Origin of the sequence: Nocardia sp. JCM 34519.1 (assembly GCF_020361265.1) — a bacterium.
GTDB classification, from domain to species: domain Bacteria; phylum Actinomycetota; class Actinomycetes; order Mycobacteriales; family Mycobacteriaceae; genus Nocardia; species Nocardia arthritidis_A.
Genome location: NZ_JAIRBR010000001.1, coordinates 114260 through 171425 on the forward strand (window position 1 = coordinate 114260; position 57166 = coordinate 171425).

At 65.0% G+C, this 57166-nt stretch carries 57 protein-coding genes and 1 tRNA gene (2 of these 58 cut by a window edge); 34 read left to right on the forward strand and 24 right to left on the reverse strand.

Features of this window, described 5'->3' with window-relative positions; genetic code table 11:
• The 10 genes from LGY53_RS00550 to LGY53_RS00595 form a co-directional block, all read right to left on the reverse strand.
• On the reverse strand, positions 1–915 hold the beginning of the coding sequence (locus tag LGY53_RS00550) for an AAA family ATPase (RefSeq protein WP_225724656.1). 2895 nt of this gene lie to the left of the window's left edge; the window shows 915 of its 3810 coding nt (coding positions 1–915); it begins with the start codon at positions 913–915; its stop codon lies off the left edge, out of view.
• A 198-nt stretch (positions 916–1113) separates the two neighbouring features.
• Complete coding sequence (locus LGY53_RS00555; protein WP_225724657.1) at positions 1114–1401, reverse strand: hypothetical protein; 288 nt, start codon at positions 1399–1401, stop codon at positions 1114–1116.
• Positions 1402–1430: 29 nt separating this feature from the next.
• Positions 1431–1985, reverse strand: coding sequence for a hypothetical protein (locus LGY53_RS00560; protein ID WP_225724658.1), 555 nt, complete (start codon positions 1983–1985; stop codon positions 1431–1433).
• Positions 1986–2086: 101 nt separating this feature from the next.
• Positions 2087–6922, reverse strand: coding sequence for a hypothetical protein (locus LGY53_RS00565; RefSeq protein ID WP_225724659.1), 4836 nt, complete (start codon positions 6920–6922; stop codon positions 2087–2089).
• Positions 6923–7563: 641 nt separating this feature from the next.
• Positions 7564–8832, reverse strand: a complete 1269-nt coding sequence (locus LGY53_RS00570; protein ID WP_225724660.1) for an alpha/beta fold hydrolase — start codon at positions 8830–8832, stop codon at positions 7564–7566.
• Positions 8829–9809: an ABC transporter ATP-binding protein gene (locus LGY53_RS00575; RefSeq protein WP_225724661.1), complete on the reverse strand. Its 981-nt coding sequence runs from the start codon at positions 9807–9809 to the stop codon at positions 8829–8831. Before LGY53_RS00575 ends, LGY53_RS00570 begins: the two co-directional genes overlap by 4 nt.
• Entirely contained in the window at positions 9806–10615 is an 810-nt protein-coding gene (locus tag LGY53_RS00580) for an ABC transporter ATP-binding protein (RefSeq protein WP_225724662.1), read from the reverse strand. Before LGY53_RS00580 ends, LGY53_RS00575 begins: the two co-directional genes overlap by 4 nt.
• Positions 10612–11604: an ABC transporter permease gene (locus tag LGY53_RS00585; RefSeq protein ID WP_225724663.1), complete on the reverse strand. Its 993-nt coding sequence runs from the start codon at positions 11602–11604 to the stop codon at positions 10612–10614. Before LGY53_RS00585 ends, LGY53_RS00580 begins: the two co-directional genes overlap by 4 nt.
• Entirely contained in the window at positions 11601–12551 is a 951-nt protein-coding gene (locus LGY53_RS00590; RefSeq protein ID WP_225724664.1) for an ABC transporter permease, read from the reverse strand. The genes LGY53_RS00585 and LGY53_RS00590 overlap by 4 nt, the downstream gene beginning before the upstream one ends.
• A gap of 1 nt (position 12552) precedes the next feature.
• Positions 12553–14199, reverse strand: a complete 1647-nt coding sequence (locus tag LGY53_RS00595; RefSeq protein ID WP_225724665.1) for an ABC transporter substrate-binding protein — start codon at positions 14197–14199, stop codon at positions 12553–12555.
• A gap of 163 nt (positions 14200–14362) precedes the next feature.
• Here LGY53_RS00595 and LGY53_RS00600 point away from each other — a divergent pair, with 163 nt between their 5' ends.
• The 5 genes from LGY53_RS00600 to LGY53_RS00620 all read left to right on the forward strand — a co-directional run bounded on the left by LGY53_RS00600 (position 14363) and on the right by LGY53_RS00620 (position 25571).
• Positions 14363–15331, forward strand: a complete 969-nt coding sequence (locus LGY53_RS00600; protein ID WP_225724666.1) for a LysR family transcriptional regulator — start codon at positions 14363–14365, stop codon at positions 15329–15331.
• A gap of 581 nt (positions 15332–15912) precedes the next feature.
• Complete coding sequence (locus LGY53_RS00605; protein WP_225725641.1) at positions 15913–16995, forward strand: replication-relaxation family protein; 1083 nt, start codon at positions 15913–15915, stop codon at positions 16993–16995.
• 310 nt (positions 16996–17305) lie between these two features.
• The gene (locus tag LGY53_RS00610) at positions 17306–22213 is read left to right on the forward strand and encodes a DEAD/DEAH box helicase (protein WP_225724667.1); all 4908 of its coding nucleotides are present in this window, start codon (positions 17306–17308) and stop codon (positions 22211–22213) included.
• Between the two features lie 18 nt (positions 22214–22231).
• A complete protein-coding gene (locus LGY53_RS00615; protein ID WP_225724668.1) occupies positions 22232–24109 on the forward strand; it encodes an ATP-dependent endonuclease in 1878 nt (625 codons plus the stop codon).
• The gene (locus tag LGY53_RS00620; protein WP_225724669.1) at positions 24090–25571 is read left to right on the forward strand and encodes a UvrD-helicase domain-containing protein; all 1482 of its coding nucleotides are present in this window, start codon (positions 24090–24092) and stop codon (positions 25569–25571) included. Before LGY53_RS00615 ends, LGY53_RS00620 begins: the two co-directional genes overlap by 20 nt.
• Here LGY53_RS00620 and LGY53_RS00625 read toward each other — a convergent pair.
• Both LGY53_RS00625 and LGY53_RS00630 read right to left on the reverse strand, forming a co-directional pair.
• On the reverse strand, positions 25568–25918 hold the full coding sequence (locus tag LGY53_RS00625; RefSeq protein ID WP_225724670.1) for a hypothetical protein: 351 nt from the start codon (positions 25916–25918) through the stop codon (positions 25568–25570). The genes LGY53_RS00620 and LGY53_RS00625 overlap by 4 nt on opposite strands.
• Complete coding sequence (locus tag LGY53_RS00630; protein ID WP_255664467.1) at positions 25891–26727, reverse strand: helix-turn-helix domain-containing protein; 837 nt, start codon at positions 26725–26727, stop codon at positions 25891–25893. The genes LGY53_RS00625 and LGY53_RS00630 overlap by 28 nt, the downstream gene beginning before the upstream one ends.
• A gap of 250 nt (positions 26728–26977) precedes the next feature.
• Between LGY53_RS00630 and LGY53_RS00635 the strand changes: the two genes are divergently transcribed.
• The 7 genes from LGY53_RS00635 to LGY53_RS00665 all read left to right on the forward strand — a co-directional run bounded on the left by LGY53_RS00635 (position 26978) and on the right by LGY53_RS00665 (position 32333).
• Positions 26978–27154 (forward strand): hypothetical protein, encoded by a 177-nt coding sequence (locus tag LGY53_RS00635; RefSeq protein WP_225724672.1) that lies wholly within the window; start codon positions 26978–26980, stop codon positions 27152–27154.
• A 3-nt stretch (positions 27155–27157) separates the two neighbouring features.
• Complete coding sequence (locus tag LGY53_RS00640) at positions 27158–27415, forward strand: MarR family transcriptional regulator (protein ID WP_225724673.1); 258 nt, start codon at positions 27158–27160, stop codon at positions 27413–27415.
• Entirely contained in the window at positions 27412–27759 is a 348-nt protein-coding gene (locus LGY53_RS00645; RefSeq protein ID WP_225724674.1) for a hypothetical protein, read from the forward strand. The genes LGY53_RS00640 and LGY53_RS00645 overlap by 4 nt, the downstream gene beginning before the upstream one ends.
• A 315-nt stretch (positions 27760–28074) precedes the next feature.
• On the forward strand, positions 28075–28293 hold the full coding sequence (locus LGY53_RS00650; protein ID WP_225724675.1) for a hypothetical protein: 219 nt from the start codon (positions 28075–28077) through the stop codon (positions 28291–28293).
• A gap of 166 nt (positions 28294–28459) precedes the next feature.
• A complete protein-coding gene (locus LGY53_RS00655) occupies positions 28460–30328 on the forward strand; it encodes a recombinase family protein (RefSeq protein WP_225724676.1) in 1869 nt (622 codons plus the stop codon).
• Between the two features lie 487 nt (positions 30329–30815).
• Entirely contained in the window at positions 30816–30977 is a 162-nt protein-coding gene (locus LGY53_RS00660) for a hypothetical protein (protein ID WP_225724677.1), read from the forward strand.
• Between the two features lie 252 nt (positions 30978–31229).
• Positions 31230–32333: a nuclease-related domain-containing protein gene (locus LGY53_RS00665; protein WP_225724678.1), complete on the forward strand. Its 1104-nt coding sequence runs from the start codon at positions 31230–31232 to the stop codon at positions 32331–32333.
• 66 nt (positions 32334–32399) lie between these two features.
• Here LGY53_RS00665 and LGY53_RS00670 read toward each other — a convergent pair whose 3' ends face one another.
• Together LGY53_RS00670 and LGY53_RS00675 are read right to left on the reverse strand one after the other, a co-directional pair.
• On the reverse strand, positions 32400–32876 hold the full coding sequence (locus LGY53_RS00670; protein ID WP_225724679.1) for an NUDIX hydrolase: 477 nt from the start codon (positions 32874–32876) through the stop codon (positions 32400–32402).
• Complete coding sequence (locus tag LGY53_RS00675; protein WP_225725642.1) at positions 32873–34108, reverse strand: helix-turn-helix domain-containing protein; 1236 nt, start codon at positions 34106–34108, stop codon at positions 32873–32875. Before LGY53_RS00675 ends, LGY53_RS00670 begins: the two co-directional genes overlap by 4 nt.
• Positions 34109–34258: 150 nt before the next feature.
• Between LGY53_RS00675 and LGY53_RS00680 the strand changes: the two genes are divergently transcribed.
• The 15 genes from LGY53_RS00680 (at position 34259) to LGY53_RS00750 (ending at position 42894) form a co-directional block, all read left to right on the forward strand.
• On the forward strand, positions 34259–34714 hold the full coding sequence (locus LGY53_RS00680) for a hypothetical protein (protein WP_225724680.1): 456 nt from the start codon (positions 34259–34261) through the stop codon (positions 34712–34714).
• The gene (locus tag LGY53_RS00685) at positions 34711–34971 is read left to right on the forward strand and encodes a hypothetical protein (RefSeq protein ID WP_225724681.1); all 261 of its coding nucleotides are present in this window, start codon (positions 34711–34713) and stop codon (positions 34969–34971) included. Before LGY53_RS00680 ends, LGY53_RS00685 begins: the two co-directional genes overlap by 4 nt.
• Positions 34971–35261, forward strand: a complete 291-nt coding sequence (locus LGY53_RS00690) for a hypothetical protein (RefSeq protein ID WP_225724682.1) — start codon at positions 34971–34973, stop codon at positions 35259–35261. Before LGY53_RS00685 ends, LGY53_RS00690 begins: the two co-directional genes overlap by 1 nt.
• Positions 35258–35521: a hypothetical protein gene (locus tag LGY53_RS00695; protein WP_225724683.1), complete on the forward strand. Its 264-nt coding sequence runs from the start codon at positions 35258–35260 to the stop codon at positions 35519–35521. The genes LGY53_RS00690 and LGY53_RS00695 overlap by 4 nt, the downstream gene beginning before the upstream one ends.
• Positions 35518–35802 carry a hypothetical protein gene (locus LGY53_RS00700; RefSeq protein ID WP_225724684.1) on the forward strand — a complete coding sequence of 95 codons (285 nt, stop codon included), beginning with the start codon at positions 35518–35520 and terminating at the stop codon, positions 35800–35802. The genes LGY53_RS00695 and LGY53_RS00700 overlap by 4 nt, the downstream gene beginning before the upstream one ends.
• Positions 35786–36415 carry a DUF2637 domain-containing protein gene (locus LGY53_RS00705; protein WP_225724685.1) on the forward strand — a complete coding sequence of 210 codons (630 nt, stop codon included), beginning with the start codon at positions 35786–35788 and terminating at the stop codon, positions 36413–36415. Before LGY53_RS00700 ends, LGY53_RS00705 begins: the two co-directional genes overlap by 17 nt.
• 72 nt (positions 36416–36487) lie before the next feature.
• Complete coding sequence (locus LGY53_RS00710; RefSeq protein WP_225724686.1) at positions 36488–36793, forward strand: hypothetical protein; 306 nt, start codon at positions 36488–36490, stop codon at positions 36791–36793.
• On the forward strand, positions 36793–37020 hold the full coding sequence (locus tag LGY53_RS00715) for a hypothetical protein (protein WP_225724687.1): 228 nt from the start codon (positions 36793–36795) through the stop codon (positions 37018–37020). Before LGY53_RS00710 ends, LGY53_RS00715 begins: the two co-directional genes overlap by 1 nt.
• Positions 37020–38321, forward strand: a complete 1302-nt coding sequence (locus LGY53_RS00720; RefSeq protein ID WP_225725643.1) for an FtsK/SpoIIIE domain-containing protein — start codon at positions 37020–37022, stop codon at positions 38319–38321. Before LGY53_RS00715 ends, LGY53_RS00720 begins: the two co-directional genes overlap by 1 nt.
• A gap of 181 nt (positions 38322–38502) precedes the next feature.
• Positions 38503–38727 (forward strand): hypothetical protein, encoded by a 225-nt coding sequence (locus LGY53_RS00725; protein WP_225724688.1) that lies wholly within the window; start codon positions 38503–38505, stop codon positions 38725–38727.
• Positions 38724–39113, forward strand: coding sequence for a hypothetical protein (locus LGY53_RS00730; RefSeq protein WP_225724689.1), 390 nt, complete (start codon positions 38724–38726; stop codon positions 39111–39113). The genes LGY53_RS00725 and LGY53_RS00730 overlap by 4 nt, the downstream gene beginning before the upstream one ends.
• Positions 39110–39748, forward strand: a complete 639-nt coding sequence (locus LGY53_RS00735) for a hypothetical protein (protein WP_225724690.1) — start codon at positions 39110–39112, stop codon at positions 39746–39748. The genes LGY53_RS00730 and LGY53_RS00735 overlap by 4 nt, the downstream gene beginning before the upstream one ends.
• Positions 39745–41430, forward strand: coding sequence for a helitron helicase-like domain-containing protein (locus tag LGY53_RS00740; RefSeq protein WP_225724691.1), 1686 nt, complete (start codon positions 39745–39747; stop codon positions 41428–41430). Before LGY53_RS00735 ends, LGY53_RS00740 begins: the two co-directional genes overlap by 4 nt.
• 9 nt (positions 41431–41439) lie before the next feature.
• A complete protein-coding gene (locus tag LGY53_RS00745; protein WP_225724692.1) occupies positions 41440–41616 on the forward strand; it encodes an excisionase family DNA-binding protein in 177 nt (58 codons plus the stop codon).
• A gap of 3 nt (positions 41617–41619) precedes the next feature.
• Positions 41620–42894 carry a site-specific integrase gene (locus LGY53_RS00750; protein WP_225724693.1) on the forward strand — a complete coding sequence of 425 codons (1275 nt, stop codon included), beginning with the start codon at positions 41620–41622 and terminating at the stop codon, positions 42892–42894.
• Between the two features lie 97 nt (positions 42895–42991).
• On the opposite strand, the gene LGY53_RS00755 is transcribed toward LGY53_RS00750, so the two are convergent.
• Positions 42992–43064: transfer RNA gene (locus LGY53_RS00755), tRNA-Ala, on the reverse strand.
• A gap of 110 nt (positions 43065–43174) precedes the next feature.
• Between LGY53_RS00755 and LGY53_RS00760 the strand changes: the two genes are divergently transcribed.
• On the forward strand, positions 43175–44548 hold the full coding sequence (locus LGY53_RS00760; protein WP_225724694.1) for a DUF222 domain-containing protein: 1374 nt from the start codon (positions 43175–43177) through the stop codon (positions 44546–44548).
• Positions 44549–44647: 99 nt separating this feature from the next.
• Here LGY53_RS00760 and LGY53_RS00765 read toward each other — a convergent pair whose 3' ends face one another.
• Positions 44648–45349 (reverse strand): thioredoxin domain-containing protein, encoded by a 702-nt coding sequence (locus tag LGY53_RS00765; protein WP_225725644.1) that lies wholly within the window; start codon positions 45347–45349, stop codon positions 44648–44650.
• Positions 45350–45601: 252 nt separating this feature from the next.
• Between LGY53_RS00765 and LGY53_RS00770 the strand changes: the two genes are divergently transcribed.
• The gene (locus tag LGY53_RS00770; RefSeq protein ID WP_225724695.1) at positions 45602–46336 is read left to right on the forward strand and encodes a thioredoxin domain-containing protein; all 735 of its coding nucleotides are present in this window, start codon (positions 45602–45604) and stop codon (positions 46334–46336) included.
• A 50-nt stretch (positions 46337–46386) separates the two neighbouring features.
• On the opposite strand, the gene LGY53_RS00775 is transcribed toward LGY53_RS00770, so the two are convergent.
• Positions 46387–46920 carry a CGNR zinc finger domain-containing protein gene (locus LGY53_RS00775; protein WP_225724696.1) on the reverse strand — a complete coding sequence of 178 codons (534 nt, stop codon included), beginning with the start codon at positions 46918–46920 and terminating at the stop codon, positions 46387–46389.
• Positions 46921–46967: 47 nt separating this feature from the next.
• On the opposite strand from LGY53_RS00775, the gene LGY53_RS00780 reads away from it, so the two are divergent.
• Complete coding sequence (locus LGY53_RS00780) at positions 46968–47936, forward strand: DMT family transporter (protein ID WP_225724697.1); 969 nt, start codon at positions 46968–46970, stop codon at positions 47934–47936.
• On the opposite strand, the gene LGY53_RS00785 is transcribed toward LGY53_RS00780, so the two are convergent.
• Together LGY53_RS00785 and LGY53_RS00790 are read right to left on the reverse strand one after the other, a co-directional pair.
• Positions 47930–48076: a DUF1059 domain-containing protein gene (locus LGY53_RS00785; RefSeq protein WP_167477271.1), complete on the reverse strand. Its 147-nt coding sequence runs from the start codon at positions 48074–48076 to the stop codon at positions 47930–47932. The two genes, LGY53_RS00780 and LGY53_RS00785, sit on opposite strands and share 7 nt — an antisense overlap.
• A gap of 143 nt (positions 48077–48219) precedes the next feature.
• Positions 48220–49782 (reverse strand): beta-N-acetylhexosaminidase, encoded by a 1563-nt coding sequence (locus tag LGY53_RS00790; RefSeq protein ID WP_225724698.1) that lies wholly within the window; start codon positions 49780–49782, stop codon positions 48220–48222.
• 315 nt (positions 49783–50097) lie between these two features.
• Here LGY53_RS00790 and LGY53_RS00795 point away from each other — a divergent pair, with 315 nt between their 5' ends.
• Entirely contained in the window at positions 50098–50952 is an 855-nt protein-coding gene (locus LGY53_RS00795; RefSeq protein ID WP_225724699.1) for a GNAT family N-acetyltransferase, read from the forward strand.
• Here the strand turns inward: LGY53_RS00795 and LGY53_RS00800 are convergent.
• Both LGY53_RS00800 and LGY53_RS00805 read right to left on the reverse strand, forming a co-directional pair.
• On the reverse strand, positions 50949–51512 hold the full coding sequence (locus LGY53_RS00800; RefSeq protein WP_225724700.1) for a hypothetical protein: 564 nt from the start codon (positions 51510–51512) through the stop codon (positions 50949–50951). The genes LGY53_RS00795 and LGY53_RS00800 overlap by 4 nt on opposite strands.
• A gap of 87 nt (positions 51513–51599) precedes the next feature.
• Positions 51600–52937, reverse strand: a complete 1338-nt coding sequence (locus LGY53_RS00805; protein ID WP_225724701.1) for an aspartate aminotransferase family protein — start codon at positions 52935–52937, stop codon at positions 51600–51602.
• A gap of 87 nt (positions 52938–53024) precedes the next feature.
• Here LGY53_RS00805 and LGY53_RS00810 point away from each other — a divergent pair, with 87 nt between their 5' ends.
• Complete coding sequence (locus tag LGY53_RS00810; RefSeq protein WP_225724702.1) at positions 53025–53945, forward strand: LysR family transcriptional regulator; 921 nt, start codon at positions 53025–53027, stop codon at positions 53943–53945.
• Between the two features lie 2 nt (positions 53946–53947).
• Here the strand turns inward: LGY53_RS00810 and LGY53_RS00815 are convergent, their stop codons facing one another.
• Together LGY53_RS00815 and LGY53_RS00820 are read right to left on the reverse strand one after the other, a co-directional pair.
• The gene (locus LGY53_RS00815; RefSeq protein WP_225725645.1) at positions 53948–54640 is read right to left on the reverse strand and encodes an alpha/beta hydrolase; all 693 of its coding nucleotides are present in this window, start codon (positions 54638–54640) and stop codon (positions 53948–53950) included.
• Complete coding sequence (locus tag LGY53_RS00820) at positions 54640–54885, reverse strand: hypothetical protein (protein WP_225724703.1); 246 nt, start codon at positions 54883–54885, stop codon at positions 54640–54642. The genes LGY53_RS00815 and LGY53_RS00820 overlap by 1 nt, the downstream gene beginning before the upstream one ends.
• 154 nt (positions 54886–55039) lie before the next feature.
• On the opposite strand from LGY53_RS00820, the gene LGY53_RS00825 reads away from it, so the two are divergent.
• Complete coding sequence (locus LGY53_RS00825) at positions 55040–55315, forward strand: MerR family DNA-binding protein (protein ID WP_255664428.1); 276 nt, start codon at positions 55040–55042, stop codon at positions 55313–55315.
• Between the two features lie 391 nt (positions 55316–55706).
• Complete coding sequence (locus LGY53_RS00830) at positions 55707–57038, forward strand: glycosyltransferase 87 family protein (RefSeq protein ID WP_225724704.1); 1332 nt, start codon at positions 55707–55709, stop codon at positions 57036–57038.
• Here LGY53_RS00830 and LGY53_RS00835 read toward each other — a convergent pair.
• On the reverse strand, positions 56993–57166 hold the final stretch of the coding sequence (locus LGY53_RS00835) for a TetR/AcrR family transcriptional regulator (RefSeq protein WP_225724705.1). The gene runs 393 nt beyond the window's last position; only the last 174 of its 567 coding nucleotides appear in the window; its start codon lies off the right edge, out of view — the gene reads right to left on this strand; its stop codon occupies positions 56993–56995. The two genes, LGY53_RS00830 and LGY53_RS00835, sit on opposite strands and share 46 nt — an antisense overlap.

Below are 57166 nucleotides of genomic sequence, written 5' to 3' on the forward strand. Positions count from 1 at the left end.
CGCGGCAGGCCGGACGATCGCCTCCCGCAGTTCGTGCTCCGACATCGGGTCGAGCATCATCGACCGGTGCCGCAATGTCGTCATCAGCAGCGGGTACTGCGGCAGTTGCGGGAGATAGACGGTGTCGACGGTCAGGACGACGGTGGTCGGCGGATCCGCGCCCGGCGCGGCGAGCATGGCGACTTCACCCAGGAACTGGTGGCGCAGAGCCTCATTCGTGCATCGGGTGAACAGCTCCTCCCCCTGATCCACGATCAGCAGGCGGCGGCCGCCCGACGCCCCGGCCAGCGCCGACCGCAACGCGGCCACCGGGTCCGCACCGGGTGTCATGACGATCGGCACTCGGGATCCCGGCGCGGCCTGCAGACCGGCGGCCAGCAACGACGTCTTGCCGACGCCCTGTGGACCGAGCAAGAGCACGAGCGCCATCGAGGCGCTCGCCTCGACGTCGGAAATCAATTGACGCAGTTGGCGATTCGCGGTGTCCCTGCCGAAGAACAGATCGGCGTCCTCGGGCCGGTACGATGCCGGCGCACGATAGGGTTCGCGGTTGGTATCGATGACGATCGGCTCGGCTCGCGCCGACCGCCACTCCGCCTTCCAGCGCGCCGGATCGAACAGGGAAGTATCGGCGGGCGGATTACCGGCGGTCCGGCGGCGAGCCTCCGTGATGAGCACCTCCAGGACCGGCAGAACCGATTCGAAGGTGGCGGGCGTGCGGTGACCGCGTCGCCAGTCGCTGATGCGCTGGGCGGTAATGGGTTTGGTGCCTTGCCGAAGGCGTGAGTTCGCCGCGCGGAGAATGGTTTTCACCGGCGGGTTGCCGGCCGCCGCGAACAGTGTGTCCAGACGGGCGGCGAAGGCACTGCGGCTATCGCTGCCGGCGATCCGTTCAGGTGTCGTGCGCGTACTCATCGGCACCACCCTGCTGTCGAGTGCGTTCAGCGGATGTTGTATCGAGCGGACGAGCCACAGATGTCGCGAACCTCCCGGCGTCGACCCATCCCGGAGGTGAGCCGATCGTATCAGTCATCGTGTCGAGGCCTGGCGATCATTCGGTCCCGGGTGGCGGCGCGCGCCTTCGGCGGATGCGCCGCCACTCGATTCCCGGCCCTACGCGATATGTGCGATCGCGGTGAGCAGGGCATCCTGCACGGCTGGCAGGAAACCTAGATTCATCACCAGAGCCATGCCGACACCGGCACGAAGCCGGCGATGCCGGTTCCACCATCCGGTCGGACCCCGGCCGTTCCGAGGGTCATGGCAGCGGACGATGGTCGCGGCGTCACTGGCGTTCTCCTCGTAGTAACCGAAACCGACCGGCGCGGAAGTGACGTCGAACAATCCGCCCAGCGGATCGGCGGTATTCACACCGCTTGCGGCGAACCTCGTTTCGAGCATGATCAAACCTCCCTACTCCACGTCGAAGGTCAGGAGATGACGCTGCGCCAAGGCCGCATCATCGCGTCGTAGACGTCCTGGGTGAACCGGCCGCGGCCCACCAGGTCGCCGAGCACGGCCGCGGTAACGGCCTGGCCGACCACGGTGATCACGCCGATCGAGCCGAGCGAGTTCAGCAGTCCGGCGATTTCGCCCACCCCTGCCGCGTTCGGCGAAATCGCTTGCCCGGCAACCGTTCCCGCGGTCTGGAGATTGCGAACGCGGCCGAATTCACGGGCGGTCTCGGTCGCGATCTGCGCCGGTTGGGGGTCGGTCGAGGATCGGTCGGCCAAGGACTGGCCGAGACCGGCCAGCAGGCCGGCGAACCCGCCGGCACCACTCGTCTGCGACAGCCCGGCCATCTGCGAATTCATCACGCTTTCGAACTGTGCATTGAGCCTTTCGCGCTCTTCGGCGGTCAGCTGAGCCGCACGTTCGACGATCTGCACCACCTCACGCCACTGCGGGCCGTACAGGTATTCCAGGTGCAGGGCCGGGTCCGGGGCGCCGAAGGGGTTGCCGGTCGAGTTGGTTTCGGGGGTCATCGTGCACTCCTTCTTGGTTGTATTCCCTTGGTGGAGCAGATATTTCGTGGGTCCCCCGTCGCCCCGGCGGTCATCCCGGGCCGGGGCGACGGGAGGTCATTTCAGACGGACACCGGGATGAGCCGTGCCGCTTGCGAGTTGCGCACCGGACCGTCGGTGGCCCGCGGGCCGACGAGCGGAACGGTGTCGAGCGCGGATGCGGGCGCCTGCATCGACTTGGACGAGGAGCGCCGCTTCTGCAGCGAAGCGATGATCTCGGCCCAGCTGGCGGTGTCCTGAATGTCGTCCAGGAACTGGCTTCCGGTCGCGGTGCTACCGCCGGCCGAACCTTGGACCGGGCCGCTCAGGTCCTGCTGGGCACGGATCGCCGAGATGATGTAGGACCGCAGCGCCGGATCCAGCAATGCCAGCAGAACCAGCAGAGCCAAGGTCGCCAGTGCCACCAGCCCCGCGACGGCCGCGGCAGGCACGGCCAGCAGCGGTATCGCCACCGCCGCGAGCGTCGCGACCGCGAGCGTACCGAGGACGGCGGCTCCCAGACCAACGGCCAGCGTGCCAAGCACGCCGATACCGATTCCGACGGCCAGCGCGGCAATCGCGGTCGCCGCGAGGGCGGCGAGCGCGCCCAGCGCCAGTACCGGCAGGGCCAGCAGAGCCAGGGCCAGTGCGGCCACGGCAGCCAGTCCGAGCAATGCCAGCGGCACCGCGACCGCCAGCACCGGAAGAGCGAGGGCAGCAGCCACCGCAAGTCCGATGCCGACACCGACCGCAAGCGTCGCGAGTCCGGCCAGTGCCAGCGCGGGCAGGGCCACGGCCGCAACCGCCAGCAGAGCGAGCAGAGCCAGCGGCGCAGCGATAGCCAGCACCGGAAGAGCGAGGGCGGCAGCCACCGCAAGTCCGATGCCGACACCGACCGCAAGGGTCGCGAGTCCGGCCAGCGCCAGCGCGGGCAGGGCCACGGCCGCAACCGCCAGCAGAGCGAGCAATGCCAGCGGCAGCCCGATCAGCAGCAGCGGGGGCAGCAGGCCCAGACCCAGCAAGCCCAGCAGTGCCAGCGGGACGACTACCGGCGCGGACAGAATCGCCAGGGCGCCGGCGGCGGCCAATGCCGCGACCGGAACCCCGGCCAACAGGATCAGCGGCAGTACGGCCAGGGTCACCAGACCCACCAGGGCGAGCGGCAGCACGATCGGCGCCGCCAGTGCGGCCAAGACACCGAGGGCGGCCGCGGCCAGCACCGGCAATGCCAACACCGCGAGCACCGGCAGGGCGAGCAGGGTCAGCAGCCCCAGCAGCGCCAGCGGCACCACGACCAGCGCCAGCACGGCCAGGCCGATGGCGAGGAATGGTGCGGCGGCCAGGGCGAGTGCTCCGATTCCGGCCAGGGCGAGAACCGGTACCGCCAGCGCCAGAATCAGTGGCAGCATGGCCAGGGCCAGCAGGCCGAGCAACGCCAACGGCACGAGGACGCCGAGCAGCGGAATCGAGATCGCCGCCGCGACGGCGAGGCCGACGCCGACACCGATCACACCGGCGATGAGCGCCGCGACGGTCGTGGCAAGGGCCAGCAGCGGCAGCGCGATGGCCGCCGCGACGGCCAAGCCGATACCGATACCGACGACGGTGGCGAGGGCCAGCAGCGGCAGCCCGATAGCGAGCGTGGCCGCGATGCCGATACCGAGGCCGACAAGCGTCGCGAGAGCCAGCAGCGGTAGTCCGATGACGGCCGCGATCGCGAGACCGATGCCGATACCGATGCCGAGTGCCGGAATCGCGATGGCGAGCATGGCGGCCAACGCGACCCCCGCCAACGCGGGCAGCGCGGCGAAGTCCATCGGAAGGCTGAGCAGCCACAGGAACGCGGCCAGACCCTTGCCGACGACATCGAGGCCGATGGCCAGGGTCACCAGGATCGCGGGGATGCCGAAGAAGCCGAAGGCCTCGACCGCCAACGAGATTGCCGCGCCGGTCAATCCGGCGGCCATGAACGGCAGCCAGATCGCGAGCATCGTCAGCGCGATGATCGGCGAGATCGCGGTGGACACGACCGGCGCGAACGGCCCGAAGATCAGGAACGGGATGCTGAGCACCCCGGCCCAGACGAAATACGGGATACCCATCACGACCGTGGCGACCGACAGCACGGCACCGACGGCGGCGGCCAGAATGCCCCCGGCCAGGACCACCGCGGCCAGGGCGGCCAGGCCGACGAAGTCCTCGGCGCCGATCAGGATGGCCGCCACGGCGAGCGCGACAATGCCGACCGGAATAGCGACCAACGCGAACGGCGGGAACAGCAGCGAGCCGAACACCCAGGTACCGACGATCATGAGAATGCTCAGCGCCAGCGGGATGCTGCTGGCCACGGTCAGTACGGCGGACAGTCCGGCCAGCGCGAGGCCGGCGAGAGCCGTGATGCCGATGCCGCCGAGCGTCGTCACCAGCTGACCGAAGACCAGCAGCGGGATGGCGAGCAGCGCGAGCGGCGGGTTGACGACGATCAATGCGAAGATCGTCAGCGTCATCATGGCCCAGCTGAAGATGTTGACGGCCAGACCGCCCACGAAGACGGCCGCGACCGCCGCGACCGCCGTCACGATCGCGGCGGCGGTGACCGCGATCAGGCCGCCACCGGTGAACACGTAGTTCGCGGCGGCCAGCGCCATGACCCCGGCCGCCGAGGCCGCGCCGAACGCGACCAGCGGAATCCACGCGAACGGCAGCGTGTAGGGCATCGCCAGCGCCAACAGAACGCCGAGTGCCAACACACCGAACGCCCAGTCGGCGGCCGCGAACAGGAAGAAGCTGGTGCAGAAGGCAAGCACCAGACCCGAAATACCGACGCCGCCGAACAGGAACAGCAGTCCAAGCGCGGCCGGGGCGACGACCAACGCCAGGAAGAACAGCGGCGACAGCAGCGGGCCGAACACCGGGATGGCGAAGGTCAGGAAGATGGTCGCGGCGAGCCCGGCCACCACGGCCACCGCCGTGGCGATGATGCCCGCGGCGGCGGTCAGCAGCACGGCGGCGGCCGCGAACCACCAGAAGACGAAGGCGGCGGCCAGATGCAACGCCGTCGCGACCAGCGACCAGGCCATCAGGATGGTGATGGCCGCGGTCCCGACGACCGAGATGCTGAGCAGGCCCGCCAGCGACACGGCACCGACCGCGACGCCGATGACGAGCGCGGCTGCGGCGAACAGGATCAGCGCGGCCAGGCCGAGCACCGCCAGTGCGGGCAGGGCGATCAGACCCCACGGCGTGAGCAGCGACGCCAGCGCGATCGCGCCGAACAGCAGCGCCGACACCACGAAGGTCACGCCCAGCGTGCCGAATCCGGCTAGGGCCGTCGCGATCATGCCGACCACCAGGATGCCGAAGGCGATGGTGAAGATGAGCGGCACGGTGATCAGGCCGAAGAACGGCGCGACGGCGGCGGCCACCAGTCCGAGCGCCATGGTGACGATGAACAAGGCCGCGGTGCCGACCAGCCCCAGCGCCGTGACGACGAGGGATACGGCGATACCGCCGACCACCGTCACCGCGAATCCGGCGAGACCGAACGCCAGGATGACCGGAGCGAAGACCTGGAAGGCGATGAACGCCAAGGGAATTCCGACGATCAACACCGGTATCGCGATAATCGCCAGCACCACGAGCACCGGGATCGCGAGGATCGCCGCCACGACCAGCACCGGCAGTGCCACGATCGCCAGCCCGGCCAGCACAATGCCGCCGATCGCCAGCGCGCCGATCACGAACGGAGCGGCGACGAGTGCGGCTAGTCCGATGGCACCGATCGCCAGCGCACCGGCGAACAGCAACGGCACGATGACGAACAGCCCGAGCGCGGGCAGGCCCAATAGCGGCAGCGCGGCGTTGTGCCGGTCGAGCAGACCGGTGTGGGTCACCATGGCGCGGATGTCGTTCAGCAGCGGCCGCAGCGCGCTCACCGGATCGGTGACCATGCTCAGCACCGGCGCGATGTACCCGAGCACCGGCGCCAGCCCGCCCGCGAAGGGCGCGACATATCCGAGCACCGTCGAGGCCAGCCCGCCACCCTGGGGGTTGCTGAGCTGCCGGAGGCCTTCGGCCAAGTGCTGCAACGGATTTCCGTCACCGGCCGTATCTCCGAAGAGCGGGCTCAGCAGCTGACGCAAACCCTGCTCCGGCTCGGCGTCACGCGGGAAGCCGAACAGCGTGCGCGCCTGATTCAGCAGATTGTCGATCGGGTTGACATCGCTGTCGCGACGGTAACCTGCCTGCTCGATCGCCTGGCCGACAAAACCCAGCAGGTCCTGGACGGGCTGACGCAGCGGTCCGGAGGGGAAGGTCTGGTCGGACCAGTCGGCAAGCTGTTTCAGGTCCAGTCCGGAACCCTGCACCTGCGCGGCGACCTGAGCCAGCTCCGTCACCGGCGACGGCACGGGTCCGAGCAGACTCTGCGGGTCCACCGCGCCGACGGCGTTGTTTCGCAGCCGATCGGCAACCGGGGGCGCGGCGGGAACCGGAGTGGTCGGGCGATCGGGCGCCGGAGCGGTGCCCGTCGGTGTCGCGCCGGGGACGGGTACGCCGAAAGCGTTGAGCGCGTTGCCTGCCATGGCGCCTAGCTCGGCGCCGATCTGCGGAACGGCGGACCCGATATCCGGGACGGCACCGGCGAAGTTGGGAACGATCTTGCCGAGGTCGGGCACGATATTTCCGGCGCCGGACGTGCCGATCCCCAAGGTGGGCCGAAGTCCCAGCTCGCCTATGTTCGCCACGGCGGGCGGGACGGTCGAAGCGTCGGCCGCGGCCCTGGCGCCGGTCACCATCACGCCGGTCATCGACGCGAACGCGGCCGCGGCGTACAGGCCACGACGATTGCGCTTGACTTCCTTGCGATGGCGGCCGCCGTCCTGCTTGGCCGTCCGGTTGAATGCGTGCTTGCCAGACATGGAATCACCTTTCGAACGAGGGTTTGTGCATCAATGCCCGGCCGAATCGACCGGGCGACCGCGCCCACGACCTCAGGGCCGGACGGGACCGCTTTCTCCCGGCGCACACACCGCCCGGGACGAACCACCCGAAGTGCCGATGGTGAGCCCGATGCGACTGTGATCCAGCCCGCCGATATCGCGGCAGCGAATGAAGGCGTGTTGCCCCACCCCGGACCCCGGCTGACAGGTCAGGGTGATCTGGTTGGGCACCGCGGAATCGACCGTGCATCCCTCCGGAACCTCGGGCTCCGGAGCGGCGGACGCCGGCCCTGTAACGAGCACAGGCCCCGCGATCGCGAGAGCACACGCCGCACAGAACGTGACGAACTTCGTGTCGATGTACATGCCGCACAGCGTGGATTGCTAGAGGTTTGCTGAACTATGAGCGGCGTCACAATCCGCTCCCGAGCACGCCCCCGACCTGCGAGGACGACTTATCCTGCGCGGATCCGCAGCGGATTCTTTCTACACAAAATTGACGGCGAACCCCTTGACCCTCGAGCCCGAATCGCGATAATGATCGGCTCCCGAGAACAACCGATCACCAGCCGCCGGGCCATCGGCCGCCATGATCGTGCCTGTTCGACCGGCGTTCCGGCTCAGACCTTGCCGTCGGCGATGTCGATCAGTCTGGTCAGCACCCGTGACGCGGACGCGTTGAGCCCGTCGTGTTCCCACTCGTTGGACACCCACGTACGCAGGTTCGCGACCTGGCGCGCCGTGCGAAGGGACAGCTCGGCGTCGACATACATGTCGTCGTGGTAGACGATCGCCGCGATCGGCACCGTGTTTGCGGCGAGCCGTTGCGCGTCGTACAGAGCAGGCCAGTCCGTTCGGGCCGCGAGAAGGTGCATCGCGGGACCGAACGGCCGCAGTCCCGCGATCTCCTCACACTGCCATGGATAGAACATCTCGCCGGTGAACAGCAGTGGCTCGGCCGCCTCGTCGAACTCGGGAAAGCGCGTCATCGCGCGGTGCGCCGCCCAGCCAGTCGGCGTGTCGCCCTGTGCGTAGCAGGCTTCCTGTAGCACGGCGAACAGGGGGTTGTCGGTGAAACCGGTCAGCATCATCACCTGGTGCAGAAAGGTGTCGGAGAGTGCACCGTCGGTGTCGAATGCCTCGTCGAGCACCCAGTGCACCCGCTCGGCGCCGTCGCCCATGCCCAGTGCCATGCCGAGCGTGCGCAGTCGGCGGGTGGTGAGGGCATCGCCGTTGGGCAGCTGTACCGGTTTACTCGCCAACAGTTCGGCGATGCGTCGCATTCGCCCGACATCTTGCGGGTAGCGCTCGTAGTACGCCACGGACTTCTCGCGCACCCGTGGGTAGGTGCGCATGTACACGTCGTCGGCGGTGGCGTCCAGGCCGGGCAGTCCACCGGTGATGTAGCAGGCGGTCAGTGCCTCGGGCGCGGTGGACAGATAGGTCAGCGTGATGAAACCGCCGTAGCTCTGCCCGAGCGTGGCCCACGGTTGTCCACCGCACAGCCGCTGCCGAACGATCTCCGCATCCGCCACGATGGCGTCGGCCCGGAAATGGCGTAGGTATTCGGCGAGTTCCTCGGCCGAACCGAACCGGGCGGCGGCGCGTGCGGACAGCGGCGTGCTCCGGCCGGTGCCACGCTGATCGAGCAGCAGCACACGGTGCGTCCGCAGGGCGCGCGCCAACCAGTCCGGGCTCTTGCCGGTCGGGCGTGGCGACTTTCCGCCGGGTCCGCCCTGCAGGTAGAGCAACCACGGCAGGCTCTCCCGCGCCAGGACAGGATCGACGACCTCGCGGACGAATACATCGATGATCGGCCCGCCAGGGTCGGCGTGGTCCAATGGCACGGGCACGGTGTGGTCGGTGACCACGTATCCGGGAATCCTCATACCCCTCTTTCCGATGGATGATGGCAGGCCACCTGATGGTCTGGCCTGATGGCGCGCAATCGCGGACGGTCGATGTGGCATTGCCCGGTCGCTTTCGGACACCGGGTGGCGAAAAGGCAGCCGGCCGGCGGGGCGAGTGGGTTGGGCAGTTCGCCGCGCAGGATGATCCGCTCCCGGTGCCGTTCGGCGACCGGGTCCGGTAGGGGCACGGCAGACAGCAGCGCGTGGGTGTACGGGTGCAGCGCTGCGGAGAACAGCGCGTCCCGGCCGGCCAGTTCCACGACCATGCCGAGATACATCACGGCGACCCGGGTGGCGATCTGGCGTACCGCACCGAGGTCGTGCGAGATGAACAGGTAGCTGAGGCCGAATTCGTCCTGGAGGTCGCGCAGCAGGTTGAGGATTTGCGCCTGGACCGACACGTCGAGCGCGGATACCGGTTCGTCGCATACGACCAGGCGTGGGCGCAGGGACAGCGCCCGCGCGATGCCCACCCGCTGGGCCTGACCGCCGGACAGCTCGTGCGGGTAGCGGTCGGCGTGTTCGGGTCTCAGGCCGACTCGCGTGAGGGATTCGGCCGTCGACTCGATACGGGCAACTCCCTGGTATCGCAGCGGCGCGGCGATGATCTGGCGCACGGTCATCCGCGGGTTGAGCGAGGAGAACGGGTCCTGGAACACCAGCTGCAACTCGCGGCGGATCGGCCGCATGGCGTTCTCGTCCAGTACGGTCAGGTCTCGGCCATCGAACACCACCGAGCCGGAGGTGGGCTCGATCAGCCGGGTGAGCAGCCGCCCGACGGTGGATTTACCACAGCCCGACTCCCCGACCAGGCCGAGCGTTTCTCGATGCCCGACCGACAGTGACACACCGTCCACTGCGGACACCTGGCCGATCGGCCGGCGGGTCAGCCGGTGCCGGACCGGATAGCGTTTGACCAGGTCGGTCGCGATGAGCAAGTCCGGCGCTTCGGTCACGGCACCTCCACGGTGGGTAGTCGATCAGGTAGCGGCCCGTCGATGCGCGGCACGCAGGCCAGCAGCGCTCGGGTGTAGTCGGCCTGCGGCGCCAGGAACACCTCACGGACGTCACCGTGCTCCACCGCGATGCCGTGCCGCATCACCACCACCTCGTCGGCCATCCCGGCAACCACACCCATGTCGTGGGTGACCAGCATGATCGCGGTGCCGGACGCGCTGCGCAGCTCGCGTAGCAGGTCGAGGATCTGGGCGGCGACGGTCACATCCAACGCGGTGGTCGGTTCGTCGGCGATGAGCAGGTCGGGTTCCAGGCACAGCGCCATCGCGATCATCACGCGCTGCCGCATGCCGCCGGAGAACTCGTGCGGGTAGGCCCGCGCGCGGCGAGCCGGGTCGGGAATGCCTACTCGCTCCAACATCCGCACGGCCAGCGCGCGGCCGGCGGCTCGGCTCGCGCGGCGGTGGGCCCGATATGCCTCGGCGATCTGGAATCCCACCGGATAGTAGGGATTCAGGCAGGACAGCGGGTCCTGGAAGATCATGCCCATCCGTTCGCCGCGCAGCCTGCGCATGGCGCCGCGCCCCACGGTGAGCAGCTCCCTGCCGTCGAAGCGCACCGAACCGGTCACCGTGGCAGTGCCGAGCAGGCGCATGATGGCCAGGCTGGTGACCGACTTGCCGGAGCCGGACTCGCCGACCACGCACAGCGTGCGACCGGCAGCGAGTTCGAAGGACAGCCCGTCGACCGCGCGGGTTCCGTCCGGGAAAGTGACGCCGAGTTCGTTCACCGTCAGCAGGCTCATCCCGCGGTCCTCACTCTCGGGTCGAGGAACGCGTACCCGACGTCGACCATGACGTTGGCGACCACCACGAATCCGGCCGCGAACAGGGTGATGCCGAGAATGACCGGCTGGTCCGAGCTGGCGATGGAATCGGCGGCCAGCTTGCCGACACCGGGCAGACCGAATACCGATTCGGTGATCAGCGCGCCGCCGAGCAGGGCGCCCACATCCATGCCGAAGATGGTGACGATCGGCATCAGGCCGGGGCGTAACGCGTGCCGTCGGATGACTGTCCGCTCCGGTAATCCCTTGGCCCGCGCGGTCCGGACGAAACCCCGGCTCAGGCTGTCCACCACCTCGCCCCTGGTGATCCGCGCGTAGATCCCCGCGTACAGCATGGCCAGGGTGACCCACGGCATCAGCATGGCCGCGAACCACAGCGCCGGGTCTTCGGCGAACGACACCCCGCTCGGGTACGGGAGCAGCTGTAGTTCGGCCACCAACAAGTACTGCAGCAGCAGCGCGGTCAGGTAGACGGGCAGCGAGATACCGCCGAGTGCGGCGACCATCACCGTCCGGTCAAGCAGGGTGCCCTGGCGCAGGGCGGCGACGATCCCGGCGAGCACGCCGACGAGCAGCCAGAGCACGGCCGCGCCCACGGCGACCGAGATGCTGACGCCGAGCCGGTCGGTCAGCATCGACCACACCGGTTGGCCGGTCTGAAAACTGAAGCCCAGGCAGGGAAACGGGCATTCGATGGCATCGGCGCCGGTACCGAGGCGTCGACCGGCCACGATGCCGGTCAGGTACGACCAGAACTGCGCGTAGACCGGCCGGTCCAGGCCCAGCGTCTGACGGATCTGCGCGATCCGCTCCGGCGAGCAGGATTTGCCGCACGCCGCCTGCGCCGGGTCGGCCTGCATCAGATAGAACACGGCGAACGTCAGCGCACAGATCACCAGCAGGATCAGCAGCGCGACAGCGAGCCGACGGAACAGGTAGACGATCACGATGCCCGTCCTCCCGGTGCGACCACATCCCGGATGGCGTCGCCGACCAGGGTGAACGCGAGCACGGTGAGGAATAGGAACGCGCAGGGGATCAGCAGATACACCGGATCGCTGAGGTACCAGGGCACCGCGGTGGCGATCATCTGGCCCCAGGACGGCGTCGGTGGCCGCACGCCGACGCCGAGGAAGGACAGCCCGGCCTCGGTGGCGATATAACCGGGAATGGACACGGTGGCCACCACCAGGACCGGGCCGGCCAGGTTCGGCAGCATCTCGCGAAACAGCAGGGCCCGGGGGCGCGCGCCGGCGGCGCGGGCCGCCTGCACGAACTCGCTGCGGGCCAACGCCATCGCCTGACCGCGCACGATCCGCCCGACGTACGGCCAGCCGAACAGACCGAGCACAACGACAAGCAGCAGTTCCCGGTTGGCGTCGGGCGCCGAGGACATCAACGCGATCATGAAGATCAACGCCGGGAACGACAGGATCAGGTCCATGGTGCGGCCGAGGAATGCGTCGACCCACCCACCCAGGTAGCCGGCGATCAGCCCCACCGCCGTGCCGATCAACACGGACAGCGCGGTGGCGGCGACGGAGATCAGCAGCGATACCCGAGCACCCCACACCACGCGGGCGAAGATGTCGCGTCCGGACAGCGGCTCGACGCCGAACCAGTGGTCGGCGCCGACGCCGCCGAACGAGCCGCGCGGCAGTCCGCCCAGCGTCGCGTCGATCGCGGCCGGGTCGAACGCCGTCGGCGGCGTACCGGACCACCAGGTGAGCAACGGAGCGGCGACCGCCATCAGCAATAGCACGGTGATCACCGCCAGTCCGGCGACGCCACTGGGTTGACGGAGCAGCCGGCGCAGTGCGCCACCTCGGCGCACTCGTCCGCCGGTGAACTTCTCGGCGGGCAGCGTGGCCGCACCGGATCCGGTGACTGTCATTTCACTTCCCCAGACCGATGGAGACCATGTCGGGCGAGCCGTTGTACGCGCTGTTGCCGAAGGCATCGGTCACATTCGGACCGACCAAGATCACCGACGTATCCCACAGCCATGGCACCACCGCCGCGTCGGCCAGAATTCGCTGCTGCAGCTCGCCGTACGCGGCGTCGGCCTGTGCCGGATCGGTCAGCTGCGCGATCTGATCGAACCTGTCGTTCACCTCCGGCACGTTGTACATCGAGTAGTTGTTGTTGCCTTGCGCGGTGATCATGCGACCGTCGAACACGTTGGGCAGGTACGTGCCGGGACCTGGCCAGTCCGGTGCCCAGCCGGCATAGACGATGTCGTGCTCGGAGGACGTGGTGCCAACGGTGGAGTAGAACGTCTGCGTACTGATCTCGTTGATCTTCAGCTCGATGCCCACGGTGGCCAGCGACGCCTGCGCCGCCTCGGCCACGGCCCGCGCGGTGGTCGTCGCCGGGGTGTCCATGGTCAGGGTGATGCCGCCGCGTGGATAGCCCGCCTGGGCGAGCAGTTCCCTGGCCCGTGCGGAATCGCCGTGTTGGCCGGGCGTGGGGTAGGGGTCGTGGTCGACGTAACCGGCAACAGTGGGTGGGATCAGACTGGTGGCGACTCGGCCGGCGGGTGCCCCACCCATGGCCAACTGCATGGAGCTCTTGTCGAGCGCCCATGCGATGGCCTGCCGGACTCGTACGTCGGTGAGCGGCTCGTGGGTGGTGTTCAGCGATAGGTACCGGGTGTTGGTCGTCTTGCCGGTCATAAGTCGTTGCTTGACAGCCGGATTGCCGAGAATCTGACCGATCGACGAGGCCGGCGCGCTGAGCAGGGCAATCGCGTTCCGATCCTGGCCCTGTGCTGCGATCAGCCGCTGCGTCACCACGGCGGAGTCCATCCCGACGTCGATCACGATGCGGTTCGCCCGCTGCCGCCGCACCGGGTCCGTGGCACTGGACCAGTTGGTGTTGCGTACCAGGGCCAGCTGCTTGCCCTGAGCGTAGGACTCGATCTTGTAGGGGCCGCTGGCCACCGGATGCTGGTCGTAGCCGACGCCGTTGTCCTTCGCCTTCGGCACCGGCGAGAAGATACTCATCGACACGGTGCCGCCGAAGTCGGCGACCGGACGGTTCAGCTGGAACACGATCGTCTTCGCGTCGGGTGTCTGGATCGAGTCCAGCCCCCGGTGATCCTGGTACGGACCCTTGTAACGGTCGCCGCCCACCAGCCACATCCGTGCATACGGGGGTCCCTCGGGCAGCTCCGCCGCGAACGTGCGTTCCACGCCGTACTTGATGTCCGCACTCGTGATCGGTGTGCCGTCCTCGAATCGCAGCCCGTCCTTCAGGGTGAACGTCCACGTCCGCGCGCCGGCGCTGGGCGTGCCGGTCGAGGTTGCCAGGTCGGGCACGAGGGTCTGTCCGCCATCCGGGGACGCCTGGTACATCGTCAGCGAGCGATAGATCAACCGGCCGATGTCCTCGACGGGCTGGACGTAGTTACGTGCAGGGTCCAGGTGCTCGATCTGGTTGGTGGACAGCACAGTCAAGGTGCCCGCGGATGATCCGCCACCCCGGCCGCAGCCGGTGGCCAATCCGGTGCCGCACAGCAGGACGGCGGCGAGGGCGAGCACGGTTCGGCTGCTCCGCATGGGGCCTCCATGGGTGATGTGTACGTTTCGGTACAGCATCTGGCGGCCGGATCGGACTCGGTAGCTCCCAGATCTCCATAACCCGTTGTTATGGAGATGCTCCGTTTCGGATCGACGGTACGGCGGAAGTGGATACCATCCGGCCGTGGAGCTCGAGGTACGACACCTGCGGATTATCTGCGCGGTCGGGCAAGCCGGCAGCCTGACCAAGGCCGCCGCTGCCATGCGGCTGAGCCAGCCCGGCCTGTCCGCACAACTGCGCCGAATCGAGGCGATGCTGGGCGGCTCGTTGTTCAGTCGTACCCGGACCGGGGTGGTGCCGACCGCGTTCGGTGAGGTGATCCTCGCCCGGGCCCGATCGGTGCTGCCGGGCCTCGACGAACTGGTTGCCAGCGCGACCAGGATCGCGGCGTCCGGGGACATCCCGTCGCGGATCCGGTTGGGTTCGGTCAACAGCCCCCTACTCAGCGGTCTGATCGGTGCGCTTGGTCGCCGCCATCCGGAGGCTCGGATCACCTCTCGCTGGCAGAGTTCGGCGATCCCGCTGATGGAGGACGTCGCCGCGGGCCGGCTCGAAGCGGCCGTCGTCGGCGACACCCCGGGCTACGAACTCCCCTGCCCACCCGGTGTGCTGATCAGTCCGGTCGTCACGGAGCCGGTATTCGTGCTGCTGCCGGACATGCATGAGCAGGCGGCCAAGCAGGAGGTCTCGCTCGAGGAACTGGCCGGCGACGATTGGGTGGCTCCGCATCCGGACAACGACCGCATCCAGGAGTCGTGGGCCGCCGCGTTCGCGGCAGCCGGGCACCACATGCGCACCACCTACGAGGCCGAGGGGCGGGTGTTCCAGGAGATCATCCGGGCCGGGCACGGAGTCGGGCTGTGTCAGCCCACCTACGAGGCGGTGCCCGGCATCGCGGTCCGGCCGATCGCCGGCAACCCCCTGTGGTACCGGCACCTGATCGTCTGGCACCGCGACGGCCCGCTCGCGCGGATCGGGCGCTCCGTGATCGATGACCTGACCGATGCCTACCAGGTGGCCGTGCGCCGAAACCCGGTCTATGTCGGGTGGATCGACCGTAACGGGGGTAGTCCGAGCGCGGCATTTCGTTGACAGACGGCTGACCATCACTCGCCGAGCGGCAATTCAGGACCTTTGGACGTGGAGTCGTACTGCGGCCGAGCGGGTTCGACGAGAACGACTGCCTCGTGCGCAGCTTACGGAGCGGTTGTTCAAGATGAAATACGCTGCGGCACAGCCTATCCGCAGCTCCGCAGTAACGGCCGCCAACCGTAACCCTGTCAACGCGCGGTTCGTATACTGCCCGCAAACGCGAAATCCGCAGGTACTCGACCTGCGGATTCTGTACGAGTGGACCTGACGGACCAGCATACGAACCGGGAGGTGCTGGTAGATGGGCCGGACGTGATCATCCGGGCCGTTGGTGCCCGGTCGGCCGTGGGCGACGGTACCCGATGACCGGCCACAACGACCGCAGCGCCGCGTTTGAGTCGGCGGATGGCGGCGCGGATGGGGCGGCGTCTACTCGGCGTCCTATAACCGCCATCCCAAACGCCGAAAACGAGGTCAGCATCCGCGCCGCTCACGCCCACAATCCGAAGGTGGGCTCGAAATCCCGACTCAGTATCAATACCGAGGTTTCATCGCGTAGGGGGCGGCGCGCCGGCCGTGCAGTGCACTGCGGTGGGCATCCGGAGGCGGGTCCGTGGTTTCGTCTGCTCGATCGTGACCGTCGACTTCTCTCCCTGCTGGCTGAACACAAGGTGCTCGCCACCGACCAGATCGCCAGCCTGGAATTTACCTCGACCCGCCGCGCGCAGGACCGGCTGGCGAAACTGCGGGAGATGGGCATGCTGTTCGCCTTCCGCGAGTCGCTCTACGGCGGCGGCACCAGCCAAACACGGCACGCCCTCGGCTATTCCGGCGCGCGCTTGATCGCGGCCCAGCGCGCCGAACGGCCGCCGACTCCGGCCGCGCACGCACTGTTCCTCGAACGCCTGGCCTGCTCACCGACCCTCGAGCATCGCCTTGGGATCAACGGCTTCTTCGCGGCGTTGGCCGCGTACCGCAACCCCGCCTGCTACCCCAATCCACCAGCGCTGGAGGGATTGACACACTGGTGGTCCGAACGCCAATGCGCCAACCAGTTCTGGATCTCCGCGTTCGATCCTGATCCCGCGATTCGACCGGATGGGTACGGTTGCTGGGAGCAGGACGGCCGCAGGGTGCGATTCTTCCTCGAGTACGACACCGGCACCGAAACCTTGTCCACCGTCGCCGCGAAACTCGCCGACTACCAAGACTTTCCCACCGACCTGTTCGGGATCCTGCTGTTCTCGCTGCACTCGTCGCGCCGCGAGACCGGATTACGAACCGCGCTGCGCCGCACGCTCGTCCACGGCAACCCCGGCCTGGTGATCGCGACCACCGCCCGCGACCTCGCCGACCACAACGACCCGGCAGGCCCGGTCTGGGCTCAGCTGGCACCCGGAAACGACGACAGGGAGACCGAACGACTCCGGCTGGCCGAACTGCCCGAACGCGGCCCACGAATCACGCACCACTGCAGCGCCGGACAGCCCTACAACGAAGCCGCCTTCGACCACGACGACCCCGTCGTCCGTGACATGTTCGTACCAAGCCAGCCACGACCCCTCGTCCCGCACCCAACTCCGACAGCACGCTGTCATGACGAAACTAGCGATACTGATCAGGAGATCCTTCTCGACTGTCATGACCCATCCATGGACGAGTAGCGGCAGACAGCCGTCACTCTGGGCTGGCACGCAATCGTGACCGACGTCCCTGCCCCAGCACGCTCATAAACTTCGGATCGGAAACGGATAGCCGATCGACCTCACGTCGAGCAGAAGCGCTGCTGGAATCGTGGAATATGAACTGGCTCAATGCCATTCGTGGATCACCCCTCGATCGGATACGAAAATCCCGATGGAGCGGTCTGCTGTGAGTCGCGATGCCGCCCGGCGGTCGTGACCGGTACTGTCGTGGGTCACGGCATTGGACTTGGGCGCCATGAGCGCCGGACTGGGTGGGAGGTAGTCGGGCATGGCATCGGTGCACGAGGTCATCGAGGTCCTTCGGCAGATTCCGAACAACGCGGAACGCGGAATTAAGTTCGAAGAGCTGATGGTCCGGTACTTCCAGCACGATCCTTTGCTCACCCAGCAGTACGACCAGGTATGGCGATGGAAGGACTGGCCGGGACGCGGCGGCAAGCCCGACACCGGTATCGATCTAGTGGCCCGGGAGCGAGACTCCGATGAGTACACCGCGATCCAGTGCAAGTTCTACGATCCGGCCCACCAGCTGGCCAAGGAGGATATCGACTCGTTTTTCACTGCCTCGGGCAAGAAGCCCTTCACCAACCGGCTAATCATTTCCACGACCGATCGCTGGAGCAAGCACGCCGAGGATGCTCTCGAAGGTCAGTTGATCCCGGTGGAGCGGCTCGGCCTAGCTGATATCGCCGATTCACCGATCGACTGGGATATCGCGTGGCCCGGGGGCGAGGTGCTGTTCTCCCTCGCCCCGGCCACCCGCAACGAACCCCGCCCGCACCAGATCACCGCGATCGAGAAGGTCTTCGAGAACTTCGCCGCAGGTCACGACCGCGGCAAGCTGATCATGGCGTGCGGTACCGGCAAGACCTTCACCGCGTTGCAGATCGCGGAACGCACGGTGCACGAAAACGGTGGTGCAGCAAGGGTTTTGTTCTGCGTCCCGTCGATTTCGCTACTGTCACAGACTCTTCGCGAGTGGACCGCGCAAACGCGACTGGACCTGCGGGCATTCGCCGTCTGCTCGGATACCAAGGTCTCCCGAGCTGCCGAGGACTTTCGGGTCCACGATGTCGCGATACCTGTCACCACCGACGCGACGAAACTCGCTCAGGAGATGGCACACCGCAAACGCGCCAAAGGGCTGACAGTCGTGTTCACCACCTACCAGTCGCTGCCGGTGGTGGCCGAGGCGCAACGTGATCACGGTGTGGATGCCTTCGATCTTGCTATCTGCGACGAAGCGCACCGCACCACCGGTGTCACGGCGGCGGGCGCGGACGAATCGAACTTTGTCCGGATACACGACGCCGACTATTTGAAGTCCACGCGCCGCCTGTACATGACCGCCACACCGCGCATCTACGACGAACGCGCGAAGGATCAGGCCGACGAGCACGGCGCGGAGATCGCCTCTATGGACGACGAGACCGTGTTCGGTCCCGAGTTCCATCGCCTGTCCTTCGGCGAGGCCGTCGACCGGAACCTGCTCACCGACTACAAGGTGCTGGTCCTGACCGTCGACGAGGACCTCATCGCCTCCCCGATGCAGCAGCAGCTGGCTGGCGAGCACAGCGAACTACAACTCGACGATGCCTCCAAGATCGTCGGTTGCTGGAACGGGCTTGCCAAACGTGCCGGCCAAACTCCGGACGGCGGTCTCGGTTTCGCGATCGGGGAACCTCCTATGCGGCGGGCGGTCGCCTTCGCCGCCGATATCGCCGACTCCAAGGGGGTCGCCAAGGTCTTCCCAGCGGTGGTCGACGCCTACCGGGATCTGCTCGAGAACAACGATGCCGCAGACCGCACCAATATCGACCTGCACTGCGAGGTCGAGCACGTCGACGGTACCTTCAATGCCCTGGAACGTAACCGGAAACTGTCCTGGCTGAAAGCACCTATCCCCGAAGGTGAATGCCGCATCCTCACCAATGCCCGCTGCCTGTCCGAAGGCGTGGACGTCCCAGCACTGGACGCGGTGATGTTCCTTCACCCCCGCAACAGCGTGGTCGATGTCGTGCAGTCGGTCGGCCGCGTCATGCGCCGCTCGGAGGGTAAGGATTACGGTTACATTATCCTTCCCGTGGCCGTTCCCTCGGGAATCAGCCCTGCTCAAGCACTTTCGGACAACCGCCGCTTCCGGGTCGTCTGGCAGGTTCTAAATGCCCTGCGCGCCCATGACGACCGCTTCAACGCGATGGTCAACTCCATCAACCTCAATACTGGCGACCCCAGCACCGGTAAGGGCACCGACCGGCTTCTCGGTGCCCACATCGGCCCCACCACCGATACCGACGAACGCATCGATACCGGTAACCCCGCCACCGACGCCGCCGACGCCCAAGCTGCCGATGCTCAGACCGGTACCGCGATCGCCCAGCAGATGGCGCTGTTCTCCCTATCCGACTGGCAAGAAGCCATTTTCGCGCGCATCGTCGACAAGGTCGGCACCCGCGTCTACTGGGAGGAGTGGGCCGCCGATGTCGCCGATATCGCCGCCACTCTGATCATCCGGATCAACAGCGTTCTCAAGGACGCGGAACCGGCAGTCACTGATGCCTTCGACGCATATCTACAGGGCCTGCGTGACAACCTCAATGACTCCATTACGCGCGACGACGGAATCAGCATGCTCGCGCAGCACCTGATCACGAAGCCCGTCTTCGACGCCCTGTTTGCCGACCACGATTTCGCCACCCACAACCCGGTTTCCCGCGTCATGCAATCCATGGTCGACACCCTCGGCGGCGCGGGCTTGGAAGCCGAGACCGCCCAACTGCAAGGCTTCTACGACTCGGTGCGGATGCGTGCCGCCGAAATCACCACGGCCGAGGGCAAACAGCAGATCATCGCCGAGCTTTACGAGAAGTTCTTCCGCATCGGCTTCAAGAAACAAGCCGACGCTCTCGGAATCGTCTACACCCCGTGGCAGGTCATCGATTTTATCCTCACCGCCACCGATACCGCTCTGCGGGACGCTTTCGGCCGCGGCCTCACCCACGAAAATGTCCACATCCTGGACCCGTTCACCGGCACCGGAACCTTTATCACCCGTCTGTTGCAATCCGGGCTCATCCTCCCCACCGACCTGGCCCGCAAGTACACGAGCGAACTGCACGCCAACGAACTCATGCTGCTCGCCTACTACATAGCGGCCGTCAATATCGAAACCACCTACCACGCCCTCACCGGAAAGACCGAGAACACCCACGACTACGAGCCGTTCCCCGGCATCATCCTTGCCGATACCTTCCAAATCAGCGAACACGGCGACAGCCTCGACGCACTCATGTTCCCGCAGAACAACGCGCGCATCATCCGCCTGCTCGAGACACCCATCAACGTCATCCTCGGCAACCCTCCATACTCGGTCGGCCAGACCAGCGCCAACGACCTCAACGCCAACATCAAATACCCAACCCTCGACAGCCGCATCGAAAACACCTACGCCAAATACTCCACCGCTACGCTCAAGAACAGCCTCTACGACTCCTACATTCGCGCGTTCCGGTGGGCCAGCGACCGTATCGGCGACACCGGCATCGTGGCATTCGTATCCAACGGCGGCTGGATCGACGGCAACACCGCCGACGGCATCCGCCATTCCCTCGCCGCCGAGTACTCTCGCATCTACGTCTACAACCTGCGCGGAAACCAACGCACCGCAGGAGAGCTCTCCCGAAAGGAAGGCGGCAAGATTTTCGGCTCCGGCAGCCGCAACACCGTCGCCATATTCATCGGCATCAAGAACCCCGCCCACACCGGCCCCTGCGACATCCACTACCGCGACATCGGCGACTACCTCAGCCGCGACGACAAACTTCAAATCCTCGCGGATACACCCCTAAACGAAGTCGACTGGCAGACCATCACCCCCAATCAGCACGACGACTGGATCAACCAGCGTAGCGGCGAATTTACCACCTGGGCGCCGCTCGGGGAAAAAGGTAAGGCGGCTAAAGTCGCGCCCGTGTTCGCAGCCTACTCTGGTGGAATAAAATCAAATCGCGATGCGTGGGTGTACAATTTTTCGAGCGCCGAGGTCGGGCATAATGCGCGCCGGATGATCGATTTCTACAATAATCAGGTCGACGAATTCGATTCGAGGTATCGAGAGCTTAGTACCGCCGACCGCAAGAGAATGGTCAACGGATTCATCGATGCAAACGCTGCCGAGATCAGCTGGACCAGCGGTACTCATGCTGACCTAATTCAGGGTAAGAAATATATCTACGATGGTAATGCCATCGTAATTGCACACTATCGGCCCTTCAATGCTTCACATGTCTATTTTGATCGGCAGTTGATCGAAAGGCCCGGCCGGTTGCCCTTGATGTTCCCGACCCAACACCACAAGAACATCGGCTTCATGGTGATGGCACCTCGCGAAGGAACTGAATTCGCAGCTCTCGCAACAGATATCATGCCTGATCTGTCGTTCTTTACATACACCGGCCAGTTCTTCCCCCGTTGGACCTACAGTAAGCCCGAATCCGCTGAGGGTGAGCTGGATTTCGATTCCCTCGATGCTGGCGACATCGACGAATATGGGTACCGTAAGATTGACAACATTACGGATGACACCCTCTTCCTCTACCGCGCTGCGGTCGGAGGTCAGGTCAGCAAGGACGACATCTTCTACTACGTGTACGGCCTGCTGCACGACCCCGCCTACCGCGAGACCTACGCGGCGGACCTGAAGAAGATGTTGCCGCGAATCCCCACTCCGGCATCACCGGAACGCTTCGAGTTGTTAGCCACGGCCGGACGCCGATTGGCAGACCTGCATGTGAACTACGAGACCATCGAGCCGTATCCCCTTGACGTTCAGCTCAAGTCGGGGACCGATGTTGACGACCGCGAGACCTGGCGGGTCCAGAAGCTGAAGTGGAAGTCGAAGGCCGACCGAACCACCATCGTCTACAACTCGAAGGTCACGATCACGGGCATCCCCGAGGATGCCCAGCGCTACATGCTCGGCTCTCGCAGCGCGCTCGACTGGATCATCAATCGCTACCAGGTGGACACCGACAAAGCCTCTGGAATCGTCAACGACCCCAACGACTGGAGCGACGAGCACTCCAACCCCACCTACATCGTCGACCTCATCAAGAGAATCACCACCGTCAGCCTGGAGACGCTGAAGATCGTCGACGAGTTGAGCGAATCCGAGTAAATTCTGTTCGGTCGTGCCATGGAAGCACGGGAGCCAAGCAAGCGGGGAAACTACATGTACTTGAATCGTGTTGTCGTGCGCGGTTTTCGAGCGGGCGCCGAGGATGATCTCACCTGCGAATTGCCGGGACGGTTTTCTGTTCTGGTCGGCATGAACAACGCGGGCAAGACAACGGTAGCCGACGCGCTATATCTTGCTCACCCGGACAGCTTCCCCCAGCTTCCCAGGCCCTCCTCGGCAGCACTGGGGTCTGGCTCCCCCCGCGAGATCGAAATCTCCTACGCATTCGATGGGAACGAGGCCGAGGAGGGACCACTGGGCACAATGCTCAAGAACCTGGCCATTTCGACGCCAACGTGGACTAGACGGTTGGAGCGAAATCTGGGTCGTGTCCGTGCCACGTCGGTGGAAGGTGCACCGGAGTCGTTGAACAAGTTGCGGCTCATTTATCTTCCGGCGCACCGCAATCCGTTGGATGAGCTTGCTCGGCGCGACACTCAGGTTCTGGTCGAGTTGTTCCGCGCGCAACAGCAGGCCCTTCGCGGCCACCGGAACTTGATGGATCTGCGACTACATGCCCAACGGCTCCTCGATGACCTCACCAAACATGATCTGATCCAGACCGTCGAGACGCATGTGCGTACACATCTCAGCGCCTTGTCGTCGGGGGTCAGTGAACAGGTCGCTCATGTCGGGGGTCAGGTTGTCGACGATGCGTATCTGGCCCGAGTGCTGGAGCTTCTGCTGGCGGTCGCCAGTGACGAATCGAGCGCGCGGCGTCTGGAAGTCTCCGGCCTGGGATATGTGAACCTGTTGCACATCGCTGTCATTCTGGCCGCGATCCCGAATCTATCGGAGGCCGCACGCAAGGCTGACCCTATTGACGCAGGCCAACCGCCTGAGGATGAAGCAATCAGTCCGGCCGACAGCGAAGACCTGGTCGCAGCGGACGGCGACGCGCAACGGGAGGCCGAGGCGGCATCGCTCGAGGATGCCTTCTTCCCGGAGCAGTTTCACGTGACCGTCATCATCGAGGAGCCCGAGGCCCATCTGCATCCCCAGTTGCAACACGGTTTGGCCCGGTACCTACGGAGGTTGACCGCGCAGCGCAAGGAGCTTCAGCTGATCGTCAGCACCCATTCCGGCGACATCATCTCCACCTGTAAGCCCGAGGAGTTGGTCGTCTTACGGCGCGGCGAGGACGGGCGCAGATTGTCGCGCGTCCTTGCGACCATGCCTATCAAAGACCGAGATCGGACGCTGCGGATGGCTCGGCTGCACCTGGACGCCACCCGGTCCGCTGCCATGTTCGCCGAACGAATGATCGTTACCGAAGGTGTGACGGATGCCGCGGTGGTACGGGCACTCGGCCAAGCATGGGCAGGAGCGGACGATCGCAAGCGACAGTTCGTCGAGGCCCTCACGATGGTAGTGATGGGGTGTCGGCCAGGCAGCTGGATAGTCGATCTGTTGGCGTCTCCAGGTCATGAGATTGCCCGGCGGATCGCGATACTCACTGACACGGACACCCGGGGAACCAAGACGTTCGCAGCACCGGCGTGGTTAGGCAGCAGCGATCCGAACTCCGTACGGGGCTTCTACAACCAACCGACACTCGAACCTGCGGTTACCGCGGGAAACGAGGATGCAATAGCGGCAGCACTGAAGGTGGTGCCCTCCGCCGGGCAAACGATGATCACACCGGAAACCATTGATTCTTTGTTCAGTACCGAACCCGCGAGAAGGTACAAGGGAGAATTCGCACTCGAACTGGCCGGGCAACTCAGCGAACGCATTGAGTCGGGGAAGCCCGTCACTGTTCCGAACCACATCGCGAACATGTTCGAGTTCCTTTATGGCACAAGAGAATATGCCGATGCGCCAGAAGCTGACTGATGAACAGCATGAAGCCGCAACGTGTTCCGACGCCCGCCTCTACATCGAGGCGGTGCCGGGTTCAGGTAAGACGACGGTCGCGGCTGAGCGTTTCGGCGTCATTCGTTACGACACCGCTTGCGATCCGCGGAGGATACTCGCGCTCAGTTTCACCCGCTCGGCCCGCGATGAGCTGAAAGGTCGGATCGTAAGCCGATGGGGCGGGACGGCTCTTTCGTGGCCGCACCGAGCCCTAACCCTTGACGGACTCCACCACGAAATCGTCACGTACCTTCTGCGCCGCCGAGCCATCCGCTGGATCGGCGACCAAACCGAACTCACGATGCTTGAGACCTGGCGGGGTCATCGCGGTGTACGCCCGATCGAGGCAAATGCTTATCGCCGCGTTGTAGTCCTCGACGGAACGACTATCAATTCCAGGTCTGTAAAGCAAGGCGTGGCCGGCCATTTCATCACAGGGAAGCAGGAGTTCGAAACCCATCTCTCGGAGGGCCGGTGCACGACCACCGAGATCCGGCAAATCGTCGATGCGGTAGTTCGCCACCGCGAGCTGCGGGCCGAGGTGAGCCGGTACTTGGTCGAGACCGTGAAGGCAGTCATCGTTGATGAGGTTTTCGACGCAAATCTACTCGACCTCAGCATGATTCGAGTTCTCGTGTCCAACGGCATAAGCACAACCTTGATCGGCGATCCGTGGCAAGCGCTGTATCGGTTCCGTGGGGCACGCCCCGAGGACGTTGGAACGCTGGTCAGGCAGCAGCATTTCGAAACTCGTCCTGTCAGTAGAACCTTCCGCTTCGGGCCCGAGATGGGTCAGCTTGCCGAGAACGCGAGGGAAGGCCGACGGGTTCTACTCAAGCATGCGTCGACTGCCGACCGGTGCGACGTGATCTTGGCACGAAAATGGCAGTCGCTCTGGGATGGACCCGACCATGTGCTGCCGCTATCGTTCGGGCGACCCCGCAACCAAACAGACGCCGCTGTGGAACTGCTTCTCGACCCGGTTATCCAGGGGCGGTTCGGGCGCCCCGCACACAATGCTGCTGACGCCGCTGCTGTTCTTGGAATCGACCGCCGCCGACTTCAATCCGATGGCGCACTCAACCCGGTGCTGGAACTCGTCCGTCTGGGGACAACGGATTCCGCCACCGACGCGCTGATCTTGCTACGAAGGATACTGAAGGAGTCGGGCAGCTCATGCCAGCTGCGCCCCATGGCTGCGCCGTCCGAAGAGGTTCAAATTTCCCGATTAGTAACCTTGGCTCGGCGATTGCACCGGCCTCGCGTGATCCCTGGTATGACCGTTCACCAGGCCAAAGGGCGAGAGTGGCCGGTCGTCGGCCTTTATCTCGGAGAGGACGATATCGACCGGTTGGCGGCTGGGCTGATCCAGCATCGGGATGATGATCGCGTGCTATATGTCGCACTTACTAGGGCTTCACACAAAACGCTGCGCTGCTAGGCACGGATGCCTACTCGCTGGCTGAGTTCGCGGACATCGGCGCGCATGCCCGTCGGTGGCTTCTTCAGCAGGCCACGGAGCATGTCGCGGGCGAACCCGTTGTACCGGATCGTCTCGGGGGCAGTCTGTTCCGACTTCACCAGCATCGTCAGTGCCGCGGTGTCCTCATCGCGCTGTGCATAGGCGCGAGCGACCTCGATGAGGTGTCTGCCCCGGCGGGGGACGGACACGATGTGGTCGGCGTCGATGGAGCGGGCGGCACGCAGTGCTTCCCCGGGGTGGCGCAGCTCCACGCCGAGAGTGGTCGCGTGTGCGGCCATCACCGGCTGGGAAAAGCTGGTCTGCACATGCCGATATGTCGGGCCGAGCTGCTGGGCGATCCGGTCGGCTTCCTCCAGGCCGCGCCACGCGTCACCGGAGCGGCCACGCCGACCGTGGACGTAGGCGATCTCGAATTCCAACGCTCCGGCGATGCCGTACCAATCATCGGGGTTTCGGCGCGATCGAGATAGGGGGTAAGTTGGTCGATCGCGTTGCGGGCCAATGCGATTGCTTCCTCCCACCGCCCGGAATCGCGCAAGGCTTGCACCATCGCCCAGGCACTACAGGCGATCATGTACGGGTCGTCGGCCTCGTAGCCTTCGTTGACCGCGCGGTCGGCAACCATCCACACCAGCTCCGGCGCGGGCTGATAGGCGACATAGAAATCGGCCAGCTGATAAACCCCGGCCAACGTCCGGCGCGCGGCCCGGCGGTCCTCGGCCGTGCGCGCGGCGGTCTGCGCGTCACGGATCAGGCCGGGCAGCAGCGCTCCCAACTGGGAGCGGTGGTCGGGGCTGGAGTGGCGGATCCGCCATGCCTTGCGCAGGCGCTCATCAAGATGAGCGAGGCTGACCGACCGGTCGCTGGGCGTGATCCGGTAGTCGGTCAGCGCGGCCTGTACCTCGGAGAGCGCGGCGTGGCGTTCGCCCGCAAAAACCGTGACTGGCACGGCATGCTCGTCTCCGGTGAGCGCGGCGAGGTCATCCAACTCCAGGACACGGGCGATGCGCAGCAGCAATTCGAGGCTGGGTGTGCGCTGAATTCGGCCGTTCTCCAGGGCTTTCAGCCATTCGGCGGATCGCCCGATCTGGGCTGCAAGTACGGGTCGTGCCATTCCGGCGCGTTCTCGATACAGCCGAACGCGCGCACCGATCTGCGAGGGACCTTCGGATCCACTCACGGGGACCACCTCCTGGTCGCACTGTGACGACAATCGCCAGCGTAACGGCGTTGGGGGTACGTTCGTACCCGTTCACGGCGTCGGCCGGGCATACGTTCCACATTGCCCCGACGTCGGTTCGATCACCAGTCCCCGGCGTCGGGTGCACTCCAACACCGTTCCAGGGACATGGAGAACACCCGACATGGAAATCATCGTTGTCGCCACCCTCATCGCGCTAGTGCTGTTTTTCTTCGCCGCCCACGCGCTGCCAGACGCCGAGCGCAGCCAGCGGCCGAAGCGGCTGACCGTTGCCGACATTCAAGCGCGCCTGGCAGCCGAACCGCCACGCCCATACGTACCGATCAGCAGGGGGTGGTGAGCGATGGCGTTCACCGAATCCGAGGCGAAAGTCCTTGGCGCACTGGCAAACCTCGACCCGCCACACGCACTGACCGTGCGGCAACTCTGCCGCGCGACCCTACTGCCGGAGGCCTCAGTCCACCGGGCGCTGCTGCGACTGTCGCGTACCGGGCTGGCGATGAACACCCCGCAAGGCCCGGCACAGTGGCGCTGCACCGACCGCGGCCGTCTCGCGATCACCCGGCCGGTATACCGCGACTACGCAGCGATACGACCATGAGCAACTACGTGATCGGATTCCTCCGGCAGGACTTGTCCGGCGAGGGGTGGAGTGAAGATGAGGCGCGGATCCACGCGCTAGCTGCTGAGCGCGGGTGGTCGGTGATCCTGGTGTACTACGGTGACCCGGACCGGCCCGATGGCGCGGTGATCAACCGCCTGATGAACCTCGCCTACAGCGAGTACGCCATCGCCGTAATCACGCCGAGCGCAGACCATTTCGAGCCCGACGACATCCCGGCACTCGTCAAGATCGCCGACGTGATCTGCATAGACACCGGCACCAGGTACGCGAGCGCCAATAACGACGGCCAGGACCAGACGGGGCTGGTCAACCGGCGATAGCGTCACCCACCGCCCCAACCACATCCAGAGCGCCCCAGGGCAAGCCAAACGCCCCTGGGGCACTCGCTTGTGGTGACGCCGATCGTTATCGAACCGTTTCGGGCTGAAATGTCGAAATCGGGCCCCTTCTCGGCAGTTAACAGGCGCGACGCCCCCATATGCCCGGCAGGCTGCCGACCCGTGATCGATTCCGAACTTTAACCACCCAACACGGAATTGCATCAATTTCAGTCCCGCACGCGGATAAACGCGGGTTCCCCTGCCAGTACATGGGTGACGGCACTCCAAACGCCGAACATCACACAGGAGCCCTCCATGGAACACCCCGAACCCCGACAGCGCGCCTCCACTGGCACCGAACCCACCAAGCAGCCTGCCCGCAACCGCGCCCACCAACGCTGGCACATCGACCGAATCGACACTGAACCCCTCACCACCACCCAACACGACCATGCCGTCACCCTCCTCGCCGACCTCATCACCGCATGGACCCACCGTCACCACACCAACAACGGCGAACGGAACGCCGCATGAAACGCCACGACCGGAATACCGCCATACCAATACATCCGAAATCCGATCGAGGGACAATAAACCCGGCGGCACGTCCCGTATCCCGAACCCGAATTCCGGGCCCCCGCAAGTTGTTTCGGACATCCATATTTTCGAGAAGCGTGTATCGATGGGAAGGACCGGCAACATGGCAGGCACCAAGAAATCCTCAAGGTCACGTATCTCCACCGGCACGGGCGCATGGGAACAGGATGTGCGGGTAGGGACCTACACGCGGCGCTCCACCACCGAAGACAACCAGCCCTACTCCATCGAAGCCCAGGACGCGCGGCTGGACTCCTACATCGATTCCCAACCTGGCTGGCGACACACGACATCCTTCACCGATGATGCCTCGGGTGCGAACACCGAGCGTCCCGGCTTGCAACGCGCGCTGCAAGCCGCGCGTGCCGGGCTCATCGATGTGCTTGTGGTCTACCGGGTTGACCGCTTTTCCCGCAGCCTGCGCGACCTGGTCACCCTGCTCGATGAGCTGGACCGGGTCAAGGTCGTGTTCCGCTCCGCCACTGAACCATTCGATACCTCCACGCCCATGGGCCGCATGCTGGTGCAGATGCTCGGTATGTTCGCCCAATTCGAACGCGACACGATCATCGACCGCGTCATCGCCGGAATGGAACGCAAAGCCGCCAAAGGCAAATGGAAAGGCGGCAAACGACCCTACGGATACCGAGTCGACAAAACCACCCAAACCCTCGTCGTGGACGACGCCGAAGCCGTGGTGGTGCGCATGATCTTCGACCTCTACGCCCGCAGCCGTCTCGGTGCCCGTGCCGTCGCCGCGGAGTTGAACGCTCGCGGGCATCGCGCCAGCACCGGCCGCGAATGGTCCGGGCACCACGTCCTGCGGATCCTCAACAGCCGGATCTATCTCGGCGAGTTGACCTTTCGCGACACGACCGTCACCGACACCCACCCCACCCTCATCGATACCGATATGTTCGACCATGCTCAATCGGTCCTGGAAGCACGCGGAGAATCCCACGCCCACCGCGCCGCAAACTCCTCGGACTATCTGCTGACCGGCCGCTTGCGCTGCCCGCGCTGCGGGCGCGCCATGCTCGGCACCCGCGCCACCGGACGCTCCCGCACCTACCGCTACTACACCTGCTTCAACCGCGCCCGCTACGACACCGACAAGTGCGACTTCACCCGTCTCGACGCCGACTCCGTGGACGCGGCGGTTCTCGAAGCCCTGGGCAAGTTTTATCGCACCCGCCACGACCTGATCAGCGAAGCCATCCACGCTCAACAACGACACCACCACGACACCAGCAGTGACACCCGTGCCGAACTGGCCACCGTCACCACCGAAGTCGCCAAGACGCAGCAGGCGATCGACCGCTATCTGAACGCCTTCGAAAGCGGCACCCTCGACCCTGAACTCCTCGCCGGGCGTCTCGGCGAATTGCGCGCCAAGACAACCCAGCTCGCCACCCGCCGCGACCAACTGACCGCGACTTTGGCCAACGAACCCACAGCCCCGGAACCCGCCGCGTTGGACGGCATCGCCGACCACATCGCGGAAATCATCGCCACCGGCACCCGCACCCAGGCCAAGGCGCTCATCGAAACCCTCGTCGCCCACGTCGCGATCACCGGACCTGACCGCCTCGTCCCCACCTTCCGCATCCCCCAACCCGGAAACGACATTGGGGCTGGTACCGCTTCCGCGGTACCAGCCCCAATGGAGTCGGTTCGTGCAATGGCACGATTGGTGGAGCTAAGGGGACTCGAACCCCTGACCCCCACACTGCCAGGCATGAGCGGTGCCGCTGACCAGGGCTGTTGGGGGAGAAGGACTTTCGTTGTCGTCGGCGTAGCGGTGGTGGTTGTCGTCGTCGTTGTCGTCAATCGTGTCGTCATGCGGAGCCTCGCGGATAGATCGCCTATCCGCCAAATCTTGCACGAACGTATGTTCGAATGCGTGTCAAGCCCCCTCTGGAAGACCTGCCTCTCCGGCGAGGAGTGGGGTCCGGGGCAATGCCCCGTGTGACGCCGGAGGCGGCATGGATTCGATGCGGAAGCGATCCGGGGGCTTGGTGCGTTGTGTGCTCCTCCGGTCGACCTGGGCTCAGCCTGTACCACCCTCTCGGGGAACGGAAAAGGGTGGCGAAGCCATCACGCAGTGACGCCGTAGGCGCGCTTTGGAGTTCCCCGAGAGGGTGGTACACCTTCGGCAGGTCGGGCGGAGGAGCATGCCGCGCGGCTTCGATCGGCTGGAGCATCGCGCGACTGGAAGTCGCGGAAACCTTGCGGCTCAGGTGCGGCATGGTCATGCCAGACAGGCGATTCAGGATCTCCAACGGTATGCTGCGCGTGCCGCGACGCGCCCGACGCTCCGGGAGGCGGAGCGAAGCGGAGCCGGCCGTTCGTGCGGCCGGTTGCGTGGCGCGGCGCGCGCAGCGCGCCGCTCTTGATCCTGTATGGCTAAATTCGGCAACGATCACCGGAAGCGGTTGTGGCACGGAAGAATCGGGTGCATGACTGATCTTGCGCTGACGGCGGAACGTCGGGACGAACTGGCCACGCTGTTGGGGGACGCGCAGTGGCTGCGGGCGGAGTACTCGAAGGTGGCGGATTACCTGGATACGGCTTGTTTCAAAGGCTCCGTGATCGTCATACGGAATACGAACGCGTCGTAGCGATCTCGTCCGTCGCCGTGGAAGTTCGTGCAAGGCGCTGGTTCTGACGCGCATGTAGCAGATGTTACGAAGCAAGCGAAACAGTCGGTGGTCAAAACTGTTGCACGCCAATCGTATCAACGCTATCGAACCTTAGTTCGATTGAAAGTGGTTGCGCGGCAACAAGATCGACGTTAGATGTCGGTCCTTGGGCCTACCGTTGATTCATTGCCCTCGGGCGTCATGTAACGGAACAAGCGAAGGAGGGCGACCGTGCTGGTCGTCAACGAACGAGCGGATGCGCCGTACTCGGAGAAAGTAGTGGCTGGATGGCTTCGGTCATGCAATGTGCCTGGTTGCGCGGTGGCCGGTGGATACGTTCCTGGTCGTGGCCGTAGTGCGACTGGACAGGAAGCGGACTTCATCGTTTTCACGCCGAACACGTGCGTATGTATCGAGGTCAAGGGCACGCTTAGCCCGATCGGCGGTATGTTGTCCTGTCCCGTAAATGGCCGCTGGTCGATGCCGGGATTCTCCGGCGACCCGGTGCATGTGCGCGGCAGCGACGTCAACCCTCTGAACCAGGCGAAATCGGCCATGTATTCGCTCAAGTCGATCACCAAATCGACGACTGGTGCCGAACGGTTCGTATCCGCGCTGGTAGTAGTCGTTCCACGGAGTGGCACGACCGTCACCCTGGACAAGCCATCTAGGCGATTCATGCCCAAAGGTGTAGACGTGCTGCTCGGAGATCGGCCACACGAGCTGTTCGCCTGGTTCCAGCGCGGTACGTATCACGTACCGGTGTGGACCGTTGAGCGCGTACACGCCATGTTCGCCGCTCTGGGCGTCAATGATCCGGCTGCCAGTCCGGCCGTCCTGGCGGCACAAGGCTTCCCGGACGGCAATGGACGATCGACGGAATCGGGGATGGACCTCGGCGCCGATTCGTTCGCATCGACAACTCTCGACCGGCCTGTACAGACCGCTTCAACCTCCACCATGTACACCGACGACTATGCCGCCGAACTACCGAGGTTCACGGCGAATCGTCACGTTGGCTCCGCGGCGACTGTTCCACCGTTGTCGAGTGGGTATCCGTTAGATTTACCGGCGGGCCGCCTCAGCCATGGTCGCCGTGCCTCTATTAAGTCCGCATTGTTGACTATCGCTGCGTTTGGGGTACTTGGTTGCGGGGTTTGGTATGTAGTCAGCGAGCACTCGCAGACTCATCCGGATTCCAATGAGCATCCAGCCGAGGTCTCAGTTACAGAGTCTCCGGCCGCGCCTCCGCCCCCTCCGCCGACCCCGGTCGAGGCTCCACCAGTGGCTAGATCCGATACACATTTTTGTTTTCCGTTCCAACCGAACTGTTGACATGTGCTTTGGCCTCATGTCGTACCTGTTGGTGACAGCTACGAGCTGCGCGTACTTTGATCGGTATTAGCCCCGATTCGGGATGCTTCCGTGCTCAAGGTAGAGCGGAATATGTCCTGACAGGAGGGCGTTTGTTGTTTCGGTCAACCTGCGAACAAGGCGTGGAATCGTGTACTGCTCAAGCTGGTTCAGCTCGATATACCGCGCTTCGGACAACTCGTGATCTGGAAAGACAAGAGTGTCGACATCCATTCCATGCAGCGTTCGATCTGCAAACAGAAATAGGATTTTATCGCCTTCTTTATCGTTGGGAGCCCAATCAATGGCGGCGAGTTCGAGATTGCTAGCAGTCAACCCGAGTTCCTCGTGAATTTCGCGTTGACATGCTGCCTTCGGGGACTCGCCTGGCTCAGCGTAGCCACCGGGGATGTCCCAGTACTCCTTGTAGGTAGGACGCACCAAGAGCACAGCGCTATCGCGAAGTACGAGTGCGCCTGCGGCGACGCGGGGTGTAGCCATCGGGGGCGGCTCAACGGTGCTCATGAGAGCCCATCGTAGGGGCTCCTCAGCAAGTTCATCCGCGAAGCGAGGTTTGCCAAGGCTGACGACGGGCGTGTCTTGCTGGTGCGAACCCAGTGGATCACGAGATCCCGGCAGAAGCTGAGATGTCGTACCTGTTCGGGAGCCCTGGCTTCCGCCGAGAGCAGGATATCGAGTGCTTGGTCTCGGTGGCCACGGGCATTATTGGCGCGTGCAATTTCGATGGCATGTCTAATTTGCCGTTCGATCGGCAGCGGAGACACGTCGACTTGGGGCCCGATCCGAAGCGCCGTCTCGATATCATTCAGTTCCATTGCTGTTGAAACGCGATGGATTTCAACATTAGTCGGGCCGAACGCTGTCCACGCATAATTCGAATCTCGACCAAGTTGCGCAGCAACGGTTGCTGCTTCGCTTAGATACTCATTAGTCAGACTACGATTGTCGGCACGAGCGGCAGCCATGGCGCCGGTAAGAAATAATGTGCCATATACCGATAAATACTCAGGGGAGGCATCGTTTGGAACGGGGCCTGTGTGCGATGCCAGTTGCCCCACCAATTCGGCAGCGTCCTGGTGACGTCCGGTGGACATGGTGACGTGTGCAACGGAACGAGCCAGCGACAACCAAATTGTTGAGTTATCGACCTGCTGGGCAATGTCGAATCCTCGTTGAGCCGCTACCCATGCAAGATCGAGTTCCCCAACTTTCGTTAGTACTGTGGCCGCTGCGTGGTATGAGCTCGCGAGCATAAGAGTTGCACGCTCAGCGTCGCTCGACTCGCGGTTACGCGATGCGATGTCGAGGTCTGCAATCAACGCGGGTAACGAAGCGCTTACATAGGCGAATCGCGATGATTGGTATGCGTCCCAAACGGCACGTAAACGTCCGTCAAGTTGAGGAATTGGCTGGATTACGCGCGATTCTAATTGCGCGAAGGGCATCAGTTGGTTGTAGCTCAGCAGTGCACTTCGTAACGCAGGTACGGTGGATTTACCGGCAGTCTGCGCTGAGTCGACCAAACTTGGTTCCGCAAGCAGATCCCCTAGAGCGATATCGAGCTGCGTCGCGAGATTTTGAATTACCGAAATTCTATCAAGCTGAATCCGATTGTTCTCGATCTTGTTCAACCAATCTTCGGTTCGCCCAACAAGATCCGCGAGTGCTCGTTGCGACATACCGCGACGTCGGCGATACCAAGCGACTCGTTCGCCGATAGTCATTGATTCCGTCATTCCACGCACTACTTAATTCTAGCTGAGGCAAGCGACATATACGGGGTACCCCGGAATTTTTTTCCGGGTCGTCCCCGAAGGCGGACTTAGCTTTGTTCTAGGCCAGGTAGGCCGCATAACAAATGTCCAGATAGACAAGGAGTTTCAGCGATGGCTGTGAAGAGGAATCAGCGGTTCGCGATCCCACAGGAGATCGTGTTCGAGGCTGGTGCGGCAATCATCGGTACGCCTGTCCCGGTGATGAGGTTCAACGAGCGAAAGAAGGCGTACACGAATGAGCAGGAGCGGGATGAGGAGACGGGTCTTCTGAAGTGGAAGGCCAAGATCTGGGACTTCTCGGAGGACGTGAAGGGTTCGGACATGGGCCTGGACCTGATCTTCCTGGCTCCGGTGCAGCCGGTTCCGACAGGGAAGGAGATCCGGCCTGGTCTGCGTGAGGTGGAGTTCGAGAACCTGATGGTTCAGCCTCGGGCGTCGAAGGCGGGCGATTTCGCGAAGCTGACCTACTCGTATTTCGCGACCGGCATCAAGGGTGACACCTCGGGCACGGTGGCACCGGGTGATCACTCGGCAGCTGCTCCGCGTGATCGGAAGGCGGTCGCGTGATGTCGTCGTTCGTGAGTGCCCCCAACGCTGGCGGCGAGTTGCACGGCGTGAAGTATCAGGCTGCGCGGGTCGAGCGCTACGGCAAACAGAATCAGTACCGCCTCGATATTCCGGCGTACGTGTCGTTCTACTTGGGCCGCGCCCTGGTGGAGTTGACGGTCTCGGATGCACGGGATTTGTTGGAGGCTCTGCCGAATGTGCTGGCTCAGCATGATTACGCCGAGTACGTCACTGATCAACCGAAGGCGGTGGCGTGATGAGCACCGATGTGTGGATGGTCGTGGAATCCTGCGCCGGTCCCGATGATCAGGTTGTGACTGTCCGGTACGTCGAGCGGATCGGCAAGGTAGTGGTGGCGACCGGTTCGGGTCGGCTGTTCATGACGGTGCCGATCGCGAAGGAGCTGCTGCACGAGCTTGCGGTGGCGGTGATGGATGGTCAGCTGGATCACGGCTCGAAGTCGGGTGCGGGTGTGTGGATTACGCCGAGCTGGTTCGTGTCCGCCGATGCCGCTGTCGAATTGTGGGCTGAGCGGAGGGCCGCGTGATGGCGACTTTCGTGCACACCACAACGGCCGTGGCGGGTATCCGCTCGGTGGAATATTTTCCGGCGTACCTGGTCGGGTCGGGTCGGCGCGCGGATCAGATTCCAGCGACGGTGCAAGTCCTGCTCGGTGAGGATGGCGACGTTACGTTGGAACTGCCTATCGATGATGCTCGCGCGTTGATGGAATCGCTCGCGGTGGCGCTCGTGGAACATGCTGCGGCACTGAAAGATCCAGTCGACGCGCGGAGGTCGGCGGCGTGATGAACCACGAGATATACCTCGACGTGGATGATCCGTACGGGCATCCGGCGGTGCTGACGGTCGGTGGGGAAACGTACCGGCAAGGCGAGTTGGCGGCCACAGTCGCGGTTGCTGGTTGTGGCACACCGATGTTCGTGATGCGTGTCGGTGAGGACGCGACGGTCGGGCTGGATGTGTTCCTGGCGCACAGCCTGCGGCAGCTGCTTAATCACCTTCTGCCACAACTTGATTCGCTGGTAGATGCCGATTTGAGTGGTGAGGGCAGTGGCTGCCACGGCTGAGAAGTCGCGGGCTATGGTCGCTGCCCGCTGGGTCGCGGTGGTGGTGATCGTTGCTATCGGGACGGCGGCGTTTGTGCTCAGCTTCGTCGCTCTGCGTGAGCTGGCGTTGCTGGCGCGGCTGCCGTCCCGGTGGGCGTGGCTGTTCCCGGTGATCATCGACGGCACCATCGTGCAAGCGACCGTGTCGGCACTGGTGCTGGCCAACTCCCGGGAGCGGCGCTGGTTCACCGGTGTGCTGATCGTCGGCGCGGCGGTCTCGATCGCCGGTAACGCCCTGCACGCGGTCATGGCGGGCCATCCGCTCCCGCCGGTCTGGGCTGCCGTGGTCGCTGCCATCGCCCCGATCAGTCTGCTGGCCGACACTCACGGTCTGGCAGTGCTTGTCCGTGCGGCACAACAGGATTCGGTACCAATCCCCGAATCCATTGCGGCCACCGAACCACTGCCGGACCTGAGTGCCGAGGCCGAGCCAGAACCGGTCGCGGTGAGCGAATCCCCGCCCGCACAGAACAATCCGGTGCCCGCGGCGGTGACGTCACCTCGTCCGCAGCGGCGCAGTCACCCGAGATGGCCGCTGCAAGCCGAGATGCTGCCGCTGGAGGTGGGCGCATAACGCGCTCACACCAAATATCAAGTTGTTCAACCTGTTTCACCTATCAAGTCACCCATTAAGGAGGGGTGCCTGATGCCTGTACCTACGTCCCTTGTCCCATCTGCCCGACCCGCCTTCGCTGTCCTGGCGGCAATTCCGGCGATCGCGGTGGCGGGTCTGCTGCCCCTCGCCATGGATCGCGCACCACATCCGGTGGCTCATCAGAGCAGTGTCCGCGCCGATGGCTGCGTGATGCTGTGCGATCCGGCCCCGCCTGCCCCGTCGTATTCCGGTATCGGCTGCCTGACCAACTGCGCGACCGGTGCGCCGACTCCGCCACTGCAACCGGGTGGCTGCGTGATGTTCTGCACCGAACCGGGTTGGAAGGGCGAGCGCTGATGCCGACCACGAATACTGCCATTGTCGGTGTGCTGCGGAACGTGAAATACGTTGCCGCGTCCCGTTATCAGTCCGGTGAGACGGCCGCTGTGGTGTCGTTCGAGTTGGGCGGCAACGAGATCCGGTTGTCCATGCCCGATGCTCGTGCCTTGTCGGCGGTGCTGCCGAACCTGCTGGCCGAACACAGCGTGATGTTGGCCATCGGACCGTTGTGGAGGGCGGCGTGATGTCGATACTGCCGATCCTGTTGTCCGCCGGTGCCGCTGCCGGGCTGACCGGAGCGTTCGTCTGCTCGTGCCTGGTGCGTCGAGTGTCGCAGGAGTGGACACACGAGCAGATCGTGGCCGACGCCCCGCCGCAGTTGCGTCCAGCGGTGTTCGTGCTGGCTGATCCGGTGCAGACGAACATGATGCTGCATCGGCTCAAGCTGGGCTCACCGGAGACCGGGTTCCCGACGTTGGAGCGCTACGACTACACCGATCACGGCCTGGACGCCGATTTCCTGATGCTGGCGGGCCAGTCCCGCAAGACCTGGGCCAACGAGGAAATGCTCGACCGGTTCGCTCACGTGCTGGGTGTGCCGAAGGTGACGGTGGTCTCGCCTGCTCCGGGATGTATTCGCTTGCAGCTGCGGGTGTTCGACACACTCGCCGACCCGACAGCGTTGTCGGGGGTCCACAACGAGGTGGACCTGCGAGCGGTCCCGGTCGGCGTCACCGAAACCGGTGAGATCGCCCGCATCCCGATCCTGGGCACCCACGGTCTGGCCGCCGGCGCTACCGGATCCGGGAAGGGCAGCATCGCCTACTCGATCCTCGCGGGCTTGGCTCCTGCGATTCAGGACGGATTGGTCGACGTGTGGTGCATCGATCCCAAGGGCGGCGTCGAATTCAGTCCTGCGGCAAAGCTGTTCGTCCGGTTCGAGTACGAGACCGCCGAACGCATCCTCGCGTTGTTGAAGGAAGCCGTGGCGGTGATGCGGGAGCGACAGGCCAAACTTGTTGCTGCGGGCCTGCGCAAGCATGTCCCGACCATCGAGGAACCGCTGATCCTGATCCTGCTCGATGAGGCAGCGGCCCTGTCTGCCTACGCCGACCGCGATACCCGTACCGCGTTCGAGGAACTGCTCGGCCTGCTGCTGACCCAGGCTCGCGCGACAGCGATCAGCATCTTCGCGTTCGTGCAGGATCCGTCGAAGGAGACCATGCCGCAGCGGCAGTTGTTCCCGGTCCGGATCGGGCTGCGCCTGGACGAACCGACCCAGGTGGGCATGATCTTCGGGGCCGGTGCCCGCGACCGTGGTGCCCGCTGCGACGAAATTCCCGACAGCACACCGGGTGTCGGCTACATCGAACAAGACGGCTCGACCGCCCTCACCAGGGTCCGGTTCTACTGGGTCTCCGACGACGATATCGCCTGGCTGGTCCGCGAATACGGCTTGCACCACGACATCGGCACTGCGGCACCGGGTTCGGCTCCACCGGATTTCGATCCCGACGACCTCGGCGACGAAGGTGAGGCGGCATGAACGGGATTGTGCTCCTGCGCCTTTCGGGTGACCTCGCAGACATTACCGCCGTTCTGGCAACCCTTGTCGGCGCTGACGGGCTACGGATGGCTGTCCGTGACCGCACTTACCCCAACCGGAACGGGGACGGCGTACGCGTCTACGCCGAACTCGCCCTACCGGCCGCGAAGGAGGGCCGGTCATGAAATCAGGATTCATTACCGAAACACACCTGCTCGTCTACTGCACCGGGTGCGGTCAGCCCTGGCATTGCGGTGACCCGGACTGCCCGCGGGAAGCCTGCTGCCTGGGCACCCTCGACGACATCGAGATCGTGCGCCGCGTGGAAGCGATGGGGTGGCGCGTGGAGACCGACGGGGTCGTGTACTGCGACGGCTGCCTGTATGACGGGCAGGTGCGGTCATGAACACCGATACCTACCGGGATGAACCGGTGTTCTTCTACCTCGTCACCCCCGATCGGGTCCGAACGGGTGATGTCGTCCACGAGATCAACGGCCGTCCGGTCCGGGGTGGTGCGCTGCCGATCGGCAAGGTCCGCCACATCGCCGCCGACAAACACACCGGACGGCCCGAGGGCTGGCAGTTGGTCCCGCAGGAACCGTGGTCACGGTTCACTCGATTCGTCGACGCTGCCGCACAGGTGAAGATCGGCCGCGCTACTTCGGTCGCTGGTCGTGTCAACCCCATGGTCGCAGCTGCCGCAGCGCCGCTACCCAAACGCGCCACGCGTCGGAAAACGGCCGATACCGAACAGCTGACATTGTTCGAACGGCCCGGTGAAAGCTCATGATGAACACGAAAAACGGTGCACCACAGCATGATCCGTTCGACTTGATCGGGTTGGCGGTGCTGAACACCGCATGGTGGCTGCTGCTCGGTGCCGCTGTCGCGGTGCGGTGGGCGCTGCTGTTCCCGATGATCTCGATCCCGGTCGCCATGGTCATCACGATCACGATCACGACCGGGCCGATCACGGGCATCGCGGTTGCGGCGCTCTCGGTCACGGCAATCATGGTGTGGCGCAACCAATTCCCGGCAACATTCGACCGCTGCGTCACCACTCGGGCGCGGACACGGTTCCTGACGTGGTGGCGTTACGGCCGCTGCTGGGCTCGCCTGCTCACCGCCTGTCATCTCACGGTCATCGACGACAGCGGCAGGCAGGTGATCCCGCGTTGTCTCGGCGTCGAGATCGGCAACACTGTGGACCGCTTGCAGGTGCGGATGCTTCCTGGGCAATGTCCCGCCGACTGGGAGAACCGCACCGATCACTTGGTGCATGCGTTCCGGGCGCAGGAATGCCGGGCCACGATCATCGGCCCCGCCACCATCGAATTGGTATTCCGTCGCGCCGATTCACTGGCCGAACCGATCGAACTGCCCGCGATCGGGGACGGGCACGACCGGCGAAAGGGGGCAGCGTGACGGACGACGTCGATACCGAAATCGTTGTACCGCAGCGGGAAACCGCCGCCGAGCGGCACGCTAAACCGAACTTCTACGACATCGCGATCGCCACAGCAGAGAAGTTCGGCGTGTGCAAGCGGCCGATCCCGATGCGCATCTACGACCCGAGAACGCTCACCGAGACCTACATTGCTACACCGTGTAAGGCCACGATCGCCTCGACGTGTCCGGCGTGCGCGAAAGTTGCTCGCGCGCTGCGGGTTACGCAATGCTACGAGGGCTGGCACCTGGATGCCGAACCGGTGGACGAGAAACCGGAACCGACCGAATGGCAGGTCCATCTGCTGACCGCGCGGGCGAACCTGCTCGACGACTATCAAGTCGCCAAGGCCGATGGTGATGAGTATCTGATGGACGGCATTCGTGAACTGGTCGCGGATCTGGATGCCGAACTACGCGATACCGGCTGGACGGCCCGGCTTGACGCGCTAGACCCGTTGCCTAAGAAACGGCGTATCCGTTCGACGAAACGTCGCCAGGATGTGCCGGACTTACCGCGAAAGAAGGTGGGTCGCACCACGATTGGGGAGGTCTTCGCGGGCAAGTACCGGCCCTCGATGATGATCACCCTCACCCTGCCCTCCTACGGGAAGATCAACCCCGATGGCGGGCGCGACAAGGACGGCAAGCCTGCCTCGGATGGTTCGCCGCGTGATCCGGACACCTACGACTATCAGTCCGCCGCAAGGGATATCGTGCATTTCGCGGCGTTGCGTGACCGGTTCAAGAAGAACCTGCGCCGCTGCGTCGGCTGGAACGTCCAGTACTGGGAAGTGGTGGAACCGCAGAAACGCGGTGCCCCGCACGTGCACATGCTGATCCGGGGCCGGATCCCGCGTGAGGTCGTCAAGCAGGTGGCCCGCGCGACCTATCACCAGGTGTGGTGGCCGTATCACGATCCGGAGAACGAGGTGTACGGGCATAGCCGTATGCCGGTGTGGGACACCAAGTCCGGGACGTTCGTCGATCCGGACACCGGGACGGTATTGCCGGGGTTCGATGACGCTCGCGACAACCTGAAACCGGCGCACGTCATCAAGTTCGGCACCCAGATCGATCCGAAACACATCAAAGGTGTGCTCGGCGGCACCCAGGAAGCTGCCCGCACCATCGGCTATGTCACCAAATATCTGACCAAGTCGATCGCCGAAGTTCTCGAACCCCAATCGGCAAGGGCAGCAACACATTACGACCGGCTCCACGCCGAACTCCAGCACACCCCATGCAGCGAAACATGCGCGGTATGGCTGCGGTTCGGCATCGTCCCCCAGGGCGCGACCGAGAAAACGATCCCGGGACGCTGCCGGGGCAAGGCGCACCGCCGAGACACCCTCGGCCTGCCCGGTCGGCGTGTCCTGAACTCGAAGAAATGGACCGGCAAGACCCTGGCCGATCACAAGGCCGACCGGGTCGAATTCGTTCGGCAGTTGCTCGGCAAGGTCGGCATGACCCTCCCCGAGACCGACCGGCTCCAGATCACCCCGGTCGAACCGGGCGACCAGCATTGTCCACCCCGCGACCAGTTGATCGTGGCCCACATCGCGCAACGCACCCGATGGCGCGCCGAACTCACCACACGCGTGCTCGCGGCAGGTCCGCCAGGGACACAAGAACATTCGGTACTCCAGAACGCAGCATAGGGAGGGGAAATGGGTAAGTTCATGACTGTTCAGCAAGCGGCTGATGAGCTTCAGGTCAGTCGGTGGATGGTGTACCAGCTGATCTGGTCCGGGCAGGTGAAGTCGGTGATGGTTGGCCGATGTCGCCGTGTTGTTCGGCAGTCGTTCGAGACCTACGTCTCCGCGCTGATCGATGAGGCGGCGTAGTCGATGCCGGAGGACGAGAAGCCGATTCGGCAAGCCAAGCCGAGCAAGAAACGGAATCCGAACGGCTCCGGCACGATCGGCGCGCGCAAGGACGGCCGGTACGAGCTGAAGCTGTTCGTAGACACGCCGGATGGCAATCGCAAGCGAGTCAGCGTGTACGGCGCGACATGGGATGAGGCCGATGCCGAACGTACGCGGCTGAAGGAGTTGCAGCGCAAGGGAATTCCGGTTGATGTCACGACGATGACGGTTGCCCAGTACATGTCGTACTGGCTGGAGGAGATCGCCGAACCGAAGATCCGGCGCACCACCTATGCCACCTACGAGGGTGATGTCCGGCTGCACATCATTCCCGGGCTCGGCAAGCGCAAGCTTAAGAAGCTGGAGGCCCGCCACGTCCGGGATTTCGTCAACGGGCTGCGCAAGAAGTGCCAGTGCTGCGCGCAGGAGAAGGACGCCAAGCGGGCAGTGCCTCGCTGCTGTGCGAAGACGAAACCAGAATGTTGCGGCAACGTCCTGTCGATTCATTCGGTGCGGCATGTCCTGCGGGTGCTCCGCGTCGCGTTGCAGGACGCGAAAGAAGAGGAATTGATCAGTCGCAACGTCGCGCGGTCGGTGAAGCTTCGGGGCGCTGGCGACTACAAACCGCGAGCACTGAGCGAGATCGACGCGCGTCAGCTGCTGAAGGTGGCCGAGGAACATCGGCTACATGCACTGTGGGCGGTCATGCTCGCGATGGGTCTGCGGCGTGGTGAAGCGCTCGGATTACGTTGGGAGGAAACGAATCTCGATGCAGGTCGTCTCGTGATCCGGTACGGGTTGCATCGAGTGGACGGCGAGCTGAAGCTGGAAGAGGTCAAGACTGATGGCTCTCGCGCGACGCTTCCCATTCCGGCACCGCTAATTCCGATCCTGCGTCAGCATCGCAAGAACCAATTGGAGGAACGATTCGCGGCCGGTGACCAGTGGCAGGAATCGGGCCTAATCTTCACGACGAAGCTGGGACGGCCGATCGAACCCCGAAACGTGAACCGAATGTTTGCGAAGCTGCTCGAGAAGGCGCGGGTCCGGCCGGTCCGGGTGCAGGATCTCCGCCACTCCTGCGCGACGGTGCTGTTCACGCTCGGGGTGGACGCTGCGACGGTCCAAGCGATCCTGCGGCACAGTTCGATCACGGTGACGACGGGCATCTACCTTGAGGTGATCGAACGAGTGAAGCGGGATGCCCTCGATGCGATGGACGTGCTATTCGATTCGGCCGATGACACTGCGGGATGAACTGTCGTCATGCGTGTCGTCAACTGCCGATGATCGAACAATGGATAGAACAAAGGCCAGACCCGGAAACCGTCCCGGACCTGGCCTTTTGTTCGAGTGGAGCTAAGGGGACTCGAACCCCTGACCCCCACACTGCCAGTGTGGTGCGCTACCAGCTGCGCCATAGCCCCTGGTTGGGTGCGCTCCGGGTTTCCCGTGCGCCTGAATGAAGTTACACCACGGGGATCTCGGCGGCCAAATCGCCTGGATTGGGCGCGGATTATGACCTAGACTCGAACACATGTTCGATCACAATGATCTCTCGACTGTGGACTTGCAGGCCATGAGTGACGAGGGGCTGATCGATGCCCTTCGCGTGGCACACGGGTCGGTGGCGACGGCGCAGGCGGCGGAGGTGTTCGCGGTGCGGGAGCTGTACCGGCGGCATCGTGCGGCGAGTGCGGAGCCTGGGCCGGATGGGGTGCGGGCGGGCGAATTCGCGGCTACGGAGGCGGCGCTCGCGCTGCGCGTCGACGAGGCGACGGCGGGCGCGCTGATCGATATCGGTTTGGCGCTGGAGGATTCGCTGCCGCGCACGCGGGCGGCGTTCGCGCGCGGGCGAATCGATCTGGCGCAGGTGCGGGTGATCGTCGACAGCACGCGGGCGGTGGCGCGCGAGGCGTTGGACGAGCTCGAACCGGAACTGCTCGCGACGGCGGAGCACAGCACGCCCAACCGGCTGTGGCAGGCGGCGCGGCGCTGGGTGATGCGGCTGGATCCCGTTGGGGCGCAACGGCGCCGGGAACGCCGCCAGGACGACCGAGATGTGCGCATCCGCACCATGCGCGACAGTATGGCGGTATTCGACGGCCTGCTACCCGCACCCGGCGCGCAGACGGTGGCGATGCGATTGCGCGAGATGAGTCTGCAGGTGTGCGCGGCCGATCCACGCACCATGCCGCAGCGCCGCGCCGATGCGCTCGTCGCGCTCGCCGACGGCTCCGGTCGATTGCGATGCGGTTGCGGGCGCGGCGCGCGCTGCCCGAATAACGCCGTGCCGAGCGAACCGCCGCGCAGGCCGCTGATCCAGATCGGAATTCCGGCCGACACCCTGCTCGGCATGCGTGAGGCGCCCGCCTTCCTGGCCGGTTACGGACCGATCGATGCCGCGCTCGCCCGCATCCTGGCCGAACAGGCCCGCTTCGAGGTGATTCCGGAACGGCCGGACGGCGCGGACGCGCTATCCGAACGCGAGGTGCGTGCGATGGACGGCATGTGCCGCTTCCCCGGCTGCATACTCCCTGCCGCCGAATCGGATCTCACGAACCTCGACGCGAAACAGATATCGCTGTGCTCCCGCCATCTACGCCTGAAAACCTTGGCGGACAAGGGAAAACGAGGTTGGCAGGTGGAGTTCGCCCGCCACGACCGGTTGGACTGGCGCACTCCGACCGGCGAGCGGCACAGCACGTTTCGCGAGGGCGCGCGATACTTGTTCCCGCACACCGACATCGGGGCATCGATCGTCGAATTTCCAACCACGACAATCGAACCGGATAAGAAGGCGGATCTCACGCATCCGTTGCACGGCCACGTCATGCTGCACCGGCAACTGTCCCGTATCGCGCCCGACGATGAAATCCCGGACAACGCGGCAAGTTCCGCGTCCAATTGACCATCGGAATGCTCGACGCCCTGCGGACCAGGGGCTGGGATATGCCGCATCGTCGAGCGGGCCGGGCCGTCGACTGGTGGCGACGGCCCGGCCCCAACATCACTTGGTGAGCGAGACCACCCATTCGGAATTGCGCCAATCCACCTTCTTGCCACCGTCGAGCACCGTAGGAGTTCCGGCATCTTTACCGATCGCGGCATGCAGCGAATCCATCCCCGCGTTCGCATCGGCTTTGGCGGCATCGATCCGCGAGCCGCCGCCGATGCACTGCACCACCGATTCCGGCGCGCCGGCCACCCGGGCGACGGCGGCGAGCTCGTCGTTGCTCAGGTCGTTGCCGCCCTCCTTCGGCTGCTTGTCGGTGAAGAGCAGCTCATGGAATTTCGAGTACACCGGACCCGAACCAGCTTGCGCCACACACTGATTCGCGGCTATCGCCCTGGTCGAGTAGTTCTTGCTGCCGGATCGCTGGTCGAGGAAGTTCAGCAGGTGGTACCGCACGGCGAGCTTGCCTTCGTCGATCTGCTGTGCGATCTCCTGCCCGTGGATGCGCTCGAGCGACCCGCAGGCGGGGCACAGCGGATCCTCGTAGAGGTCGATGGTCTTGGCGGCGCCGTCCTTGCCGAGCAGGATCACCCCGTCCTGCTGCACGGCCGAGTGCACATTCTGGTCGCGGACCGGACCGTAGCCGTCGTTGCGGATGCTCGGCTCGTCGTGCCCCCACCGGAACGCCAGAATCACGATCAACACGACGAGGGCGAGCGCGACGCCGCCGAGCGCGTAGGTGGTTTTGCTGGACATCGGACGCGGGTTGTAGTTCGAACGCGATTCGCTCACCCGAACCACTCTGCCGCAACCGCTACACCGGATTCGCTCCGGGCGGGGCGGGCGCGCCGTGTGTCACATCCGCCCGAACAGGTAGCTAGGGATTTTCTAAGGTTCGTTGTCCATGATGGCGCTGGCGTGCCCGGCCGAGGCGGCGGGGCGATTTGGACGACGACAGGAAGGCGGGTTGATCCCGAGGTGAGCAGACGGTCTGGTCGAAAAGGTGCGGTGACGGCGGCGCGGCAGGCCGGACGCGGGCGCGGTGTCCTGGTCCAGGTGCTGGTCGCCGGGGTGCTGGTCGCTTTGGTCGCCGGAATCGGCATCAGCTTGGCGGTCCGCCGCTCACACGACAACGTCGCGATTCCGGCGATTACCGGGCAATCGCAGAGCGGTGTTGTCGGCTCGCTCACCGACACCGGCGCCATCCGCATCGGCAAACCGGATGCCGGGGTCACCGTGCGGATCGTCTCCGACGCCCAGTGCCCGTACTGCAAGCTGTTCGAATCCGCGAGCGCCGCGACGCTGACCGACGCGATCCGAAAGGGCACCGCGGCTGTCGAATACAACATCGTCTCGTTCCTGGACCCGGCCTCCTCCGGCACCAGGTATTCCACCCGCGCCGCGAACGCCGCGTACGTCGTCGCCGCGGCGGATCCGGCGAAGTTCCCGGACTGGGTGGCCGCCCTGTTCGCCCAGCAGCCCCCGGAGGGCGGCACCGGCCTGACCGACGAGCAACTGGTCCAGCTCTCCGCGGCCGCCGGTTACACCGATCCCGCTGTCGCCCAGGCGATCACGGGCGGCAAGTACGACGCGTACGTGCAAAAGGTCAGCAGAGATGTCGCGAAGAGCGGTATCACGGCCACCCCATCGGTTTTCGTGAACGGCAGGCAACTCACGTCGCAGCAGGACCTCTACGGCCCGGACGGACTGCGGAAGGCCATCGACGCGGCCGAAGAGTCGTGACCATCCCACCGTCTGGGCACGGCTCAACCTAGCGAACAGGTCTGCCGCGATCAGGATTTCATCCTGGCGCGGTAGGCCGCGACGGCGTTGCGGTTGCCGCACGCGGTACTGCAGTAGCGCCGGGACCGGTTCCGCGATGAATCGAAAACGATTCCCTCGCAAGACTTGTCGGCACAGATGGACAGCCTGCTCAATTCGTCGGCACGGATCAGATCGACCATCGCCATCGCGGTCTCGACGGCGATTCGCACCGCGAGCGGGGCCGCCGCGGGCACCGCGTGAATGTGGTAGTCGAGGTCGTCGTGCCGGACCAGTTGCGGCAGCGCCCGATTCGCGGCCAGGGTCTCGTTCACCAGCCGCACCGCGGTATCGCGGTCGCCGGTGAGCATGCGGCGCAGCGGCGGCCGCAGCGCGCGTACCGCCGCCAACTCCTCGGCATCGCCCGCATGTACTCCCGTATATGCGAACTTCACGAAAAAGGCGTCCAGCTGGGCGATTTCGGTCAGCGTGTCCGGCGGTTCCGCCGAATTGACCAGCTCAACCGCGGCCCGCAGCGCGCATTCGATGTCATCAGCGAAAAGCACTTTGACATATTACGTCATCGCCCCTAGCGTAATGAGCCATGGTGACGATGACCCATGACAGGACCGTATCGCGGCTCCGATCCGGACTGATCTGCGCGGTGGCGTCCGCCTCGTCGTTCGCGCTGTCCGGCCCGCTTGCTCGCGGTTTGATGAATGCGGGCTGGAGTTCGGCATCCGTCGTCGCGGTCCGGGTGCTGGTGGCCGCGGCCGTCCTCGCACCCATCGCCGCCGTACAGCTGCGCGGGAACTGGCAGCTGTTGCGCCGCAACATACTTCTGCTCACCGCGTACGGACTGGTCGCGGTGGCGGGCACGCAACTCGCCTATTTCAACGCCGTCGCCCGATTGCCGGTCGGCGTCGCCCTGCTGATCGAATACACCGCACCGATCGCGGTGGTCGGCTGGCTGTGGCTGCGGCATCGCGAGCGGCCGGGAACCATCACGGTTCTCGGCGGTGCGGTCGGCATCGTCGGCCTGCTGCTGGTGATCGATCTGCGCTCCGATACGCCCACCAGTTGGCTGGGCGTCATCTGGGCGCTCACGGCGATGATCGGCGCCGCGGCCTATTTCGTGCTCTCCACCAAGGGCGACGGCACGCTACCCGGCACCGTCCTCGCCGCGGGCGGACTGCTCATCGGCGGAGCCGCTCTGCTCGCGGCCGGTGCGATCGGCGTCGTTCCGCTGGCCGCGACCACGAATCCGGTTGTCTTCCAAGGGTTTACCACTCAATGGTGGATACCGGTGCTGATACTGGGCACGGTCACCGCGGCACTCGCCTACGTCGCGGGCATCGCGGCCACCCGCCTGCTCGGCGCCCGCCTCGCCGCCTTTTTCGGCCTGTTCGAGGTGCTCGCCACGCTGGGATTCGCCTGGGCACTGCTCGGCGAGACACCGCGCCCCAGCCAATTGCTCGGCGGCGCACTGATTCTCACCGGTGTTGTGGTTGTCCGCCGGGGCGAGTCGACCGAAGTCGCCCGCGCACTCGACGGACAATCGACCGTCGTGAAGGCTCAGTAGGCGATGAAGAGGATCTCGTCGCGCGAATAGTCGTGCCCGGGATGCTTGTCCGCGAGGTGCGCCTTCGTCTTCTCGACCAGATCGTCCTCGTCGACGCCGGTTATGTACTCACCACAGGGGCAGTTGAGCCTGGTCTTCATCTCGTCTCTTCCCATCATCGATAGATCGACATCCCCACCATCATCCACCGACACCGAACCCCTTGCACCCCAGCGGTATCGAGCACGCCGAAGGGCGGACGCACCGTCCGGTGCGCCCGCCCGTGAAACCGCCTGCTACGGAGCTACTTCCAGTCCACCTGCGGCGACCGGTAGAAGTTGATGCCCTGTGCGGTCCAGATCAACCCCTGCTTGGCGAGCCGGGCACGATAGCTGTCCCAGTTGTGCGTCGCGGCGGGCGACCAGCCGATCTCGGCGATACCCGCGAGCCGGGGGAATGCCTGGTATTCGATATCGGCGCTGGTGCGCAGGGTTTCCGACCAGATCGGCGCCTCGACACCGGCGATCTGATCCTCCGAAAGCCCCTGCAGGAAGGTGGCGGGATCCCAGTCGTAGGAATCCTTCACCTCCACATACCCGGCCCAGTGCAGACCCAGCGGGTCGTCCGGGGTGTATTTCATATCCAGATACGCCTTGTTGGCCGGCGCCATCAGAATCTTATTGCCCCGCCCCGCCGCCGCGACCACATCGGAATTGCTGTTGGCGGTATCCCAATATTCGGGAATGGCCGAGGTCGGCGGATTCGCGACAACGATATTGTGCCAGGCCTGAATTTTCTTGTCGTACTGGGCGGCCAGCGGCATCACCTTCTGATAGAAGGCGTTGTAGTCGGCCGGCGAGGTGGAATGCGCCTCGTCGCCGCCGAGATCGATGTACGGGCCGGGTGTGAGGGCCGCCAATTCGCTGATGACGTCCTCGACGAATTTGTAGGTGGTGGGGCTGGGAATGCACAGCGAACTGTAACCGACCTCGATATCGGTGCGCGGCGGCACCGGCTTGCCGTCACAGTTCAGTTCGCCATACGAGGCCTGCGCGGCATTGGTGTGGCCGGGCATATCGACCTCGGGCACCACCGTAATGTGCCGGGATGCCGCGTAATTGACGATATCGGTGTACTGATCCTGGGTGTAGTAACCGCCCGGATCGCCGTTCACCGCGGTCTGGCCGCCGATTTCGGCCAGCTTCGGCCAGCTCTTGATCTCGATGCGCCAGCCCTGATCGTCGGTCAGGTGCAGGTGCAGCGTGTTGATCTTGTATTGGGCCACCTCATCGATGTACCGCTTGACCTGATCGGGCGTGAAGAAGTGCCGCGCGACATCCAGCATGGCGCCCCGCCGGGCGAATCGCGGATAGTCGAGCACCGTACCGCCCGACACCGTCCAATTCTGTTGCTGCACATCGGTTTTATTGATGGCTGCCGGGAACAGCTGTCGCAGCGACTGTATTCCCTCGAACAGGCCGTCGGTGGTGTTGGCGCTCAGCGTGATTCCGTCGTTGGCTACGGCGAGCTTATAGCCCTCGTTGCCGACGTCCGGACCGGCGTCGCCGAGGCACAGGGTGATCCCGGGCTTGGATCGGTCGCTCGGGTCGACCACCGGCAGCGCGAATCCGGTCGCGGGCCGCAGCAATTGACCGAGATATTCGGCGACATCCTGGGCTTGATATTCGGCACGGATCACGCTGTCGCTGGTGAGCGTGAAATCGCCGTTCGGGTCGGCCTGCGCCTGCACGGGCACCGGCACGATATCGTTCACGGTTCGTTCGGCCGACGGGTTATCGGCAACGGCGGAACCGGTCAGTCCGGGCAGGCCGAGCACGGTCAGCCCCAACGCGGCACCGAATACCAAGGGAGATAATAACTTCCGCAAAATACACCTCCAGTCCAGCGGAGCGGACACGAAGGGAGCGGACCGTAATCCGCCGGCCACTCTATTCTCGACGCGACCAATTCCCTTCTGCTGCCCACTATTTCACAGATGAAGGAAAGATCGACTGGGGAGCGGATTCGACGGTGTGGGGAATGGATTTCGCTGCGCGACACCGATTCTCGGGTACAGACCTAACCGATCACAGCGGCTACGAGCCGTAGATCCACCGGAACGAACCCGATCGGACCGGAAAATCATTTGTGCCGATCGGCGCCCCGGGTGACCATGCATCCCATGTCTTCCGAACCGGGGCTCTTCACGGATATCGCACTCGCCGAGCGGATCGAGCGAGCCGAGCGGTCGTTGGTCGAGGCGGGGGCGGTGGCGGCCGCGTGCCGGGAGCCGCGGGTGTGCACGGTCGAACTCGGCAGTGGGCTCGCGGTGTGGGTGGGGCCGGGTTCGCCGCTCGACAAGGTGGTCGGGGCCGGGATGGGCGGCGATTTCGATGATGGGGCGCTGGATGCGGCGGAGCGCGCCTTCGCCGAACAGGAGACGCCGGTCCAGTTCGAGGTGTCGACGCTCGCCGATCCCGCGCTCGTCCAGCAGCTGACCCGGCGCGGCTATGTGCTGACCGGGTTCGAGAACGTGCTCGGGCGGCGGCTCACACCGGGTCCGGCGGCGCGGGTCTCGAACGGGATCGCGATCGAAACCGTTGCGCCGGCGGACTTCGACACCTGGATCGATGTCGTCGCCACCGCCTTCGCGACACCCGATACCCAGGGCGTCGTCTCACATGAGGAGCACGACCGGTCGGCGATCGCCGACGCGATCACCGATATGTCCTCGGCGAGCGGCTATTCCGGCTCGCTGGCGCGGATCGGCGGTGTGCCCGTCGGCGGTGCGAGCCTGCGGCTCAGCGACGGTATCGCCCAATTCTGCGGCGCGGCAACGCTGCCGGAGTTCCGTTGCCGGGGTGTGCAGGGCGCACTGCTCGACGCCCGGCTCGCGACCGCCGCGGCGGCCGGCTGCGACCTCGCCGTCGTCACCACGCTGCCCGGCTCGAAATCACAGCAGAATGTACAGAAGCTCGGCTTCCAGCTGCTCTACGCGCGGGCCATCCTGGTGCGCACATTCGAAACATCGAGCTAATCAACGGCTCTCATGCCGCGGGAGACCAGATCCCATACCGGACCGAACACGAACCACACCCCGACGACGCCCCACGAACGACCGATCCATCCCCACAGCGGGCCCGACTGATCGCCCCTCGCCACCGTCGCGATGATCAGCAGCAGCACCGCCGACGCGATGGTCGCCGCGAGCACCACCCGGCCCCACTCCCGCCATGTCGCGGCCAACGCCTCCCGAGATCCCTTGGCGGGCTTGACCGGTGGCGGCCCACCCGCGAAGCGGTGCGCGAAGCGAGTATCCGCCCAGCGCACCATCGCGGGCCCGAACGCGACGCTGACGCCGAGGTAGACCGCCGCGAGCCCGTGCACGGCGCCCGGCTGGGCGCCGCGGTGCAGGTCGATCGCGGTCGCCACGAGCAGTGCGATATCGAGTAACGGTATGCCCCCGAGCAATACGGCGCCCACCGGCCGCAACCGCAGCGGATAGCGCGCGACCAGCCCGGCGACGAGCAGTACCCACAGCCCGACCTCCGAGACGACGATCATGGTGGCCACCGGATTGTCCCGAACGATATCCATCAGACCTCCCCTGGAACGAACCCGGCCACCGAGCCACGCTAACGACGCCCACCCGGCCGACGCGTCCTACGAAAGACCCACCCGCGCTCACCCGAAAGTGCGAGCGGCGTCGGCTATCGCCTGGTCGAGAATCGAAAGCCCAAGGGACAGTTCGTCTTCGGTGGCGGTCAGCGGCGGAGCGATGCGGAATACCGCGCCCATGCCCGGCAGTTGGACGATATTCATGTGTAGACCGAGTTCGAGGCACCGGCGGGTGACCGCAGCGCCGAGTTCGTCGGAGGGCCGCTTGGTCTCCCGGTCGGCGACCAGTTCCAGACCGGCGAGCAGGCCGCGGCCGCGGATATCGCCGACCACGCTGTGGCGCTGGGCGATTCGCTCCAACCCCTGCCGCAGGAACGCGCCGAGCTCGGTGGCCCGCCGATCGAGTCCGTCGCGTTCGAGAATGTCGAGCACGGTATTGCCGACGGCGGCGACCAGCGGGTCGGAGACATGAGTGGTGAAGAAGAGGTACCCGCGATCGTGTGCGGCCGCCTCGATTTCGGCGCTGGTGATCACCGCCGCGAGCGGCAGCCCGGCGCCGAGGGTTTTGGACAGGGTGAGGATGTCGGGGACGATGCCGTCGCGCTCGAAGGCGTACCAGGTTCCGGTACGGCACAGTCCGGTTTGCGCCTCGTCGAGGATCAGCAGCATGCCGCGCTCATCGCATTTATCGCGCAGCGCGGCGAAATAGCCGGGCGGCGGTTCGACGATGCCGCCGGAACTGAGAATGGGTTCGACGAGGCAGGCGGCCAGGCTGCCGACGGATTGCGCGTCGATCAGGTCGAATGCGAAATCGAGCTGGCGGCGCCAGTCGAATTCGCCTTCGGGTGTTATGAAATCGGGTCGGTAGGCATTGGGCGCCGGGATGGCGAAATTGCCGGGCGCGGCGGGTCCGTAGCCGCTGCGGCCCGCGCTGTAGGTCGCGCTCGCGGCGGCCTGGGTCATGCCGTGCCACGACCTGGCGAACGACACGATCTCGTGTTTACCGGTGACCAGCTTGGCCATTCGCAACGCCGCCTCGTTCGATTCGGCGCCGGTGGTGAGCAGCAGTACCTTCTCCAGCGGCGCGGGCAGTGAATCGGCAAGGCGGCGTGCGAGATTCACGACCGGACGGCTGAGCATGCCGCTGAACAGATGGTCGAGCTCGCCGATCCGGTCGCACACGGTGGCGACGATCTCCGGATGTGCGTGCCCGAGAATGGCGCTCATCTGCCCGGAGGTGAAATCCAGTATCTCCCTTCCACTTTCGGTGTAGACGAAACTGCCCGCCGCGCGGGTGATGATCTCCCTGGTGAAATCGCCCGCACCGGCGTAGCGCACGAGATGGCGGTCGGCGTCGGCCCAGAAGTCGCGAGCGGGGCTGATTCTCGGGGTCGCGATGGTCATGTGCGCAACGGTAGGTCCGGTCCGAGCATCGCGTCCATCTCACAATTCCGGTTGTACTGTTCGGCTCAGCCGTACAACACTAGTCGGATGTTGAACCCGTGGCGGCTGCGCCTGCTCAGTCAGCTCGACACCCTCGGCACGGTCCGCGCGGTGGCCCAGGCGGCCGATATGAGCGCGTCGAGCGTGTCCCAGCAGCTCGCGGTGCTGGAATCGGAGACACGCACCCAGCTGCTCGAACGCACCGGCCGCCGGGTCCGGCTCACCCCCGCCGGGCTGATGCTGGCCCGCCGCGCCAGATCCATCCTCGACCACATGGACACCGTCGAGGCGGAGCTGCACAGCCTGCGGGCCGAACCGGTCGGGGTGGTCCGGCTCGGCGCGTTCCAGAGCGCCATCCACGCGCTCGCGGTGCCCGCGGTGACCGAGCTCGCGCAGACCCATCCGCGGTTGAATATCGAAATCGTCGAGCTGGAACCACACGAGAGCATGCCGGCACTGCGGGTCGGCGATGCCGACATCATCGTCACCACACCGGATTTCGTGGAACATCCGCTCGGCCCCGATATCGATATCGTGCCGCTGGCCACCGATCCGATCGTGCTGGTGCTGCCGCCGGACCGGGCCGCCCGCGGGCCCGCCGACCTCGCCGCGTACGCCGACGAGTCGTGGGCCTTCGATCTGCCGCAGTCCTATATGGCGAATCTCGCGACCCGGCTGTGCCGGGAATCGGGTTTCGAACCGCGGGTGATCTGCCGGTTCAGCAACTACATGTTGACGCTGCAGCACGTCGAGGCCGGGCTCTCGATAGCGCTGCTCCCGGAACTGGCCGTCGACCCGCGCTATCGCGTCGTCACCAGGGAACTCGCCGGGCCGGTTACCAGGACGATCACCGCGGTGGTCCGGCAGGGTACCCGCCCGCGCGCCGCGGTCGGCACGGTGCTCACCGCACTGCGGCGGCGCAGCAGGCTGCCCGGCCAGGCCCGGTTCCACCCCTTTCCGGATGAATAGCGTTACGCTGCAAAGGCATTCGCGAGCGCCGCGGCGGCATCGGCGCGGGCGCGGATACTGTCGTCGAACGGATGACGGATGAATTCGTGGATCATGCCCGGATAGCGGATGACGGTGGCCGTGACCCCTGCCGCCGCGAGCCGGCGACCATATTCCTCGCCCTCGTCCCGCAGGGCGTCGTACTCCGCGGTGATGACGAGCGCGGGCGGCAGTCCGGTGAGGTCGGGCGCGAGCAGCGGGGATACCCGCGGATCGAGCTTCTCGGCCGGGTCGTTCAAGTAGTTGTCCATGAACCACCGCTGGCCGTCCCGGGTGATGTTCCCGTACTTGCCCGCGTACTCCCTGATGCTGAAATTCGTTCGGCGGAAGTCGAGATCGGGGTAGATCAGCAGCTGGAACACCAACGTTGGACCGCTCTCGCGAGCCATCGCCGCGACGACGGTCGCCAGATTGCCGCCCGCGCTGTCGCCGCCGACCGCGATGCGCGCCGGATCGGCTCCGATGGCCGCGGCATGGTCCGCGACCCAGCGGGTGGCCGCGAAGCAGGCGTCGGGCGCGGCCGGGAACCGGTGTTCCGGTGCGCGCGGGTAGTCGACCGAAACCACAAGGCACCGAGCGCCGTTCGCGAGAGACCGGCACAGTCCATCGTGAGTATCCAAGTCGCCCAACATGAATCCACCGCCGTGGAAGAACATCAGCACCGGGAACGGTCCGGCCCCGGCGGGCGTATAGATGCGGATGCCGATTGCGCCCTGCCGCCAAGGGATTTCGCGATCGGCGACCGCGGCGACGGGTTCCGGCGAACCGAGTAGCGCGATCTGCCGTCGCCAGCCTTCGCGGGCCTGTTCCGGTTGAAGGTGTGCAGTTCGCCGATGCCGAACCGGGCGAGGCGTTCCAGATGGTCGACGGCCTGCGGATGCGGTTCCGTTGTTTCGTTCATGGTCGTATCGTCTGACTTGAAGCGCGATTCAAGTCAAGGAGTGGGATGACGCTGCTGGATATCGCCGAAGTGGCCGAGCGGTCGGGACTCGCGCCCATCGGCGCTGCGCTTCTACGAGAGGCGCGGGCTGATCCGGTCCGAGGGACGTAACGGCCTGCGCCGCACCTTCCACCCCGACGTGCGGGCGCGGCTGGCGCTGGTGAGCTGCGCCCGCGCGGCGGGTTTCACGCTCGCGCAGATCGCGCGGTTCCTGAAGGCCACCCCCGACGACACCGAGCTGCGCGCGCATATGGCCGTCAAGGCCCGACAGCTCGACGAGGACATCGCCCGTCTGGTCCGGATGCGCGACAGCCTGCGCCACGCCGCGACCTGCACCCATGAGCCGCTGGTGGAATGCCCCGACTTCAAGCTCGCGTTCATGCGGGAATGAAATCCGTTGCCGCGAAAGCACACTCGATAGGTGTAACGTGAGACACACTGGCAGGATTAGTAATAGCCATTAAGTATTGATGGTGTGCAGTGTCACCAACTGGAAATAGGGGCAGGCTCTTAGTCATCCGACGTGTTAGCGTCGGAGCCTTGTGTCGTTGAACGAACAGTGATGAGGGGTGGGCGCCGAATCATGTCGCCAGAGCGGAAAATTGCGCACCGGTCGAACAGCTCGACCGGGGAACATTGTCCGGCACCGACTGCCCAGGTACTCGAAACCCGTTAACTCGCGGCTCCTTTCGGGGGATGCGTGGACCGGCCCGGGGGCGGTGACGGGCAGGGCAGCGGTCGACGCGGTGCGTATTGCCGCTACCTGATGAAGGAATAAGTTCATGGTCACTGTCGCACCGGCGGCAGAGCTTTCCGCTAAACCGGCTGGCGAGCAGCCCGGGAGCTCGCGAACCCTCCTATCGCTCGCCGCAGCACTGATTTTCACGCTCGTATCGATCGCGGTCTGGCTGCTGTTCCTGCGGCCGAACTGGCCGATGTACTGGCATCAGGTCGATCTTCAGGTCTATATGTGGGGCGGGCGGACCGCCGCCGTTCACCCCGAGCAGTTGTATGTCGAGCGGGGGCCGCTGTATCTGCCGTTCCTGTATCCGGTATTCGCCGCGTGGATCTGCGCCGAGCTGGCGCGGTTCCCGATCGACTACGTCGGTAACGGCGTCGCGGTCACGACCATGCTCGCGCTGTACGCGAGCGTGTGGTGCACCGGCAGGCTGCTGCGACTACGCGGGCGCGGGCTGCTCGCGCTGACGCTCGCGGTGGGCAGCGCCGCGCTGTGGTTGGAACCGGTACAGCAGACCTTCCAGTTCGGCCAGGTCAGCGTCATCCTCATGGCGATGGTCCTCGCGGATCTGGCCATGCCCGACCGGTGGTATCGCGGCATTCTGATCGGCATCGCCACCGGCATCAAACTCACCCCTGCGGTATTCATCGTCTACCTGCTCATCACCCGCCGTTTCAAGGCCGCGGGCACGGCCATCGGGGCGTTCGCGGTGACCGTCGCCATCGGGTTCTGGTATCGGCCCGCCCAGGCCTGGCAGTTCTGGACCTCGACCGTCGCATCGCAGGATCGGGTCGGCTTCGCCTACGTGCAGAACCAATCCATCAACGGTGTGTTCGGCCGCCTGCAGTGGACCACCTGGGAACATCATCTGCCCTGGCTCATCGCAGCGGGCGTGCTCGCGGTGGCCGGGATGGCCGCCGCGTGGATCGCGCACCGGCGCGGGGACGAACTCCTCGGCATCCTGCTCGCCGCGGGCGTCACCCTGCTGTGCTCCCCCATCTCCTGGACCCACTACTGGGTCTGGGTGATCCCCGCGCTCATGTGGGCGGTACAGGCACTGTCCGGCCGACCGCTCGTCCTGCGCGCGGCCGTTCCGGTCGCCGTCGGCCTGCTCGCCTTCGCCTGGCCGATGCGGGTGGACCGGATCGGCAACTGGGATCCGGATGTTGCCCTGCTGCCCCAGGGCCTCATCTGGTACGTCCCGCAAACCATGGGCCGCGAATTCCACTGGACCGTAATCCAATTCTTCGTCGGCAACTCCTACACGCTGCTCGGTGGCGCCGCATTCCTCGCCGCGGTGGGCTATCTGATCTACAGTGCGCGACCCGGTCAACGGGCGGGCACGAGCGCGCGTTCGAGCGCGGCGGCGACCTGATCCAGCGGTGCTGTGCCGCCCTCGGTGCGGCACAGCACCAGACCACCTTCCAGCCCGGCGAGTAGCAGCGCGGCCAGGTTCGTCGCATCGGTGTCGTCGAACCCGTTGCGCCCTAGGCAATCTCGGAA

What these genes read in the sequence shown, in the direction of transcription:
- LGY53_RS00650 (WP_225724675.1), top strand. Translation starts at nt 28,075, where the DNA reads ATGGAACACCCCGAACCCCGACAGCGCGCCTCCACTGGCACCGAACCC.
- LGY53_RS00630 (WP_255664467.1), bottom strand. Translation starts at nt 26,727, where the DNA reads ATGGCACGACCCGTACTTGCAGCCCAGATCGGGCGATCCGCCGAATGG.
- LGY53_RS00565 (WP_225724659.1), bottom strand. Translation starts at nt 6,922, where the DNA reads ATGTCTGGCAAGCACGCATTCAACCGGACGGCCAAGCAGGACGGCGGC.
- LGY53_RS00795 (WP_225724699.1), top strand. Translation starts at nt 50,098, where the DNA reads ATGTCTTCCGAACCGGGGCTCTTCACGGATATCGCACTCGCCGAGCGG.
- LGY53_RS00690 (WP_225724682.1), top strand. Translation starts at nt 34,971, where the DNA reads ATGAGCACCGATGTGTGGATGGTCGTGGAATCCTGCGCCGGTCCCGAT.
- LGY53_RS00785 (WP_167477271.1), bottom strand. Translation starts at nt 48,076, where the DNA reads ATGAAGACCAGGCTCAACTGCCCCTGTGGTGAGTACATAACCGGCGTC.
- LGY53_RS00555 (WP_225724657.1), bottom strand. Translation starts at nt 1,401, where the DNA reads ATGCTCGAAACGAGGTTCGCCGCAAGCGGTGTGAATACCGCCGATCCG.
- LGY53_RS00780 (WP_225724697.1), top strand. Translation starts at nt 46,968, where the DNA reads ATGACCCATGACAGGACCGTATCGCGGCTCCGATCCGGACTGATCTGC.
- LGY53_RS00745 (WP_225724692.1), top strand. Translation starts at nt 41,440, where the DNA reads ATGGGTAAGTTCATGACTGTTCAGCAAGCGGCTGATGAGCTTCAGGTC.
- LGY53_RS00810 (WP_225724702.1), top strand. Translation starts at nt 53,025, where the DNA reads ATGTTGAACCCGTGGCGGCTGCGCCTGCTCAGTCAGCTCGACACCCTC.
- LGY53_RS00590 (WP_225724664.1), bottom strand. Translation starts at nt 12,551, where the DNA reads ATGACAGTCACCGGATCCGGTGCGGCCACGCTGCCCGCCGAGAAGTTC.
- LGY53_RS00730 (WP_225724689.1), top strand. Translation starts at nt 38,724, where the DNA reads ATGAACACCGATACCTACCGGGATGAACCGGTGTTCTTCTACCTCGTC.
- LGY53_RS00765 (WP_225725644.1), bottom strand. Translation starts at nt 45,349, where the DNA reads ATGTCCAGCAAAACCACCTACGCGCTCGGCGGCGTCGCGCTCGCCCTC.
- LGY53_RS00715 (WP_225724687.1), top strand. Translation starts at nt 36,793, where the DNA reads ATGCCGACCACGAATACTGCCATTGTCGGTGTGCTGCGGAACGTGAAA.
- LGY53_RS00615 (WP_225724668.1), top strand. Translation starts at nt 22,232, where the DNA reads ATGGAAGCACGGGAGCCAAGCAAGCGGGGAAACTACATGTACTTGAAT.
- LGY53_RS00670 (WP_225724679.1), bottom strand. Translation starts at nt 32,876, where the DNA reads ATGAGCACCGTTGAGCCGCCCCCGATGGCTACACCCCGCGTCGCCGCA.
- LGY53_RS00635 (WP_225724672.1), top strand. Translation starts at nt 26,978, where the DNA reads ATGGAAATCATCGTTGTCGCCACCCTCATCGCGCTAGTGCTGTTTTTC.
- LGY53_RS00805 (WP_225724701.1), bottom strand. Translation starts at nt 52,937, where the DNA reads ATGACCATCGCGACCCCGAGAATCAGCCCCGCTCGCGACTTCTGGGCC.
- LGY53_RS00815 (WP_225725645.1), bottom strand. Translation starts at nt 54,640, where the DNA reads ATGTTCTTCCACGGCGGTGGATTCATGTTGGGCGACTTGGATACTCAC.
- LGY53_RS00570 (WP_225724660.1), bottom strand. Translation starts at nt 8,832, where the DNA reads ATGAGGATTCCCGGATACGTGGTCACCGACCACACCGTGCCCGTGCCA.
- LGY53_RS00640 (WP_225724673.1), top strand. Translation starts at nt 27,158, where the DNA reads ATGGCGTTCACCGAATCCGAGGCGAAAGTCCTTGGCGCACTGGCAAAC.
- LGY53_RS00760 (WP_225724694.1), top strand. Translation starts at nt 43,175, where the DNA reads ATGTTCGATCACAATGATCTCTCGACTGTGGACTTGCAGGCCATGAGT.
- LGY53_RS00830 (WP_225724704.1), top strand. Translation starts at nt 55,707, where the DNA reads ATGGTCACTGTCGCACCGGCGGCAGAGCTTTCCGCTAAACCGGCTGGC.
- LGY53_RS00675 (WP_225725642.1), bottom strand. Translation starts at nt 34,108, where the DNA reads ATGACGGAATCAATGACTATCGGCGAACGAGTCGCTTGGTATCGCCGA.
- LGY53_RS00800 (WP_225724700.1), bottom strand. Translation starts at nt 51,512, where the DNA reads ATGGATATCGTTCGGGACAATCCGGTGGCCACCATGATCGTCGTCTCG.
- LGY53_RS00820 (WP_225724703.1), bottom strand. Translation starts at nt 54,885, where the DNA reads ATGAACGAAACAACGGAACCGCATCCGCAGGCCGTCGACCATCTGGAA.
- LGY53_RS00725 (WP_225724688.1), top strand. Translation starts at nt 38,503, where the DNA reads ATGAAATCAGGATTCATTACCGAAACACACCTGCTCGTCTACTGCACC.
- LGY53_RS00610 (WP_225724667.1), top strand. Translation starts at nt 17,306, where the DNA reads ATGGCATCGGTGCACGAGGTCATCGAGGTCCTTCGGCAGATTCCGAAC.
- LGY53_RS00655 (WP_225724676.1), top strand. Translation starts at nt 28,460, where the DNA reads ATGGCAGGCACCAAGAAATCCTCAAGGTCACGTATCTCCACCGGCACG.
- LGY53_RS00580 (WP_225724662.1), bottom strand. Translation starts at nt 10,615, where the DNA reads ATGAGCCTGCTGACGGTGAACGAACTCGGCGTCACTTTCCCGGACGGA.
- LGY53_RS00680 (WP_225724680.1), top strand. Translation starts at nt 34,259, where the DNA reads ATGGCTGTGAAGAGGAATCAGCGGTTCGCGATCCCACAGGAGATCGTG.
- LGY53_RS00735 (WP_225724690.1), top strand. Translation starts at nt 39,110, where the DNA reads ATGATGAACACGAAAAACGGTGCACCACAGCATGATCCGTTCGACTTG.
- LGY53_RS00720 (WP_225725643.1), top strand. Translation starts at nt 37,020, where the DNA reads ATGTCGATACTGCCGATCCTGTTGTCCGCCGGTGCCGCTGCCGGGCTG.
- LGY53_RS00750 (WP_225724693.1), top strand. Translation starts at nt 41,620, where the DNA reads ATGCCGGAGGACGAGAAGCCGATTCGGCAAGCCAAGCCGAGCAAGAAA.
- LGY53_RS00660 (WP_225724677.1), top strand. Translation starts at nt 30,816, where the DNA reads ATGACTGATCTTGCGCTGACGGCGGAACGTCGGGACGAACTGGCCACG.
- LGY53_RS00620 (WP_225724669.1), top strand. Translation starts at nt 24,090, where the DNA reads ATGCGCCAGAAGCTGACTGATGAACAGCATGAAGCCGCAACGTGTTCC.
- LGY53_RS00560 (WP_225724658.1), bottom strand. Translation starts at nt 1,985, where the DNA reads ATGACCCCCGAAACCAACTCGACCGGCAACCCCTTCGGCGCCCCGGAC.
- LGY53_RS00710 (WP_225724686.1), top strand. Translation starts at nt 36,488, where the DNA reads ATGCCTGTACCTACGTCCCTTGTCCCATCTGCCCGACCCGCCTTCGCT.
- LGY53_RS00645 (WP_225724674.1), top strand. Translation starts at nt 27,412, where the DNA reads ATGAGCAACTACGTGATCGGATTCCTCCGGCAGGACTTGTCCGGCGAG.